Below are 57671 nucleotides of genomic sequence, written 5' to 3'. Positions count from 1 at the left end.
TCGATGGGTTTGGGGTGAAGGCGATGGCCAAAAGCTCGGCTCTGGTGCAGTCGCTGATGCAGACCGGCGCGGCCTACGGCGACCGGGTGCTCGTGATTATTTACCTCAATGGCGGTAACGATGGCCTGAATACCGTGATTCCGCTCGATCAGTTGAGTGCGTACAACACCCTGCGCGGCTACGGCACAACGGCCAACGTGGCTATCCCGCAAAACAAAGTCCTGACCCTGTCGGGTAATGATAAAACCGGGCTACATCCCTCGCTCACCGGCTTGCGCAACCTGTACAACGACGGTAAGCTGACGGTTGTTCACTCGGTATCGTACCCCAATCCCGACCAGTCGCATTACCGCTCGACAGACATCTGGATGACGGCCGTCGACGCCGAGCAGACGAGCGAAACGGGCTGGGCCGGGCGCTACCTGAACACGCAGTTTCCGGGCTATCCGGTGGGCTACCCCAACCCGCAGATGGAAGACCCACTGGCCATTCAGATTGGCTACCTGACCTCTACGGCCCTGCTCGGCCCCACCCAGTCGATGGGTATTGCCATCAACGACCCTGATAGTTTCTACCAGCTGGTGGGGGCGGCAACGTCTACTTCTCCGGCCGATTTGCCCTGTTGCGATGCGGGCGATCTGATTGCGTACATCCGCAAGCAGCAGGCCCTTTCGGTGGGGTACGCGGGCGAAATCAAACGGGCGGCCGATGCCGGGCGCAACTTGGCTACGTACCCGGCTTCGACCGAAAAAAATTACCTGGCCGATCAGCTCAAAATTGTGGCCCGGCTCATTCACGGGGGGCTCAAAACCAAAATTTACTTTGTGTCGCTCGGGGGCTTTGATACGCACTCGACGCAGGTCGATAGTGCCGACCCGACCCTGGGCGAACACGCCAGTTTGCTCGGAAAGCTGTCGGCGGGGATTGCAGCTTTCCAGCAGGACCTGGCCTTGCAGGGCACCGAAGACCGGGTGGTGGGCATGACGTTTTCGGAGTTTGGCCGCCGGGCTAATTCCAACAACTCGCGCGGTACCGACCACGGGGTGGCTGCCCCGATGTTTGTGTTTGGCAAGGCCGTAAAACACCCCACCATTGGCACCAACCCCGATCTGAACGACCTGATTCCGAGTTTCGGGGGCAACAAAGACATCAAAATGCAGATTGACTTCCGGCGGGTGTACGGCGATCTGTTGACCGATTGGTTTGGCGCAGCCCCCGCCACCACGGGGCAGGTGCTGTTTAGAAACTTCCCGACGGTTTCGCTCTTTTCCGACGTGGTTGAAACGGTAGCCTCGGGTGACTGGACCAACCGGTCCGTCTGGACAGTAGGCCGGCAGCCAATGCCGGGCGAATTTGTGCGGGTTAATGCCGGGCACACGGTTACCATTGGCCAGAACGTGTCGGTGCGGAACGTGAAACTGGACGGCAAGATCCAGTTTACCGGACCCTACAAACTGAGTATTACGGGGTAGGGGCTACCCCGGCCTATGCGGGTCCCGGTTGTTTTGTATCTTGCCAGTATGATCCGGGTATTGCTGTACATGATGAGTTTCTGGCTGGCTTTGGGGCCGGTGCTGGGCCAAAAGCGGGAACGCACGCGCTGGGTAGATGCCGAAGATGACCTCCGGGGGGCGTCGTGGCGGTTCAAAGCGGGCGATAGCCTGCGCTGGGCCGACCCGGCTTACGAACCGCTCCACTGGGAGCACCAATCACCCACCAACACGTTTCAGGTTAATAAGGCACTCTGGAAAGCCGGGAAGGGTTGGTTTCGGATGGCCTTTCGGATGCGGCCGTCGGCGTTGGGCAAAGACATGCAGCTGGTGGTACAGCAGTTTGGCCGGTCCGAAATCTTTCTCGACGGCCGGTTACTGGCAACGGTCAAGCCTGCCCAATTCGATTCGGGTGGTTCGCAGCGGGTGATCCAATTTGTCTCGATGGGGGTTGCCGATACAAGTAGGCATGTGCTGGCCATTCGCTATCAGTTTCGGCGCGATCCGGTTCTGTTTGATGCGGTTGATATTGCCCCCATGTATGTGTATTTCAGAACGGCTAATGAAGCCGGGCTTTCATTGCTAAAGGATCGCTGGTCGATTCTTGGTAATGTTTTCTTTACCAGTGTTTTTGCCATTCTGGCCCTTCTGCATGGTTTGTTTTATCGGGTTAATCGTAATCAGCGAATTCATTACACGCTGGCCTGGATGATGCTATCCTTTGCTTTGGCATTCAGTATTGGTGAGTTGTATAACCATACAGCGACGCTGACACAGCAGGCAGTGGTCGATCTGTTGGAAGAGGTGCTGATCTGCCTTGGATTTATTTTGCTCCTCACAACCGCCTATCAGTACCTGCATCTCCGGCGGGGGCGGGCCTACTACCTGCTGGTGGGTATAGCCGTGGCCAATTTGGTCTATGAATTTAGTATCAGCCAACGATACGGAAGTCTGGGGATAATGCCGTTACTGCTGATTCTGACGGATTATGTGCGTCTTGGCTGGATTGGCCGCCGACGGGGTGATGCCGACTCCCGCTTGCCGTGGCGTTCGATTAAAACAGCGCTATACTGTGTGGGGCTGATTATGGTGTACAGCGTGGTGCTAGTCATTTTAGAGCTCACCACGAATAATAATTTCGATAGCTCAATTCTGATCCCCATTTTTCTGCTCGTTGTGGTCATTCTGTTCAGTATTCCGGTGGGGTTGTCGCTCTCGCTTGTGCGCGACTACGCCCGTACGTACCAGGCTCTGTCCGACAATCTCCGCGAGGTACAGCAGCTCTCAGCCCGCACATTGGCCCAGGAACAGGAAAAACAACAGATTCTGGCTACGCAAAACGACCGGTTGGAGCAACAGGTTCGGGAGCGAACGGCCGAGCTACACCAGTCGCTCGAAGAACTCAAGGCCACGCAGGAACAACTGGTGCAGCGCGAAAAACTGGCGTCGTTGGGGGAACTGACGGCCGGTATTGCCCACGAGATTCAGAACCCGCTCAACTTCGTGAATAATTTTGCCGAGGTGAGTGTGGAGCTGCTCGATGAGCTGCACGAAGAACGAGCCCGACCCACCCACCGCGACGAAGACCTGGAAACCGAACTGCTGGAAGACCTGAAGCAGAACGTCCAGAAAATAAGCGAACACGGCAAACGGGCCGCCAGTATTGTGCGGGGCATGTTGCAGCACAGCCGCGCCAGTAGCGGCCAAAAGGAACCCACCGACCTGAACGCTCTGGTCGATGAGTATCAGCGGCTGGCTTATCACGGTATGCGGGCCAAAGACAAAGGCGGGCCAACGGGGCGTTTCAACGTGTATCTGGAAACGGCGCTGGCCCCCGATCTTCCGCTCATCAAACTGGTGAAGGAAGATATGGGTCGGGTGCTGGTCAATTTGTTCAATAATGCGTTTTACGCCGTTGACCAGCAGGCAAAAACTACCGATCAGTCCAACTACCGGCCCACGGTTTGGGTATCCACAGCCGCCCAGGCCGATACCCTTGTGATTCGGATTCGCGACAACGGCACCGGGATTCCGGCCGAGGTGGCCCGGAAAGTGTTTCAGCCTTTTTTCACAACCAAGCCTACGGGGCAGGGCACCGGCCTGGGCTTGTCGCTCAGTTACGACATTGTGACCAAAGGACATGGCGGCACCATGACCCTCACCTCAGAGCCGGGTCTGTTTACCGAGTTTGTGATTACGTTGCCGGTGACGTAGAGACGCAAGATATTGCGTCTCCTCCGCGTCAGCCTTGCTTTCCCTCCCGCGCAACCGCCCCAAAACGATAAACCCCAACCCCTCTCCCGTTGTCTTCTCTCACCTCCTATACTTCTGTCCTGACCCCCCAAACGGCGGCCCATTTGCTCCGGCGGTCGTCGTTTGGGACCACATCGGCCGAGGTAGCCGAGTTGGTTGGGCTTACGGCGGGGCAGGCGGTGGGGCGGCTGGTGAGTAACGCAAACTATACCGTACCGCCCCCCATCGACCTGAACGACGCTAAGCCTACTGTGGGGCAACCTATCAGCACCATACCGTACGACGGCGACCGCAATTCGGAGTTGGGGTATTTTGTGTCGTACTGGTGGTTGGGTGTGATGCTGGGTCAACAGCAGCCAATTAGCCTGCTCGATAAACTGACCTTGTTCTGGCAAAATCACTTCGTAACCACCCGCGAGGGGGTCGACGATTACCGGTTTATCGGGCGGTACCTGCACCTGCTGCGGACCCACGCATTGGGTAATTTCCGGACGCTACTGATCGAGGTGACCAAAGACCCGGCCATGCTCAAATACCTCAACGGCAACGAAAACGAGGCTGGTTCGCCCAATGAGAACTTCGGCCGGGAGTTGCAGGAACTGTTTACGGTCGGAGTTCTCGACCCGGCCGGGCAGTACAACTACACCGAAGACGACGTGAAGGCGGCTGCGCGGGTGCTTACCGGCTGGAAATTCAGCAACTATTGGGTGAGTGGCTCTACGACCATCGGCACCACCTTCGACCCAACCAAACACGATACAACGGACAAGGTATTTTCGGTGCACTACAACCATACCGTGATTCGGGGGCGGAGTGGTCCTTCGGCGGGCGACGATGAACTGAACGATCTGGTAGCTATGCTGCTGGCCCGCCCACAAACCGCCCGGTTTATCTGCCGTAAGCTCTACCGCTGGTTCGTCAACCCGAATGTGACGCCCGACGTTGAAACGGCTGTAATTGAGCCCTTAGCCTTGTTTTTAGCCTCGCCGAGTAATGATTGGGCCATTCGGCCGGTGCTGGAAAAACTGCTGACGAGCGAGGTGTTTTTCAGCCCCCAAAACCAGGGAGCTATGATTAAATCGCCCATCGAACTGGTGGTGGGCACGTTGCGGCTGTTGCAGTTGCCCCCGCCCGACATGGTCACCCGCCCGGCCTCGTACCGGAAGTACATGGATATTTTTTACTGGCGGCTCCGCGACTTGGGGCAGCCGTTGCTCGATCAGCCCACGGTGTTTGGGTACGAGCCGTATTACCAGACGGGTTTCTCTAAAATCTGGATCAACACCACCACCATTGCGCTACGCGGAGCCTTGATTGATTATCTGGTGCAGGGCTATTTTGAGGTCGAACCGGGGTATCGGCTCAAGCCCGACTGGGTAGCCCGGATTGAAGCCATTCAGCCTAATTTTTCGGATGTGCCTCCGCTGACCCCCACCAACCCGCCTACCGGCACGCGGGCCGTAACCTGCGAAGAGGTTGTAGCGGCCCTGCTCGACGGCGTGTTTGCCACTGACCTGTTTGCGAGTCAAAGGGATTTTCTGATCGACAAAATCATGATGCAGGAGATTCCCCGGCTATCGTGGGAGTTTGAGTGGAATGCGTACCGCCGTGACCCCACCGACTCGTACCGCCGAAATACGGTGCTTTGGCGGCTCGAAAATCTCATGAAATTTGCCCTGCGCATGGCCGAGTACCACGTCGTATAAGCTGTCATCTTGTTTAGAAAGATGACATTGAAAAAAGCACCTTATCTTCCGACAAGGTGCTTTTCGCAAAAAAGAGTATACGTTGCTTACCGGCCGGGGGCCAGTACGGCTACGTGGCCAGCCTCGCGCATGGGCTCGCTCGGGGCCGACCGGTCGATCAGGGTACCAGCTACCGCAACGGCCAACGCAATCACGAGGGCGGGCCAGAAACCGTGAATCGTGAAGCTATCCATAAACTTGTCGATCAGCTTGAGCAGCAGGGCTGTAACCACCAGTCGTACCAAGCCCGTCAGTAAAAAAAACGTGACCAGGTTAAGCGGAAACGCCAGTAGCCAGCCCACAAAGAAGTTGAGTATGCCGAGTAGCAACGCAATGAGTACGGCCGTACCGAAGCTCTTTACTTCGATTTGGGGCATCACGTAAGCCAGACCGAAAATGACGGCGGCATCGAGCAGGAGATGTAGAATGAAATTCATACAATGAACAGAAGGATTGTTTGCCGTTAGAAGAATGCAATATGCAGTTTTGTTTCGAAAACTACACCTGCCGGGCTATCTACAGACTAACTGACCCTAAACACATTGGAGCAGGGCGGGTTAATGGAACATCTACCCATTTGATGGCACATGTCTGATTCAACCGAACACGATTCTCACAAACTGATTCAATACTTACCCCTCATCCTGACGGTGCTGCTCGTGGGTGGGCTCGGGGTTGCTTACGTAGCGGTACCAGCGTTTAACCAATTTATCAGCGAGGCAGTCGAGGTGCTATCGAGCGATGACCGGCCGCGTATTTCGCAGTGGGTGAGTCGGTTTGGCTGGCGCGGTCCGCTGATTATTGTGGCTGCTATGGTAGCGCAGATTTTTATGGTCGTGGTGCCTTCGTTTGTGCTCATTGCGGTGTCGATGCTGGCGTATGGGCCGGTCAACGGTACCCTGATCTCGCTGGTGGCGTCGGGGGTAGCGGCTACGGTAGGCTACGGCGTAGGTAGCGGGGTGGGCGAGGCCATGGTTCGCCGACTTGTGGGCGACAAAACCGAACGTAAAGCCGGGGCCTGGGTCAAACAAAACGGTTTCTGGTCGATTGTTTTTGCCCGGATGACCCCGTTCATTTCGGGCGATGCCATTAGTCTGGTTGGTGGATTATCGGGTTTATCGTACCCCAAATTTATTACGGCTACTCTGCTGGGGGTGACTCCGTTAACGTTGCTCATCGCGTATTTTAGCCGGAGTCAGGACCTGATGCGGAAAGGCTTTATCGGCCTCACAATTGTAAGTGGGCTATTGTTGCTCGGCTACTGGTTTGGCCGAAGGATCAAGAAAGCCGCCACGCAGGACTAGGTGGCCTGAGTGAATATAAAATACTCAGTACTGGACATTAGATGTTGGATATTAGACATTAGACGTTGGACATTAGACGTTAGACCTCCATATCTAAAGGTAGTAAGTCTAATGTCCAGTGTCTGAAGTCCGAATGTCCAGTACTGAAACTGTACATTGTTCATTATACATTGATTAGTACTTCCCCTCAGTCTGTATGATTCGTTACGTATTTCTCTTGTTGCTCACCACGGTTGCCTGTCGGCAGGGGGCTTCACAACAATCGCCAACAACAACCCGCACTCCCGATACGGCCGGGTACTATCAGACCAAGACCCCCGCTTACGATGGCATCGGGCGGGTGTACATGGGCCGCGAAATTTCGGAAGTGATGGGGCACCTCGGCGCGGGTTGGCTCGAACGTTCGGAGCGACAGCAGGAAGAGCGTACCGATTTGCTGGCGGCCGCTTTGGCCCTCAAATCGACCGATGTGGTGGCTGATATTGGAGCCGGAACAGGCTATTTCAGTTTTCGGCTGGCCCGGCTGGTGCCGCAGGGCAAAGTACTGGCGGTGGATATTCAACCTGAAATGATCGAGTATCTGGAAGCGGGCAAACGCAAAAATAAAGCCCCCAATGTAGAGCCGGTACTGGGCACCATTACCAACCCGAAGCTACCTGCCAACAGCGTAGACCTGGTGCTGATGGTGGACGCGTACCACGAGTTTTCGAACCCGCGCGAGATGATGGAGAACATTGTGCAGTCGTTGCGGCCGGGCGGGCGCGTTGTGCTGGTAGAGTACCGGGCCGAAGACCCCAACGTGCCGATCAAGGAGCACCATAAAATGTCGGAAGCGCAGGCGACTAAAGAAATGAAGGCTGTGGGGTTACGTTTGCTTAAAAACGACAAACGCCTGCCCCAACAGCATATTTTGATCTACGGAAAGGGGGAGTGAAGCCTTACTTATTCTATTCTCCCTTTTATTCTTTACTGTTGGACCGGGCTTCGATTTAGCTTACTCTTCCGGTAGCCATACGAAAAATAAAGCACCAGCCCGATTACGAGCCAAACCACAAAAATGAGCCAGTTGCTCAGGCCCAGCTCGGTCATGAGGTACAGATTGGTCAGGATACCCAGCACCGGTAACAGGGAGAAATTGCGTTGGAAGGCCAGCACCGACAGTACGGCCCAAGTCAGGTAAAACACATACAGCAGAGGCTTCTCGGCCATTGAGCTAAACAGCCATCCGCCCGACAATCCCCAGGCTACTACCCCAATCAGGCCTATCCCAATCAGGTACTTGCCGTTTACATACGGCACTTTAAACTTCGATTGGGCCGAAATGCCCTTGGCGTCGAGGTACAGAATCCCCCCGCACACCATAATAAAGGCAAAAAACGTCCCGACGCTCGTGAGGTCAATGAAAAACTGCATGTCGAGAAACAGCGAGGGCAGTGCTACGAGCAGCCCCGTAACCATGGTTGAGAACCAGGGCGTGCGGTATTTGGGGTGGATGCTCGAGAAAATGGGCCACAACAGTCCGTCACGGCTCATGGTCATCCAGATGCGGGGTTGCCCCAGCTGGTAGGCAAGCAGGGCACTCGTAATGGCTACGACCGCGCTCACCGAGATAATCCCGGCCATAGCATCCACACCTACCTTCTGAAACACGTATGCCAGCGGATCGTCGACGCCCAACTCCTTGTAATTCACCATGCCTGTGAGTACGAGCGTAATAAGTACGTAAAGCACCGTACAGATAACAAGGCAGTAAATCATGGCACGCGGCAGGTCGCGTTGCGGATTGCGGCACTCCTCGGCCGTTGTCGAGATGGAATCGAAACCGATAAACGCAAAAAACACCGACGCTACCCCACTCAGTACCCCGCCCACGCCGTTCGGAGCAAAGGGCGTCCAGTTGGCGGGCTTGATATAAAATACGCCGGCTCCAATTACCAGGGCAATGACGGCCAGTTTAAGCACCACCAGGGCGTTGCTCGCATTGCGCGACTCTTTGATACCAATGTACACAAGAGCGGTAATCAGTACCGTGATTAACCCGGCCGGTAAGTCCATAATTACTTTAAGGCTACCGATGCTGGGAGCGGCCTCGTACGCTGCGGCCAGCACACGCTGGGCATCCGTAGCCGATGCCGCCGACTGCTGCACGGCCTCGTAGGCGCGGGCCGCTGACCCATAATCGCTGGAAAGCCATCCGGGAAAACTGACGCCGAATCCGGCCAGCATCCCCGTAAAATATTCGGACCACGAAATAGCCACGACCATATTCGAAACGGCATATTCGAGAATGAGCGACCACCCGATGATCCAGGCAAAAATTTCGCCGAAAGCCACGTAGGCATAGGTGTAGGCGCTGCCGCTCACGGGCACCGTACTGGCAAACTGGGCGTAACTAAGGGCCGTAAACACGCAGGCAATGGCCGTGAAAACAAATAGTAACGATACCGCCGGACCGCCGTTGAACGAAGCCCGCCCGATAGTACTGAAAATACCTGCCCCAATAATGGCCGCGATGCCCAGCGAGGTAAGGTCGCGGACACCCAGAATTTTCATCATTTGTGAGGAGGCACCGTGTTCGGCTTCGGCAAGAACCGAGTTTACCGTTTTTTTGCGAAAAAGAGAGTTGCTCATAAAGGCAGAGACAGCAACGGAAGGGAGATTTTCTCGTTTAAACGCTAAAAATAGAAATACTTTTTGGATGTCAGACGTTAGAAGCTGGATATTGGCCTTTGTATGCCCAACTTGGGGAGCTACCAGTTCATAGCCTTCAAGGGGCATCCCCGGCTCACCCGTTTTTAGGGCTCATCGGTCGGTTGTCTAATAGCCAGTGTTTTAGCTTTTCAATTCATGTCAATACGCGTTCAGCAGTTAACCAAGCAGTACGATTCGGGGCAGCGTGCCGTCAACGGGATTTCGTTTTCGGTGGAGCCGGGCCAGATTGTTGGCTTTCTGGGCCCCAACGGAGCCGGTAAGTCGACAACCATGAAAGTGGCAACGGGCTACCTGCCGCCCACCGAGGGTACCGTACTGGTGAACGGCTTTGATGTGCGGACAGCCCCGATGGACGTGCGCCGGAGTGTAGGCTACCTGCCCGAGCATAACCCGTTGTATCTGGATCTGTACGTGAAAGAATACCTGCGGTTTTCGGGCGAACTGCACGGCCTCAGGGGGGAAGGGCTCACCCGCGAAATAACCCAGGTGATCGAGCGGGTGGGACTGGGGCAGGAGCAGCACAAACGTATCGGGCAGTTGTCGAAAGGCTACCGCCAGCGGGTGGGTTTGGGGCAGGCGCTGCTGCATAATCCGCCGGTGCTCATCCTCGACGAGCCTACTACTGGCCTCGACCCCAATCAGCTTTCCGAAATCCGGCAGGTGATCCGAGAGGTAGGTCGCGACAAAACTGTTTTGTTTTCGACCCACATCATGCAGGAGGTTGAGGCCCTCTGCGACCGGGTGGTGATTATCAGTGGGGGAGAGCTTGTAGCCGACAGCCCCCTGACCGAATTGCGCGCTCAGGCCGAGGGAGGGCTAACTGTGGTTGCCGAGTTTGAAACCGACCTCGCCGATGCCGAAGCCCTCCAACAGATACCGGGTGTACAAACCGTGGAGCGCATTGCACCGGGGCAGTACCGCATGACAGCCGATTCTGGCACCGATTTGCGGGCGTCGGTATTTCGGCTCGCGGCCGACCGTGGGCTCACACTCGTTGGCCTGCGTCAACAAGCGAGTAATCTGGAGGGAATCTTCCGCGAACTCACGCAGAAGTAAACGGGGGTTAACGTTTCTTTTTGACCGCCTGGCGGCCCAGAGGATTACAGCCGGGCCGACGTATCGGATAAACCGGATTTTCTTCCAACTGAATAAATCCGGTTTATCCTGGAATCCTGTCCAAAACTTTTTTCGCAAGTCTTTCGTATGAACTTATCCTACACTCGTTACAACTGCGCCAGCAGGTACAGGACCGCCATCCGAACGGCCACCCCGTTTTCAACCTGATCGAGAATGATGCTGTGGTGCGAGTCGGCAGCGTCGGAGGTGAGTTCAACCCCCCGGTTTATCGGGCCGGGGTGCATCAGCACAATCGAGCGGTCCAGCTCGTCGAGCATCTGCTTTGAAATCCCGTAGTACAGCGAATATTCCCGTAACGAAGGGAAGTACTTGATCTGTTGCCGTTCCAACTGAATACGCAGTACGTTAGCTACGTCGCACCAGTTGAGAGCCTCGCGTACATCGTGGCTAACGCGCACACCCAGAGCGCTGATGTGTTTGGGAATCAGCGTTGCCGGGCCGCACACCATCACCTCGGCCCCTTGCTTTTGCAAACAGAAAATGTTGGACAAGGCCACCCGCGAGTGGGTAATATCGCCGATAATAGCCACGCGCTTACCGGCTACGTCGCCCAGTTTCTGCTGAATCGAAAACGAGTCGAGCAGGGCTTGCGTCGGGTGCTCGTGGGTGCCATCGCCCGCGTTGACTACGTTGGCCGGAATGTGTTTCGCTAAGTAGTGGGGCGCACCGGGGCTGCTGTGCCGCATCACAATCATATCGACCTTCATGGCCAGAATGTTGTTGACCGTATCGAGCAGGGTTTCGCCTTTCTTGACCGAGGAGCCCGAAGCCGAAAAGTTTACGACATCGGCCGAGAGCCGTTTTTCAGCCAGTTCAAACGAGAGCCGGGTGCGGGTCGAATTCTCGAAGAAAACGTTGGCAATCGTAATGTCGCGCAGCGAAGGGACTTTTTTGATCGGGCGATTGATGACATCCTTAAATTCCTTGGCAGTGGCCAGAATGAGCTGAATGTCGGATTCGGTCAGGTCTTTGATTCCCAGCAGGTGACGCGTACTGAGCGATTGCATAATAATAGAGGGGCGGCAAACGGTTTGGCAAAGATAGCCCGAGGGGCGGGTTAATCCTAAATGCGAACGAGTGAAAGCGCGAAAGAGTGAGCCGCTGGTCAGGTGGTGAAAGACTAGGCCGCCGGGCGGTGAAAGGGTGCAGGCCGCGTTTTGCCGGGCCGCGTTCGGCCGAACGCGGCCCGGCAAAACCAGAATGTTGCCTGGCGTAAAAACGACGAAAGCGTGAAGGACCATCCCTCACGCTTTCGCCATTCACGCAATCACGCAATCACGCAATCACTCAATCGCTCAATCGCTCAAGGCGTCACTACTTTGCCTTGCGATTTGGTTTTCTTAATCGTTACCGGTACGCAAATCTCTTCGGGGCAGGCACAGTTGGCGGTAAGAGCCACCGTCACATCCCGGAAGCAGCCCGTCTGCCGGTCAATTACCCGAACCGTATAGTTGCCTACCGCCAGATTGCTGGCGATAATGCCGTTAGCCGGAATCGAAGCGGCAACCGTAGCTGTAGCGGCATCGAAGCTCGTGCCCGATGAGAGCTGGAACTGGTACCGGCGTACATCGGTGAAGCCCGTAATCTGCAACTGACCGTTAGCCTGTGGGTTCGAACCAACGCAGGTTGGGTTCTGGGTCAGTACCGTGTACAGCGGCACCTCGGTTTCTTCGATTACCACGGGGCAGCAACCCGTTTGCGGGCACTGACCCACCACGCCTTCATTGATTACAACGCGGTACTCACCGGGCAGGGTAGCCGTGAATGAGTTGAGCGAACTATCAGATACGAGCGTAGCCGTTGCGGCACCGGGGGCCGTCAGATACCACTGGTAGCGGCTGTAACCGGCCGGGGCCGACAGTTCGAAGGCGAAGGGCTGACCCTTACATACCTTGTACGGAATGGTGGTACATACCTGCGTATCGTTGTCTTTGCCGGGGATAAACGCCGTGTTGAACGCAACCCCTTCGGCCGTCATGCTCACACTGTAAACAAGCGTAGCCGTAGTGCCGGCTGGCAGGCTCGGTACCGCCCAGTCGCCCCCGTTGAGGGTCTGGGTAAACGTACCGATCGATGCCGTGGCTGAGCCCGGAATAACAACCACACCTGCCGTTGCTGTATCGCTCACGACCACATTGGTAGCGGCCACCGTGCTGGTATTGGTCAGAATCAGGGTGTATGAGACAACATCGCCCAACTGTACCTTGGCACTGCTTACCCGCTTCTGAAGATCAAAAGTAGGTGTAGCTGTGCACGACTGGGGTGCGGTGTAGGTTGCGGAGGTCGACGCGCAACCCGGCAGCGTAGCTGTTACGGTGCGGGTCGAGCCGTCGCTGGGCAGGTTGGTAAATACCGCCGTGCCGGTGTAGCTGTTTAGCCCGCCAGCTACGGCCAGCGTAAAGCTTTGGCTACCGTCGCTGATTGTCATAGTGCCGCCCGTGCCGGTTGAGCCCGTTACCACAACCACCGTCGAGCTGAAGGTGTTGGTGGCCGTCTGACACAGACCCGCCGTTGGGGTGGCCATGAGCGTACAGCTGGTGCAGGTCATTGGGGCCGTAAACGTAGCACTTACCGAAGCGCAGGCCGTACCTGAGAAGGTCGCCGTGGCTACCTTGGTCAACCCATCTGATTGCAGACCGATGGTGGTCAGGCTGATCTCATTCCGGCCTGCCGACAGTGATACCGGTGTGCTGCTGACACCACCTACCGTTAGGGTAACGGTTTGCGGTACAGTCACGTTTTCAACAATCAACAGCGAGGTTGCCGAGTAGGTATTGGTAGCCGTTTGGCACAGGCCAGGCGTCACTGTGAGCGTTGCCGAGCAAACCGGAGCAATCGAGCATGACGCCGGTGCAGTGTACGTTGTCGAGGTCGATGCGCAACCCGGGAGCGTAGCCGTTACTGTGTGCGTAGTGCCGTCGCTAACCAGCCCGTTGAATACAGCCGTGCCGGTAAAGCTGCTCAGGCCACCAGCTACAGCCAGCGTGACGCTGCGGGTGCCGTCGGTAACGGTGAGGACTCCACCGGCTCCGGTCAAGCCGGTCACAACCACTACCGTCGAACTGTAGCTATTGGTTGCCGTCTGGCACAAGCCTGCCGTCGGGATGGCCATGAGCGCGCAGCTCGTGCAGGTCATCGGGGCCGTAAAGGTGGCCGACGTATTGGCGCATGTAGTGCCTGAGAACGTAGCAGTGGCGGTTTTGAGCGCACCGTCCGATGGCAGGTTAGTGGCCACATACACAACGGTGTTGGTACCCGTAGCCGTGAGGCTGAATACCTGCGTCTGACCAGCTACGTTGATGGTCACCGAACGGGGGGCGTCGATGTTCACCGCCGTCAGAACGGCCGTTGCCGAGTAGGCGTTGGTGAGCGTGTTACACTCGCCCGGTGTTACGGCGAGCGTTACCGAGCAAGGGGGCGCTACCGAGCACGAGGCCGGTGCTGTGTACGTATTGCTGACCGATGCACAGACAGTACCCGAGAAGGTTGCCGTAGCAATTTTTACCAGGCCATCCGAAGGCAGATTGCTTACATCGAAGCTCACCTGATTAGTGCCTGCCTGTAATGTAATGGCCTGGCTGCTGACCCCGGCAATCGTAATGGTTACCGTTTGCGGAGTGGTCACGTTCACCACCGTCAGGGTGGCCGTTGCGGAGTAGGCGTTGGTGGCCGACTGGCATAGGCCCGGTGTTACGGCCAGTGTTGCCGAGCAGGGGGGAGCCACCGAGCACGAAGCTGGGGCCGTATAGGTCGCCGTTGACGTGCCGCAGTTGGGCAGGCTGGCCGATACCTGATGCAGCGTGCCGTTAGAGATTAATCCGTTGAAAATACCCACCGCGCTTGTAGTGCTGCCGGTAATCGCAACGGTCTGGCTCAGCACGCCATCAGTCAGTGTGAGCACACCCGCTACCGGGTTGGTCAGGCCTACCGTGATAGTCGAAGAGTAGGTGTTCGTGGCGGGGTCGCATACGCTGACGCGTGAGCTAACCGTGAGCGAACAGGGGGGCGCTACCGAGCACGAGGCCGGGGCCGTGTAGGTTTGGCTAACCGGGGCGCAGGCCGTGTTGGAGAACGACGCCGTCACCGTAAAGGTATTGCCGTTGCTCACCAGACCACTGAAGCTGAAGTTACCCGTGCTACTACCCGCCGGAATCGTCTGAACAAATGCTGGAGAGAAGGCCCCTGAGCTAATCGTCAGGGTTCCGCTTGCCGGTACGTTGACTGTTGCAGCCCGGCCCGTGAGCGTATAGGTGTTTGTAGCCGACTGGCAGAGGCCCGGGGTTACGGTCAGGCTAAGCCCACATACCGGAGCCGGTACAACCGTCAGGCTGAGCGGTACCACGGCCGAACAGTTGAGGGCGTCTGTCACCCGAACACTGAATGAGGTGGTTACGCTGGCCGTTGGGGTGCCACTGATTACACCGGTTGGTGATAGGCTCAGGCCCGCAGGCAGGCTACCACCAACCACGGCGTATGTGTACGAGCTGACACCGCCCGTGGTGGTGAGGGTTTGACTGTAACCAACCCCAACCGTGCCCGATAGTAGGGTAGTGGGGCTAACCGTGAGCGTGGGGCAAACGGTGCAGGTAGCCGGTACGGTGTACGTAGCCGAAGCAGTTCCGCACGACGATGCCGACGACACAATGGTCAGGGTGCGGCTGGCGGGACCGTTGCTGATAAGGCTGGTACCCGACAAGGTAAAGGTAAGCGAAGGCTGACCGGCTGTCACGCTCACCACCGTAGTGGCCCCTGCTGCCGAAATGGTCAGGTTGGTGGCCGGGGTGTTCGTGAAGCTGATGGTACCCGTCAGAGTGTATCCGTTGGTCAGCGTGTTACAGGTTGGCGTTACAGGGCCAACTGTCAGAGCGCAGTCGGTATAGGCCGCATCATAGCTAAAGTTGTTTTCACCGGCCTGACCGAGCGTAAACGTGATAAGACCGGCCGTGTTGGGGTCAGTATCAATCAGGTCAGCGTTGGTGCCGGTGGCTGCGTTCGACTTAACACTCAGATACAGTGTATTGGCCGAGGCCGAAAGTGGGAACGTGAGCGTGTATGTGCCACCCAAAGTAAGTGTGGTCAGGTTGTAAGCAAATCCGGTGGCATTGGTGCCACTTGCGTTCGAGAAGTAGTATTCACCCGTAGCGCTGGTTGTGACCGACACACCCGCTGTGGGCAGACCGGGGCCTTTCAGGTTGACCACAACACCAGCCAGGGCGGGTTCGTTGGCGTCCTGAACCCCGTCGTTGTCGAGGTCGCTCCAGACGCGGTTACCAATCTGAATCGGAGGAATCTCGCAGAATACCTCCAAATCACCCAGACTGGCGGCTTTACCAAACGTAGCCACCTGCTGGGTCTGTGAGGTAAACCCGCCGTCCTGCGAAATAACTTCGTACACGTAGTTAGACGCCCCCGTCACGTTGTTGTAGTAACGTGCACCGGCCGCCCGGAAATCGTTGAATGGGTCAAAAGCCGTACTGACCACCTCGCCCGTGCCCGGCAGCAGTGTAATGCCGCCGACCAGAATCTCCTGGTGGCCACCGTCGGCCGTTGATGAGTTCGGGGTGGCTACCTGTGGGTACATGTCCTGCCAGTAAAATTCAGCGCCACCTGGGCCCTGATCTGGGGTCTGGTTGGTGCCCTGCGACGTAACCGTGATGGGCGTCACACTGTTGGCTGGGATGTTCGTTACAATAGCATTGCTTTCGAGCTGGTACGTGCCATCAGCCCGGCGACCAGCCCGGAGCATATCGCCCGCTGCGGTTGCTTCGTAAACCGCTGTCGTTGAAGAAATGGTCGAGTAGTTGAGGTTACCCCCCTGGTGACCAAAGCGGTCCATCATAGCGATGACCATTTCACCGTTCACGTCGAACTCAATATCGGAGAGCATCGGCTGTGGGCAAATCGTCTGGTCGTAGGCACCCTTCAGGAACGTACTTGGAATGTCGGTCCATTGGTCAATCCAGGGCCGCCAGGTGCCGGGCAGTACGGCAAGTCCGGTGCCTGGGTTAGTACCCCGCGACGACGCATAGCCCCGGGTGTAGGTAAGTGGAAACGAGAGTACCTGCGTAAAGTTACCATCGGCCCCGGCGGGGTCGTGAGCGTACACCAGTGCCGTCAGGTTGCTGGCTGTACCACCCGTTTCAGCCGAACAAACGGCCCCTACATACACCTTGCCTCGGTAGTATTTGGTGGCAAACGGCCGGAGCGTACCACTCACGCAGCCCCCTGTGGGTAAAAGGTGCTTGGTAAACGTAGTAGGCTTAGTGGCCGGTACGCCAATAGGCAGCTCGTACAGAGCCTTGTCGAAGAGGTTCATCACCCACAGGGTGCGCTCATCGTCTGAAATATCAATATCTCCCAACGACATTTTGCCCACCAGATCAAAGGCGGCTGCGTCGTAGTTGGGCGTAAACTTATTCACGGGCAGAGCCGTCAGGGCGCGTGGGTCGGTACCAACCGGAATACCCAGGTCGGTGGTCAGGTTCACGAAAGGAACAATTGTGCCCGATGCGCTGGTTGGGTTGGTCACGTCAATTTTGTAGATCTGACCGGGGCCACCCGTACCGAAACCTGAGTGGCGCTTCATAAAGGCAGCGGCAAACAGTGAGTTGGTGGTGCGCTGATAGGCCAGGCCCCAGGTAGTACCAATACTTCCTTTGGAGAGGTAGGTATTCCGGCCGGTATTGGTGCCATCATACTGCCAGCCTACCATCCAGTTGTCGTTGGCCGGGTTGTTGGTCAGAGAGCTGGGTTTGGTGGGGTCACCGTTGGTGTAACAGGACGTGGCTAGATAGGGATTCTGGACCCCGCAGTAGTTCGGGGGGTAGTTGATCCCGAGGTTAACCCCCGTATTCCCACCGACGACGAACTGAACCGAGGTTCGGCTGTTGGTCCCCCGGAAACTCTCATAGTCGCCCGTGACTAAGTTGGTAAATTCAACCCGGTAGGGGTTGGTATTACCAACGTTGATCGTGTACGAACCAACGGAGTTTGTGGTTGCGGAGATGGGGGCACCGCTACTGGGGTAAGCAGTGACAACAACGCCCGGTACACCTGGCTCTCCGTACGCATAAGTACCGGAGGTAGGAATAGCCGCATAAATCCCGTTCGAATCAAAATCCCGGTACACTGTTCCGGTAATCGTTTGGGCTTGCGCCCCACCAGCGATTAACAGAACCAGAACTACGGAAAAAAAGAATCGATGGGCTGGTAGCTGAGAAAATAGTACGTATAATTTTTTCATGACCCATTAATGTGAGATGCAGTTTGATCAGCAACTCTGCCAATTGACTGCAAACCAGCAACTATAAGACCATGCAAAAAATGAATGAATTTATATGTTTTTATTTGAGTAATTATCTATTACTTTTATAGACCCTATAAATTATTTATAAGTAATTGTTTATGAGTACTGTGCATTATTTCCGGCGCTAAAGTAAGTATATCAGAGGGCTAAAAATTAATGCGGTATAAATACATAGTTATTTGCCGTTTGCCAGAAAATAAATCTCAAAAAAAGTTACAGACTGTGCTCCAAAAACTATGCCATCGTCATGCATTACATATAAGAAACAAGGTGAGTTGATGACAAAATGCGTTTCCCAAACGAGTTGATTTGTTTACTAACGTTCATATTTTGGTAGATAAAGAAATGCTTTTGCGGGATTAGATACAGATGTAATTCAGGTGACTGAATAGAGGTAATATATCTATATCTGTTCCTGAAAGTTTGCGTATTTATAAGTAAAAACTGTGCCAGCAACAGGCGTGTGTTGTGTTATTTCTTACTTAATGAAAAGTGTCCTTTTAATTTTCTGATAATAAGCTGTAAGTGAGTAGAAAACGGTAATGGCTCTGATCCTCGTAGTTGATAGCGAGAACCAGAGCCATTGGTTAAATAACAACCTAAAATAAGGTCTGTGGATTCAGTGTCGGCTTCTTATTTTTCAACCGACAGCCGAGCGGCCGTGATGGGCAAACACTGAGTTGGTGGGCAGGCACAGGTGTCGACGAGGGCTACTGTCACATCGCGGAAGCACCCCAACGCCCGATCGGTAATGCGAACCGTGTAGTTGCCAACCGCCAAATTCGTGGCTAATATCCCGTTGGCGGGTACGGCCGTAACGGGTGTTGCCGAGGCTCCATTGAAACTAGTTGCGGCTACATATTGATAATCGTAACGGGTGCCCGCATTAGTGCCCAGGCCAGCTACCTGAAGCTGTCCATTGGCCTGCGGTGTGGCCCCGGTGCAGGTTGGGTTTTGGGTCTGAATCGTAAAGAGGGGTACCTGTGTTTCCTCAATCACGAAGGGGCAACAGGGCAACTGACCACAGGGGTTTACCAGTCCATTGTCGATCACAACGCGGTACTCGCCGGGTAGAGTAGCTGTAAATGAGCTAAGTGCACCGTCGGCTACGAGGGTAGCCGTGCTGGAGCCGGGGGCAGTTCGGTACCATTGATAACGCGTAAACCCGCCCGTAGCATTCAACGGAATCGCCACCGATTGCTCGCTGCAAACCTGGTACGGCACCGTGGTACAGACCTGTACCTCCTCGTCGGGGATTGATGCCATGTTGACCAGGACTCCGGCGGCTGTCAGGCTCGCGCTGTACACAAGCGTAGCGGTTGCACCGGCGGGTAAGCTCGCCAGCGTCCAGTCGCCACCGCTGAAACTGGGTACGAAACTCCCGGCCGAAACCACAAATGAGCCGGGTACGGGGCTGATACCGGTGCCCAAAACATCATTCACAACTACCCCCGTTGCGGCTACCGGGCCTGTGTTCGATACCGTTACGGTGTACGAGACCACATCGCCCCGTTGCGCCTGGCTCGCGCTGACGGTTTTGGTCAGCGATAGACTGGGACCAGCCAGACAGGCCGCCGGGGCCGTGTACATGGCTACGGCACTGCCGCAGTCGGGTAGGGAAACCGTGACCGTGCGCGAACCCGTACCTGCCACAAGGCCCGTGAGAGCATACGCAACCGAAGTAGCCCCGGCCGGGATGGTGAGGGTGGTCGACAGGAGCCCGTCGGTAAGGGTTGCCACGCCAGCTACGGCATTAGTGAAACTAAGAATACCGCTTACCGCATACGCATTGGTTTGCGGATTGCAGGTGCCCGCCGATGCCGTGAGGGTCAGGGCGCAGGGGACGGCGCTGTACCCGACGTCGAACGAATGGTTGGTTTGCCCGGAATCAGTGGTTGAGAACGAAAGGACGCCACTCGCCGGGGCGTCTGAATCGATATGGTCGGCACCTGCGTTGGCGGGGGCGAGGGCTTTACCGGCGGTGTACGTCGGAAACGTAAGCTGGTAGGCGGTTTGGGCAGTCAGGGCGGTGAGGCCGTAAATCGCGCTGGCGGTAGAGGTACCGCTGCCCGACGAGAAATAATACGTACCGTTGGCGTCGGTGGTAGCCGTAGCAATGGGTGTTCCCGAACTGGTGCTGAGGGTAACGCTTACACCGGCAAACCCGGCTTCGCCCGCATCCTGAATTCCATCCTGGTCGGTGTCGTCCCAAATCCGGTTGCCAATCTCGATCGGGGCCACCTCGGTCTGTACCTCCACGTCGCCCAGACTGATTCCCTTGGAGAACGTGCCGGTGTTGGGTGTAGTCCCCGAGTTTCCCGTCCAGAACACTTCAAATGCTTTGTCGCGCTGCCCGGTGGTATTATCGAACCAGGCCAGCCCGAACGAATCGAAGCCGAAGGGGTCGTACACGGTTGAGACCACATCGCCAGTGCCCCACAACATACCGAGGCCACCCAGCGCGGTTTCGCGGTGCGAGGTACCCAGTTTTTCGTCGTGATAAAATTCACCCCCGCCGGGGCCTTCGCCGTTGAAAGCGCCAGCGGTAGCAGCCTTGGCGCTGCTGGGGCCTTCTTTGCCGCCCGATTCGAGTTCCCAGGTGCAGTCGCTGCGTTTGTAGGCCCGCAGAATATCACCCCCGGTGATAGTCATGAAGAGCTGGCTATCGTTCGCAATTGGGCTGAAATTCCACCAGCCACCCTGCAAACCCGCCCGGTCGATGAAGCCCAGAACGAGGGAACCATCGGTATCAAATTCAAGGTCCGATAGAATGGGTTGCGGCCAGTTGACCACCTCGGTACCCTGTACCAGCTTGCTCCAGTCGTTGGTCCAGCCAAACCAGCCAGTACGGGCGCTGCCGTTGGCCCGGAAGCCGTCGGAAACACCCCGCCCGAAGTCGAGCGAATGACTCAGCCGGGCGGAGAAAGTACCCGCTGTACGGTCCAGTTCGTAGATGGTAAAGCTCAGATCGCCCGAATTCTGCGAAATAGAAGCATCGCACACAACCCCGATGTAGGCCTTACCCCGGTAATAATCGATACCCCACGGTCGGGGGGTACCCGTAGCCGCATTGCAGGGTTTCGGAATGGCCCACGACCGAATTTTAGTGGCCCGGTTGGCGGCCGTTGGCGCTACGGGGTTGGCCGGGTCGGTTAGGTCGATTTCGTACAGACGGCTGTCGTACAGGTTCATGACGTACAGGTACCGTCCATCGTCGGAGATGTCCAGGTCACCAAACGAGACCCGGCCTACCTGCGCCAATGCCTGCGCGTCTTTCTCGCCCGAGTCGAGGTTGGTGCCCAGGCCCCGCTCGGTGTTCGACCCGATCACGGGACTGTACGCAACCTCCGGCCCTGCCACGGTTGCCCCCGCGTACGTGCCCGACCCTCGCGTGGGAATGCCCAGGGCGTCGAAGTCAAGGAAGTTGGTTACGCCGTTGGTAGCGGGTAACTGCACCGCGGGGTCGATCAGGTAAATACCCCCTGAGCCGAGCGGCCCCAGCCCCGTATGGCGTTTCAGTACGGCGGCCGTAAACACCCGCCTGGCCTGTTTGGAGTAGGCGATGCCCCAGGTAGCGCCAATTTGGCGGGAGTTGGCGTAATGGGCCGGGGCGGGGGCGTTGTTGCTTACGGGGTTGTAATCAACGCCCACAAACGCATCGGCATCACCTACATTGCCCAGGCCAGTATTGTTGCCGCTCACGTAACAAGACGTAAACAATTTGGGATTGGCCAGCCTTGGCGACGCGTATTCGTGCGGGGAAGCAATGGCGAAATGGGCCACGCCCGGCGACGATATAAACTGCACCGCTGAGCCATAGTTGGCCCCGCCCCCGGCTGGAAAATCGAGCTGATTGTTCAGGCCGCATACCTGCGCTACCGCACCCGGAATTGAGAACTCGACCCGAACCGGCCCTGTGCACCCGGAAAGGGCGTAGTTGTGCCCATTGCCATCGGCCGTCGTGCCCGTTGTGACCGACGCACAGAGTACATTGGTGGTGTTGTAAGCCTGCACCACAACTCCCCCGACGAGTGGCTCGGTTGGTTGCCGCACGCCATCGCCGTTGTAGTCACGAAACACCTGCCCTGTCACCTGCCCCTGTGCCGAAAAGGCGCCCAGCCCGAAGCAGAGCAAAAGTCCAACGAAAAGCCCAGGGAAAGGCCGTTGGGGGGCTTCGTCGTGTGGCTCAATCGGCCACTTCAGAGGCATCCATGAGATTGTAAAAAGACGCATAGAACGGTAGCGTTCGGAAGCTGGCAAAGCCAACCCCGGATATAAGACTATGATGGAATCAAGAGCTATTCGATTGATTCGGCGATAGCAATAAGTGCGCCAGTATGAGGCAGTTAGACGACTAATGATCCGTTGGATTTAGATTTATAGAGAAAATGTGTAAGGTGTTCTATGTTGATTATCAATGAATTGCATTTGTGTCTGTACGGTCGAATACGGAATAGTTAGGCGGGTGATTATACGTTCGGGTAGGGGTTGCAGGAGGAGCAACGGGGCTCTGTGCGAAGGGTCTTCAGGAGCGGGGAGAGGGTACGCGAAGGGGTGTTCTGAAATAAGCCTTAATACAGTACAAACTTAGTGCCGAAGTATGCTCAAATTCGCGTAATTGTAAACCTGTGCCCCTTGGGGCGTCAAAACCCACTTCACATTCTTGCTGAATGAACAGACGACATTTTATCAAAAGCTCATCGGCCGTTAGCCTGGGGGCTACCTCGTTGGCGATGGCTGCCTGCGGAGCCGACAAACCGGCCCAAACCGAAACAAAATCCACTTCGTTTACCGACGACTTTGTGCTGAATGAGGTGACTGTGAGTGAACTACAGAAAAAGATGCAGGCTGGCGAGTACACCGCTGCCGACATCACCAAACTGTATCTGGACCGGATCGAGGCCATCGACCAAAATGGGCCGGGCCTGAAGTCGGTGATCGAAGTAAACCCGGATGCCCTGACGATGGCGGCCACGCTGGACGAAGAACGCAAGGCTGGTAAAGTACGTGGCCCGCTGCACGGCATTCCAATTTTGCTCAAAGACAACATCGACACGGGCGATCAGATGAGCACCACGGCGGGTTCGCTGGCGCTGAAAGGCCACAAGGCCGCCAAGGATGCGTTTGTGGCCGCTAAGCTCCGGGCGGCTGGGGCTGTAATCCTGGGTAAAACCAACCTGAGCGAGTGGGCTAACTTCCGCTCAACCCGGTCGAGTAGCGGCTGGAGTAGCCGGGGTGGGCAAACCCGCAATCCGTATGTGCTCGACCGGAGCCCGTGCGGGTCGAGTTCGGGCTCAGGGGCAGCCGTGGCCGCTAACCTGTGCGCTGTGGCCGTGGGTACCGAAACCGACGGGTCGATTATTGCGCCATCCTCGTTTTGCGGCCTGGTAGGTCTCAAACCGACCATCGGTCTGGTGAGCCGTACGGGTATTATCCCGATCTCTAAAACGCAGGATACCGCCGGGCCCATGACCCGTACTGTAACCGACGCAGCCATTTTGCTCGGGGCAATGGTCGGGGCCGACCCGGCCGATGCCGTTACGGCCCAAAGCGCCGGAAAAACCGAATCGGATTATACCCGGTTTCTGGACGCGGGCGGGCTGGCCGGTAAGCGCATCGGGGTCGAAAAGTCGTTTCTGACCGGGCACGAGGGGGTGGTTGGTCTGTACAAAGAGGCCATCGAAACGCTGAAGAAACAAGGGGCTACCGTGGTCGAGGTCGATTTGCTCAAGCTCACCCGCGAGATTGGCGGGGCTGAGTACACGGTGCTGCAATATGAGTTTAAAGATGGTCTGAACCGGTACCTGGCAACGGCCGGGGCGGGCGTAAAATCGCTGGCCGATGTGATTACCTTCAACCAAAAAAATGAGGCCGAAGCCATGCCATTCTTCAAGCAGGAAATTCTCGAAAGTAGCGAAGCCAAAGGCGACCTCAGCAGTAAAGAGTACACCGATGCCTTAGCCAAAACGCTCGGAACGCGGCAGATCATCGACAAACTCATGGCCGATAACAAGCTGGATGCCATTTGCGGCACGAGTATTGGCTACGCGGGCTGCATTGATCTGGTCAACGGCGACTACGATACGGGCTTCTACTTCTGCCCACCGGCGGCTATGGCGGGCTACCCGCACATCACGGTACCCATGGGCATGGTGCACGGCTTGCCGGTTGGCTTCTCGCTCATCGCGGGTGCCTATCAGGAAGGCGCACTGCTTCGTTTGGCCTATGCCTACGAACAGGCCTCTAAAAAACGTACCCGGCCGGTGTTTAAGCCGTCGCTGATTTAATGGGTGATTGAGTGAATGAGCGATTGAGAGAAAGTGCATTCTACACATTATTCACTCAATCGCTCAATTACTCATTCGCTCATTATAATCCCTTCCCAAGCGACTTGGTTTTCTTGATCGTTATGGGCACGCAGATGTCTTCGGGACAGGTGCAATTGGCCGTGAGGGCAACGGTGACATCGCGGAAACAACCCGTCTGTACATCGGTGATCCGAACGGTGTAGTTGCCTTCGGGCAGGTTGCTCGCCAGAATACCATCGGCGGGCAGGGCCGTTACCGAAGTCGGTACGGCCAGGGCTCCATCGAAGCTGGTGCCTGCCGAATACTGGTAGCTGTAACGGGTACCTGCATCGGTGCCCAGACCCGTAACCTGCAACTGACCATTAGCTTGTGGGGTTGAGCCCAAGCAGGTCGGGTTGCGGGTCAGTACGGTAAACAACGGCACCTGCGTTTCCTCGATCACAAACGGGCAGCAGGTCGACTGCAGGCATCCGCCCGCAATCCCTTCATCGATTACCACCTGATACTCGCCGGGCAAGGTTGCCGTAAACGAGTTGAGCGTACCGTCTGAAACGAGCGTAGCGGTGGTGGCACCGGGCGCTGTGAGGAACCACTGATAGCGGCTGAAACCGGCCGGAGCCCCCAGTCGAATGCCGAAGGGTTGCCCCGCACATACCCGATACGGTATTGTGGTGCATACCGATGCGTCCTGACCCGGAATCGACGCCGTGTTGGTCGATACACCCTCGGTGGTGAGGCTGGCGCTGTACACGAGTGTAGCCGTAGCCCCTGCGGGCAGGCTGGCAATTGCCCAGGTACCTCCACCCATGCCGGGCGTAAAGCTACCCGCCGAAACCGATGCGGAACCCGGCACAATCAGTACCCCAGCCGACGCCGTATCGCTAACTACGATACTCGTTGCCGAGACCGGCCCCGTGTTGGCCAGCGTGACGGTGTACGAGACCACAGCCCCCAGCGTTGTCCGGTTGGTGCTGACCGCCTTGGTCAGTACCAATGCAGGCTGGAGCGGGACAAACCCGGCATCGACGCTGGTATTGGCCTCACCCGCTGTTAGCGTCACTGGTGCCGAAATACCCGTGGGGTAGGTAGTAGCCGTGAAGCCGTCGGGAGTCGTGAAGCTCACCGAGTAGGGTACGCCGGGCGTCAGACCCGTAAAGCTGTAGGTGCCGTCGGGGTTCGTAACGGTGCTGGCTACCACGGTGCCGTTGCTGACGAGCGTCACCGTGACACCCGCGAGGCCCGGCTCACTGTTGTTTTGAATCCCATCGCCATTGGTATCAACAAACGTCTGGTCGCCGAGGCTTGCCAATTGGCCAATGGGTACAGCAACTTCATCCCGGTTATCGGTTAGGTCGGAATCAATCAGCAAGGGCCCGTTGAGGTCTTCGGTTGGCGTGAAGGCTTCCACTACGGCGATGTTATTGAGCGACGTTCCGGTGAAGTTGGGGTTCAACATGGCCGTCAGGGTCAGGCTTGTGGTGCCCCCCGAGGCCGAAAGCGGTCCCGCTACCAGTGCACTCAGACTATTGGCCGTGGTACTGGCGAAGCCCGTACCACTCACAAACTGGAGACCGGTGGGCAACTGATCAGTAATTCTGAGATTGTACACCGGCCGGTTCGAGTTGTTTGTCACCGTTATCTCGTACGTGATAAGGCTGCCGGGGAAGTACGGCCCTGTGCTCACTATAGTTTTCGTCAGATTCAGATCGTACACCGGGATGCTGTTGAACCCGGCATCGAGCGTATTATTCGACTCACCCGATGCGAGTGTCACCGACCCCGAAATGCCCGTGGGGTAGGTAGTGGCCGTGAAGCCGTTGGGGGCCGTGAAGCTCACCGAGTAGGGTACGCCGGGCGTCAGACCCGTAAAGCTGTAGGTGCCGTCGGGGTTCGTAACCGTACTGGACACCACGGTGCCGTTGCTGACGAGCGTCACCGTGACACCCGCGAGGGCCGGCTCACCGGTATCCTGCGTACCATTCTCGTTCAGGTCAACAAACACCTGATCGCCGAGGCTGGCTGGCCGGTAGAAGCCCGCATCCAGGGTGTTGTTTGTTTCGCCACCCGTCATGGTTACCGGTTGACTCAGGCCCGTGATTGGGTCGGGGTCTGAGTCGGTTACGTCATTACCGGTGTTGGCAACCGTGCTGGTGAAGCCAACGGGTGCATCGAACCGTACCTGATAGGCTACGCCCGGTGTCAGGCCCGTGAAGCTGTACAAGCCCCCCGCGTTGGTGGTTGTGGTGGTCAGCACCACGCCGTTCTGGAGTAGGCTCACTGTTACGTTCGAAATGCCCGGCTCGCCCGAATCCTGCTGTCCGTTGGCGTTCAGGTCTTCCCACACAAAATTACCCAGGGCGGCAAACTGCACTGGCTGAATGGTGGCGATGGCCGTATCGTCTTCGTCGGGAGCAACGGCCCGGTTGCCCGGTGTTGAGTCCACATCGTCGTTACTGGTAGAGGTGATCTCTGCCTGATTAGTCAGGGCTGTCGACGTGCCCGTAGCCAGGGTGTAGGCTACCGTCAGCGTGACGCTTTGACCCGGAGCCAGGGCCGCCACCGTAGCCGATGCTACCCCGCCCGTACTGGTGAAATCGGGCGAGTTGGCCGCCGAGAAGCTCAGTTCGGCGGGTGGGGTGTCGGTAATAAGCGTGTTGAAGGCCGTCAGTTCGCCTTCGTTCGTGAGCGTGATTCGGTACGTGATCAGGCTACCCGGCAACAGCGGGGTGGGCGCACTTACCACGGCTTTGTTCAGCGCCAGGTCGAAACGTAGCGGGTAGAATCCGGCGTCCAGCGTCGGGTTGTTTTCGCCGGGGCTGAGCGTCAGTGAGCTGGTAATTCCGTTGATGACGTCGCTATCCGTCGTGTCGTCGCCCCCCTGATTGGCGGGCGATGCCGAGAAGTTGGCCGGTGCGGCAAAGCTCACCGAGTACGGCACCCCCGGTATCAGCCCCGTGAAGTTGTAGAAACCGTTGTCGTCGGTCGTGGTGGTGGCTACAGCGGTCCCATTACGGACGAGGGTTACGGTCACGTTCGGAATGCCCGGCTCGTTTGTATCCTGCACACCATCCCGATTGGTATCACTCCAGACGAAGTTACCCAGCGAGGCCGGGCTGAAGAAGCCCGCATCAATCGTGGCGTTGTTTTCGCCGGAGGTCAGCGTGACTGGATTCGTAATGCCCGTGGGGTAGGTAGTAGCCGTAAAGCCGTTGGGAGCCGTAAAGCTTACCGAGTAGGGTACGCCCGGTGTCAGACCCGTAAAGCTGTAGGTGCCGTCGGGGTTCGTAACGGTGCTGGCCACCACGGTGCCGTTGTTGATTAGGGTAACGGTCACACCGCTCAGAGGCAGATCGCCCGGCGACGGGGTTCCGTTCTGATCGTTGTCCGCAAAGACATAATCGCCGAGGCTGGCGGGCCGGTAGAAACCCGCGTCGATTGTGGGGTTCACCTCACCGGGGGCCAAGGTTACGCTTGCTGTCCGGCCCGTGAGAGGGTCGGCGTTGCTGTCGCGGCCCGTATCGCTGCCGGCATTGGCCACGGTAGCGGTAAAGCCCGCTGGTGCGCCAAACTCAACTACGTAGCCGATACCCGGTGTGAGGCCCGTAAAGCTGTACAGCCCGTTGGCGTTTGTCTGCGTGGTAGCCACCGCGCTGCCGTTGGTGTAGAGGGTCACGGTAACGCCACTGATGGGTGGCTCGCCCGCATCCTGCACGCCATTGGCATTGAGATCTTCCCAAACAAAGTCGCCGAGCGAGGCAGCATTAACGCGACAGTCGAGCGTGGCCGATGCCGTTGCTGTGCAGCTGTTCAGCGTGGCCGTGAGCAAGACTGTCTGACCGCTCGGAATCCCCGTAACCTGGTTCCCCGTCACCGTGCCGACATTGGCCATGACTAACGCCCCGGCTGTTGCCGTAAAGTTCACGGTGTAGGTGGAGAGGCCGTTGCAGGTGAGCGTTGTGATAGCGACCGAGGGCAGGCCCTGCACCGTCAGTACGGCGTTGGACACGGCTGAGCACCCGTTGGCGTCGGTCACCGTCACCGAGTACGGATACGTACCGGCTACGGGTGGTTCTACCACAATCTGGTTATTGGCAACCGTCAGGATGTCGGTTCCGCTGAAGCTATAGAGCGCGTTGGCCGGTGCTCCGGTGGCTACGAGGGTAGCCGAGGTGCCTGCACAAATCGAAGCCGACGACAGGCTAACCTGCGGGCTGCTGTATTTGAACACCCGACCCTGTGCGGTAGCCGTACACCCAACGGCGTCGGTAACCCGAATGGTGTACAAAAACTCACCGGTCCCAACGGGCGTCACCACAAATACGTTGTCGGTGGTTGAGGTGGGGTTCGTGATACCGGGGCCGCTCAGGAGGTAGCTTTCTCCGCCACTGTTCGAGGCTGTGAGCGTGGCCGAGGTGCCCTCGCAGATGGAGGCCGACGAGAGCGTGGCCGTTACGGGTGGGTAGAATGTGACCGTGGCTGTGGTGATAGCTGTGCAGCCGTTGGCATCGGTTACCCGAACGTCGTACAGGTATGTGCCCGGCACCGTGGCCGCCACCACAGCGGTATTGCCCGAGGTCCTTACAATGCCCGAACCGCTAAAGACGTACGAGGTGCCGCCGGTGGCCGTCAGCGTAACCGACTGCCCAAAGCAAACATTAGCTGAATTGACCGTAGCCGTAACGGCTGGGTTTACCGTGACGGTTGCGTTGCTAATGGCCGTACACCCGTTGGCGTCGGTCACCGTTACTGAGTACGGATACGTGCCCGGCAGGTTGGTGGCTACGGCAAGGGTGTTGGCTGTTTGGCTCAATGCGCCTGTGATGCCCGGCCCGCCGAAGAGATACGTACTTCCAGGACCCGCGCCCATTGCCGTGAGAGTGGTTGGTTCATCCAGACAGACCACGAGCGATGAGAGCGCCGGGGTTGGTGCCGCCCGTTCAACAATCGTTGCGGTGGCTACGGCCGAGCAACCGTTGGCGTCAGTCACCGTCACCGAGTATGGGAATGTGCCGCTACCGGCGGGTATATTGACCGCCACTACGTTGGCCGTTGTGCTGCCGGTGATTGTCAGGCCGGGGCCGCTGAACTGGTACAGAGTCCCGCCGGTAGCAGTCAGGCTCACGGGGGCACCGTCGCAGATCGAGACGGACGATAGCGTGGCCACCACAGCGGGGTTGACCGTGAGGGTTGCCGTGGTCACGCTGCTGCATCCGGTGTTACCGTCGGTCACCGTTACGGAGTACACAAAGCTGCCCGCGTTGGTGGTGGGCACGCTGAGGGTGTTGGCCGACGTAGTGCCTGTTGTAACGCCCGGCCCGGCAAACGCATAAGTGCTGCCCGGTGTGCCACCCGTTACTGTGAGGGTAGCCGGTTGGTTGAGGCAGACCGTCAACGATACCAGGCCGACCATCGGCAGATTATTTACGGTGAGTATCCCGTTGGCAATGGCCTCACAACCGGCCCCGTTGAGTACCGTGACGGAATAGGGGAACGTGCCAGCCGTGGGAGTTGCTACGGTGAGCGTGTTTGTATCGACACCCGTAATGTTCGGGCCGCTAAACGCGTAGCTACTGCCGCCCGCTGCAATCAGTTGGGCCGACTCACCCACGCAGACCGTGGCCGACGATAGAGTAGCGAGCGGGGCTAATTGCTCAACAATAGTACCGGTGGCTACCGCCGAACAGTTGAAGCTGTTGGTGGCGGTTACGGAGTACAGGAACGTGCCCGACCCGGCCGGTAACTGTACCGTAAGGGTGTTGGCCGTGGTGCTGCCCGTAGTCGTAACGCCCGGCCCGCTGAAGGCGTAGGTGCCGCCAATGCCCGCGCCGGTAGCCGTCAGTAAGGCGGGTTGCCCTTCGCAGATCGAAACCGACGATAGCGTAGCCGTAACGGCTGGGTTTACCGTGAGGGTTGCTGTAGTCACGCTGCTGCACCCGGTGCTGCCGTCGGTCACGGTCACGGAGTACACAAAGCTGCCCGCGTTGGTGGTGGGCACGCTGAGGGTGTTGGCGGATGTAGTGCCTGCCGTAACGCCCGGCCCGGCAAACGCGTAGGTGCTGCCTCCGGTGGCCGTGAGCGTTGCGGGTGCGCCCTGGCAAACCGTCAGCGACGATAGTGTTGCTACGGGTAAGGGGTTAACCGTCAGAAGGGCCGATGCCGTGCTGCTGCATCCGGTAGTCCCATTGCTCACCGTGACAGAGTACGGATAGGTGCCCGGTGCGGAGGGTGTTTCGATGAGGAAATTGGCCGTTTGGTTACCCCCGCCGAAATTGAACAGGGTGCCGCCTGTGGCCGTCAACGTGGCCGATTCGCCGATACAGATGCGCGCGTTCGATAGGGTCAGCCCGGCGATGATCGACGCATTGACCGTAACCGTGGTGGTCGCTACGGCCGAACAGCCTGAGGCATTGGTCACCGTGACCGAGTAGGGGAATGAGCCCGCGCTGCCCGGTGTCACAACGAACGTGTTGCTTACTGTAATGCCCGTACCGAAGTTGTACCCGGTACCACCTGTGGCGGTCAGAGTCACCGACCCACCGGAGCAGATCGACGCGCTGGAGGGCGTCAGCGTGACTACAGGAAGCGCATTAACTGTAACATTGGCAGTAGCTACGGCCGCACAACCCTGGGCATTCACCACTGTGACCGAATAGGGGAATGAGCCTACACTGCCTGGCGTCACTACAAGCGTGTTGCTCGCCGTAAGCCCCGTGCCAAAGTTGTACCCGGTACCGCCTGTTGCCGTTAAGGTCACCGACTCGCCGAGGCAGATGCCCGTGCTCGATGCAGTAAGCGTTGGCGAAGGTACCGGATTGACGGTCAGCGTAGCAGTAGCCAGGGCTGTACAACCCGATGCATTGCTTACGACCACCGAGTACGAATAACTGCCCGCCGTGGCTGGGCTGGCTACCAGTGTGTTGCCCGTTGTGAGCCCTCCACCGAAGTTATACAACGTACCCCCCGTGGCCGTCAGCGTAACCGACTGCCCGACGCAGATGCTTCCACTCGATAGGGTGAGTGTTGCCGTAGGTGGGGCGTTGACTGTAACCGTGGTGTTGGCAACGGCCGAACAGCCCAGTGCGTTGGTCACCGTGACCGAGTAGGTAAATAGGCCCGTGGTGGTCGGGGTTACTACGGTTGTATTGCTCGCAGTGGTGCCGCCCCCAAAGTTGTAAGGCAAGGTGCCTGAGCCTCCGCTGGCGGTCAGCGTTGCCGATTCGCCGAGGCAGAGGGTGGCGGGTGATGCGAGCAGATTGGCAACTGGTAACACATTGACCGTCAGAATATCGGTGGCTACGGCCGTGCAACCCTGTGCGTTCGTGACCGTGACCGAATAGGGGAACGTACCAGCCGTTGGAGTCGGCACAATCAGGCTGTTTGAGGCTGTAGCGCCCGAACCGAAGTTGTACAGCGTACCGCCCGTGGCAATCAACGTGGCCGACCCTCCTACGCAAACCGTGGGTGCGCTCAAGGTGGCTGTTGGGGCCTGATTTACTGTTACGGTGCCCGTCGCCAGAGCAGTACAACCAGCCGCATTGGTTGCTGTAACCGAGTAGGTAGTTGTTGTATTAGGGCTGACAGTGAGTGTGTTGCCTGTGGTCTCGGCACCGTTCGAGAAAAGGTAAAAGGTGCCGCCGGTGGCCGTGAGGGTAGCCGCACCGTCGGGGCATATCGTGGCCGACGAGAGGGTGGCTATGGGCAACGCATTCACCGCTACGCTCACACTCGCTACTCCGTCGCAGGTGCCGCCCGTAAGCGTCACGCTGTATAGGCCCGCGTTGGCGGCCGTTGCGTTCGGGATAGTCACAGTGGCGGTGTTGGCCGTAAAGTTGTTCGGCCCGCTCCAGATATACTGACTACCCCCGGCCGTAGCGCGTAGCTCAATCGTTTGCCCCGCGCAAACAGGCGAGTTGCTAACGGCCGTGATGGCGTCGGGTGGCGAAATGGTGACGACTGCTGATGCCGAGGCCGCGCAACCCGTCGATGCGGTGCAGGTTACGGTGTATGACTGAACCAACAGAGCGGATACGCTCGCCGGAGCCTGCACCAGAATCGAGCTGGCGGTTGAACCCGTCGACCATAGCAGGGTACCGGTGCAGCTCAGGGCCGTGAGGGTTGTGCTGCCGTTCTGGCAAATGGCTACGCTCGATGGGGTGATGCTGACCACCGGGGTGGGGTTCACGGTAACGATAGTCCCGGCAATGCCGAAGCAACCCGTTGTGCCGTTGGTGGCCGTCACGGTGTAAACGGTCGTCTGGAGGGGGCTTACTTCAAACTGACCCGTTGTGGACACCTGTCCGTCGCTTAGTTCGTACGAAGTCGCACCGGGCGCGTTGGCTGTCAAGGTGACTGATGTGGGGCCTGAGCATTTGTCAGGGCTACTGGGAATGAGCGTCACCACTACGGCCGGGCTTACCGTGACGGTGGCGTTGGCAACGGCCGTACAGCCAAGGCCATTGGTAGCTACCACCGAATATGCGTACGTGCCTGCCGTACTGAGTGTAGCAACGGCTTCATTGCCAAAAATAGTCAGACCAGAGCCACTGAAGTTGTAGTTGACTCCTCCGCCTGCTGTGAGGGTTGCCGAGCTGCCCGGACAGATGGTTTGTGACGAGGGCGTCAGGGTCGCGGTGGGTTGCGGGTTTACCGTGAGCGTTGTTGTAGTCAGGGCGGTACAGCCCGCGCTGTTGGTGACCACTACCGAGTAGGCATAGGTGCCGGGGGTACTGGTTGGCACTACGGCGGTATTGCCAGTGGCCGTCAGGCCGGGGCCGCTAAACGTGTAGGTGCCGCCCGTGCCTGCTCCTCCGGCCGTGAGGGTTGCTGAGCCTCCCGCGCAGATAGCCGACGCTGATGCCGTCAGGGTGGGCGTGGGTACCGGATTCACCGTGACGGTGGTCGCGGCTACAGCGGTGCAGCTGGTAGCCCCGTTGCGTACCGTCACGGAGTAGGTTGTGGTGGTGCTGGGCGACACTACCCGGTTGGGATCGGCGCCAAACGCACCAATAAAGCTGTATTCGGTACCGCCCGATGCCGTCAGCGTGACCGACGCACCCGCGCAGATGCTCGCGCTCGAAGCTGTCAGCCCGGCGTTGATCGACGCATTCACCGTAACCGTTGTGGTAGCTACGGCCGTGCAACCCTGTGCGTTAGTCACCGTAACCGAGTAGGCAAACGTGCCCGTAGTGGCCGGGCTGATCACCAGCGTATTCGTCGCGGTAGCGCCCGAACCAAAGTTGTAAAGCGTATCGCCCCCGGCCGTCAGCGTAGCCGAACTGCCCAGACAGATTTGGGCGCTGGATGGCGTGAGCGTGGCCGTGGGTAGCGCGTTGACGGTAACATTGGTGGTGGCTACGGCCGAACAACCCTGTGCGTTGGTCACGGTGACCGAGTACGGGAAGGTGCCGACGCTACCCGGCGTCGCCACAAAGGTGTTGCTCGCTGTGGTACCCGAACCAAAGTTGTACCCGGTACCACCCGTTGCGGTCAAGGTTACCGATTCGCCGAGGCAGATCGACGTGCTGGATGGGGTCAACGTGGGTGTAGGTACGGGGTTTACCGTGAGCGTAGTAGCAGCCAGAGCCGTACAGCCCGCCCCATTGGTCACCACCACCGAATACGAATAGCTACCCGCCGTAGCCGGAGACACGATCAGTGTGTTACCGGTTGTTGCGCCCGTTCCGAAGTTGTAGAGGGTGCCGCCCGTGGCCGTCAGCGTAGCCGACTGCCCGACGCAGATGCTTGCGCTCGACAGGGTGAGTGTGGCCGTGGGCAGGGCATTGACCGTAACCGTGGTGGTAGCCAAGGCCGTGCAACCCTGTGCGTTAGTTACCGTGACAGAGTAAGCAAATAGGCCCGTAGTTCCGGGGCTAACCACCAGTGTATTTGTTGCGGTGGCGCCCGAACCAAAGTTGTATAGGGTACCGCCCGTGGCTGTCAACGTAGCTGAGTTACCCAAACAGATTTGGGCGCTGGATGGCGTCAGGGTGGCCGTGGGTAGGGCGTTAACCGTCACCGTTGTATTGGCCACGGCCGTACAGCCCGATGCGTTGGTTACCGTGACCGAGTAGGGGATGGTGCCTACGCTACCTGGTGTAACGGCCAACGTGCTGTTGGCGGTGGCTCCCGTGCCGAAGTTGTACAAGGTACCACCCGTGGCATTGAGGGTCACCGACCCACCGAGGCAGACCGACGAGCTCGATGGCGTGAGCGTGGGCGTAGGTAGTGCATTTACCGTTAGGGTGGCATTGGCTACTGCCGTGCAGCCCGTGGCACTGCTCACCGTGACTGAGTAAGGATACGAGCCAGCCGTAGCCTGACTTACGGTCAGCGTATTGTTGGTGCTACTGCCGGTCCCGAAGTTGTACAGGGTTCCGCCCGTTGCCGTCAACGATGTTGTTTGCCCGGCGCAGATGGTAGCCGATGTCAGTGTGGCTGTGGGCAACGGATTCACCGTAACCGTCACGGCCACCGTACTGCTGCAAAGACTGGTGCTGGTGGGTGTGCAGGTGGCGGTATAAGTAGTTGTGGTACTGGGGTTGACCAGAATAGTGGCTCCGCTTTGCCCATTCGACCAGCTGATGGCTCCGTTGGTGCAGCCACTCACGGTCAGGTTTTGCGATTGCCCGGCGCAGAGCGTGGGGCTGGAAGGGGTCACACTCAGAGTTTGCTGGGTGCCATTCTGCACAATAAAGGTTGGGCAGCCGCCTGCTCCGCAATTGGTGTTCAGAGCCGTGTAGCTATAGGTGCCTGCTTGCGAAATGAGCAGGGAGTTGCCCGTACTGGCCACCGGAACGCCATTCTGAAAAAACTGAACACTGCTGAACGAGGCTGGTAAGGTAGCGGTGTACGTTCCGCCCGCACAGAGGTAAACGGGTACGGCAAAGCCAGCGCGGGCTGTGTTGTTGTTGGCAAGTGTGCCCGCTTCGGGCTCGGTTGCTGTTACCGAAGCCACGTTGAACAAGACCCCCGTACTGGCGGCTGTCACGGTTACCGTAATGGTACTGGTGGCTCCTACGGCGAGCGAGGTGCCCAGGGCAAACGTTAGCGTACCGCCCGATACGGTACCCGCTGTTGGGCTGGAGGCCACGTACGTCAGGCCCGCGTCGAGCACATCACGTACCACCGGGTTGGTGGCTACCCCCGTGCCAATATTCTGCACGGTGAGCGTAAATACGTTACTGGCCCCCTGTGCTACAAGGGTGTTGGCTACGGTTTTGGTGATGCGCAGGTCAGGGTCGCCGGGGGCAATACCAATGTCAAGGGTGTGGTTGTTCTGGCCCGAAAAGCCCGTGGTGTAAAACACCGAGCCGTAATTGCTGACGAGCGTCGCGTCGGAGTCGATCTGGTCGCTTACCGACGCGTTGTTGGCTGGCGAAAGTACTGAGCCCGAGAATGTGGCGGAGCTGATGGGTAGCCGTACCTCGTAAGTCGTTTGTGGAATAAGGCCGCCCGGCACGTTCGAGTCGTTAAAGAAAAACTCACCCGTAGCACTGGTGACCGTGGTCGATACGAGCGTGGAGCCCTGGTACAGTTGTACCGTCACGCCCGCCAGTCCGGGTTCGCCGGCGTCCTGCACGCCATCGCGGTCGGTATCGCGCCAGATCCGGTTCCCAATTTCGAGCGGAGACGGGTCGCAGATGGCACTGATGCCCCCCAATCCGTTGGCTTTGCCGAGGGTGACGGGGTTGGGGTCGCTGCCGCCCACGCTTTGGTAGATCTGCGCCCGGCGGCTATCGATACCGGTCTGGTTGTTGAACCATGTGTATCCCCCCGACCATACGTTCAGCGGGTCCATGGTGATGGCTACGGTCTGATTGAGGCCGGGTAGCACCAACGAACTACCCATGTAGGTTTCCTGGTGAATTTCGACTGGCGGCTGACCGGTCGTTAGTACACCCACGTAGTTCTCCGTTGCGAAAAACTCGCCGGATGTACCTGTGTATCCGGTAGGGGTGGCTATGCCGGGGCCTTGTGAGGTGCCTACGCCTGAGGCACTGGTGAGGCCGCTCACCGACCCATTGGCTTCGAGTGTCCAGCCCGATCCGTTGAACGACGCCCGGAGCAAATCGCCCCCAATGTAGCCGTTAACGAGCGTAGAGGAGGTTGTATTGGTTGTGTTTCGTTGCCGATACCCCAGCTGGTGCCCGCCCCGGTCCATAAGGCCGATAATCATGTCGCCATTGTTGGCAAAGCTGATGTCGGAGAACATGGGCTGTGGCCGGGCGTGCCGTTGCTGGTAGGGGTTATCAACAGCACCCGTACCGATTACCACGCCTGCGTTGATACCTGCAAACGTGTTTGTCCAGGTTTCCCACTGATCGCCCAGGGCGGCATCCTGGGTGTGAACCCGGCCTTTGGTATAGTTGAGCCGGAACGTAAAAGCGGCTGCGCTACTGAGCGATGTAGCCCCCTCGGCCATCGCGTACACCGAGGCCGTCAGGTTGGCATCGGTGCCGCTATTTTCGCCCGTACACACCACGCCTACATACACCCGGCCCTGATACACTTTCACGGCAAATGGGCGGGCTACGCCATTGGTGCAGGAGGCCGACGTGGGCAGGGGAATCGCCGTCAGGTCGGCTGCGGTAAAACTCGATTTGGCGGGGTTGCCAATGTTCAGGGCCAGTAATTGCCGGTTAAACAGATCGACAATGTACAACGTGCTGCCGTTGCTGGAGAGAGCTATGCCTCCCAACCCGACCTTGCCCACCGCATCGAACGCCAGCGGGTCGGTGCTGGCTGTGGTACCGTTGCCCGGCAGTATTCGCCCCGATATAAGCGATTGCCCCAGGTTCAGGCTGAACGGGGCATTTTCTAAATCAACGTAGGTGGTAGTAGTGGTTGATGCGCTGCTTGGGTTGGTGAGGGTATTGACATAAATACCACCCAGCCCGGCCGGGCCGAGGCCCACGTGCCGTTTCAGAAAAGCGGCCGAAAAGAGTTTCTGGGTTTCGCGCTGGTACGCCAGCCCAAATACGCTACCTACTTGCCGGGCGGTAGCTATGTAGGTACCTGCAATTGCCGTGCCCGATGAGTTGTACGGCACACTGACAATCGCTACCTCACCCCCGACGGTGGTGGTTGTCGATAGTGGGTCTCCGCTGACAAAGCAGGGCACAACCAGGGGTGGGGCCACGGTCTGACAATAGTCACTCGGATTGCTAATGCCAAAGTTGGCCGTAGCGGTTGATGATGAAATGAACTGTATCGACGTTCGTGAATCGGTGCCGTTGGCGCTGGTGAAGTTAGCGGTGCTGAGGCTGGTTGGCAGGGTAAACTCCAGCCGAAAGGGGCCTGCCGTGGTGGGGCTGATTGAATACGCCCCGGCCGAGTTGGTAATCTGCACGGAACCATTGGTCACGTTGGTGCCCGCCGAGTTGAACACCCGAACTTCCACCCCGGCTACGCCTACTTCGGTGTAACTGGTCGAGGTTTCGTAAAGGCCATTGTTGTTGTAATCCCGAAACACGGTGCCCGTGATCTGGGCCTGCGCCCCGGTAGCGAGCAAAAAGGTCGTGGTCACCAGCAGAAAAAACCGGCATACACGCTCTTTACAACCGATGAGGTAAAGGGGGTAAAAATTTTTCATAACCCTGAATTTGGAAGTCGGAGAAGACCAAACGAGTTGGCATTCATGCCGTAAGGCAACTATAGGGCCATGTTTAAAAAGACAAATTTTTATGCTCTATAGAATGGGTGAGTTAAGGTTATATATACATGATGATTTATCGTATTCTGTTTGGTTTTCAAGCTTTCCTGCCCGGTACAGGCCCTTTGATCTGTCTTCTTTTACTGGATAAAATGTCTCTAATTTTTAACCTAATGTGTCAACACTTTCCAGAATAAAGAGCGCATAAGTGAGAGTTTTCGGGTTTACCAAAAACTATGCCATACAGGTAGGGTAGATTGAGTGACAAAAAGAAGGGTACCCCCCGGATGCATCCGAAGGGTACCCTGATACGTGCCGGATAAGGCCGGTTAAGGCGTCACAGGCTTACCCAATGACCGGGTCTTTTTAAGGGCTACAGGCGTGCAAATGTCTGTTTTACAGTCGCAGTTAGCTGTAAGGGTCACGGTAGCGTCCTGGAAGCAACCAGCCGAGTTGAACACCCGGATGGTGTAAATGCCTGCCGGTAAGGTATTGGAGATAATTCCGTTAACAGGTACCGTTTGGGCAACCGTGGCCGTGGCCGCATTGAACGTACTTCCCGACGAATACTGGTAGGTAAACTGCCGAGGGTCTCCATTGAGGGCCGTAAGCGACAGCTGACCGTTGGCCTGCGGAGTTGTAGCTACACAGGTCGGGTTGCGGGTAAGTGCGGTAAACTGGGGTACTGCCACCGCTTCGATAATAATTGGGCAGCACGATTGGTCGGGGCAACTGCCCACCACACCGTCGTCGACAATAACCCGGTACTCGCCAGCCTGCGTAGCCGTGTAGCTATTGGCCGTAGCCGCGTTGGCGGTTGTCGCCATGATGTCTGATACCAGTGTGGTGCCCGTTGGGGTGGTCAGGTACCACTGGTAGTGGGTATAACCGGCCGGTGCGTCGAGCTGAATAGAGAACGGAGTACCCTGGCATACCTTAATCGGAACACTGGTACAAACCTTGGCGTCGAGGTCCAGATTAGGAATCCGCACCGTGTTGTTTAATACGCCTTCGCTCAGTACGCTACCGCTAAACGAGAGGGTTGCGGTAGCCCCCACGGGCAGGCTGGCAATGGTCCAGGTTCCTCCACCCGTTACCGAAGCGGAATAGGTCCCTGCCGAAGCCGTTGCCGAGCCGGGTACGTACTGAATACCGCTGTCGAGAATATCGTCGACAACCACATTGGTGGCGGCTATCGGGCCGGTGTTGGCCACTTTGATCACGTAGGTAACCACATCGCCCACCTGCGCCAGGCTCAGGCTTACCTGTTTGGTCAGTGTCAGCTCGGGCAGGGCTACCGTGCACGAGGCTGGGGCCGTGTACGTCTGGCTTACGGTACCACAGGCGGTGTTGGATGAGAACACCGTGATGGTGTGCAAACTTCCGTCCGACATTAGACCGTTCAGCGTAAAGCTGGCAGGGCCGTTGTTGGTGAGCGTGACAATCGTCGATACATTGCCCTCCTGTATGGTAAGCGACTGTGTACCGCTCGCATTGACGGCCGTAACGGTACCCGTCACGCTGTATTGATTGATGGCCGAGTTGCAGTTGCCCGGTGTCACCGCTAAATCCAATGAGCAAAGCGGGAGCGCATCGACCGTCAGCGTGAATGGAAGCACGGCCGAGCAGCTCCGGGCATCGGTAACCCGAATGGTGGTTGAATACACGCCAGATGAAGCAGGGGTGCCGCTGATGGTACCGCCAGTCGACAGGCTTAGCCCGACGGGTAGGCTTCCGCTAATGATTGAGTAGCTATAAGGTTCCTGCCCACCCGTAGTTGAAAGGGTAGCGGTGTACGCTACACCAACCGTGGTGGAGGTGAGGCCGGTAGCGCTCAGGCTGAGTGTTGGGCAAACCGTACACGAGGCCGGGGCCGCGTAGGTGGTGGTTGCCGAGCCGCAACCGGGCAGGCTGGCGGTTACCGTATGTGAACCCGAGCCCGACACAAAGCCGCTCAGGGTGTACGATACGGCTGTGGCCTGTGCCGGTACGGTGACAGTGGTGCTAACGATTCCATCGGTTATGGTCGCAATGCCGCCCGTTGTGTTGTTGGTCAGGAGCAGTGAGCCCGTTACCGAATATTGATTGGTGGCTGTTTGGCACGCGCCGGGCGTAGCCGTAACGTTCAGGGCACAAACCGGTATGGGAGTAACCGTTACTGAGTAGCTGGCCACGGCCGAGCAGTTGGGGCCGCTCGTTACGGTTACGGTAAATGCACTGGTTCCGGTGCTGCTTGGGGTGCCGCTGAGTACACCACCTGCACTGAGGGTGAGCCCTGCTGGCAGTGAACCTGCCGTTACGGAATATGTGTAAGGGCCACTACCTCCGGTAGCGCTGATGGTCTGGTTATAGGGCGTGCCTACTGTACCCGTGGCGAGGTTGGCAGTCACCAGAGAAACGGAGCAGACCGTGCAACTGGCCGGTACGGCAAATGTAGTGGAGCTGAGACCGCAGGTGCTACCCGACGAGACTACGCTGACCGTCTGGCTGGCGGGGCCGTTGCTCACCAGGCTGCTACCCGAAAGGGCAAACGACACACTACTTTGCCCAGCCGATACGCTCACGACTGTACTGGCTCCGGCTGCCGAAACCGTCAGACTGGTAGCCGCGGCATTCGTCAGGCTGATGGTGCCCGTGAGTGCGTACAAATTGGTGGTCGGGTTACAGGTAGCTGTTACCGACGTAATCTGGAGCGCACAGGCTGCGTAACCCGCATCGAATGAGAAGTTGTTCTGCCCCGACTGACCGAGGGTAAAGCTGACCAGGCCGGTTGCTGCCACGTCGGTATCAATCAGGTCAGAGTTATTGCCCGTTGCTGAGTTGGGCTTCGTGCTAAGTTGCAACGCACCCGCGCTGACGCTGGTTGGGAAAGTAAGCGAGTAGCTACCGCCCGAGGTCAGCCCGGTAAGGCTGTACACAAAGCCGGTGGTGTTAGTGCCTGTTGCGTTGGAGAAGTAGTATTCGCCGGCCGCATTGGTTGTTACCGAAACCCCACCCGTTGGTAAGCCCGGGCCGTTGAGCCGGACGGTTACGCCAGCCAGGGCAGGCTCGCCCGGGTCCTGAATCCCGTTGTCGTTGGTATCTTTCCAGACGCGGTTACCAATCTGAATGGGAGCCGGGTCGCAGAGAGCTACCGGCAGACCAAGGCCATTAGCTTTTCCGTAGGTACCATCTACCTGAGCACCGTTGTTATTGATGGTTCGGTAAATTTCGTAACGCCGGAGGTCGGCACCGTTGGTGTTTGAGTGCCAGATGGTACCACCCGACCACGTGGTGAGGGGGTCCATATTGATCGAAACCGTAATGCCGGTACCCGGTACAATGACTGCGCCCCCCTGCGAGGTTTCCTGGTGAATTTCTTCGAGCGTACCGTCGCCGTTGTTGTCAGTGATGAAATTTTCGTGATTGAAAAACTCGCCGTTGCCGGGTCCCTGACCGTTGTTAGCTCCCCCGCCGGTCGTGCTACCGAGGGTAGCCGACGTTACAACGGCGTTGTTTTCGAGTACCCAGGTGCTGCCCTGAAGCCGTGCCCGGAGCATATCACCACCAATATAGCCGCTGTATAGAGTCGTACTGGCCACGGGTGATACCTGCCGGTAGCCAAGCTGATGCCCCGACCGGTCCATCAACGACAGAACCATGTCGCCCCGGTCGGTGAAATCAATGTCCGACAGCATGGGTTGCGGCCGGGCTGTGCGGTACACGTTGGTGGTACCCAACTGGGTGAAGTGGAAGTTCGAGAAGTTAGAAATCCAGGGCTCCCAGGTGCTGCCCATAGTCGGGAACTGAGCGTGTACATCGCCTTTGGGGTAGGTGAGCGGGGTGTTAAACACCGCCGACGTCGAGAACGTCTGGGTGGCTTCGTCCATGGCGTACACCGTAGCCGAGAGGTTGGCCGAGGTGCTGCCGGGGCTTTCGGCAGTACAAACCGTACCCACATACACTTTGCCCCGGTACACGGCCACGGCAAACGGACGCGACAGCCCGTTGGTGCACGAAACCGTGGTCGGAATGGCTACGGTAGTGAGGTCGCTGGCGGTAAAACTACCGGCGGCTTTGGCCGGGTTACCTACGTTCAGAATAAGCAGCTGGCGGTTGAACAGGTCGGTGATATACAGACGCGAGCCGTCGTCAGAGATAGCCATGCTGCCCAAACCGGCTTTGCCTACCAATGTAAACGCGTTGGGGTCGGTGCTGCTAACGGTGGTGCTGGTGGGTAACGAACGATCGCCCAACTGGGTTTCACCCAGATTCAGCTCGAACGGGGCCGCTTCGAGATCAACGTACAGCGAACCGTTGGCAGCCGTGCCCGTTGGGGTAGTCACGTAAATACCGCCAAGACCACCGGAGCCGAGTCCAACGTGTCGTTTCAGAAAGGCCGCCGAGAACAGCTTTTGGGTTTCGCGCTGGTAGGCCATCCCCCATACACTACCCACCTGCCCGGCATCGGCGCGGGGGGTAGGCTCAAAATTACTGACGATATTGGGTGCGCTGGCGGTGCCGGTGTTATTGCTGCTGGATGAGTATGGGAATGATACAATCACGTGTTCGGCGACTATGGCGGCCGCGAGGGGGTTGCCACTCACAAAACACGGAACAATCAGGGGTGGGTTGCTCTGGCAGTAATCGGCCCGGGCCAAAACCCCAAAGTTGAGCGTACTGCTACCCGGACTCGTAAACTGCACCGAGTTTGCCGCCGTGAGGCTGGTGCTGCGGACTACCGTTTCATTGACCGATGGGAGTGAGCCCGGAATGCTAAACTCAACCCGAAACGGGCCGCTACCGGTGGTGGTAAACGAGTACGTTCCCGTTGTGCCGGAGACACCACTGCCCGACAGAATGCCCGCCGTGTTGTACGCCCGAACAGCCACGCCCGATAGGCCCGGCTCCCCGTATGCATAGGTGCCCGATGTAGGAATCGACTCGTAAATACCATTACTGTTAAAGTCCTGAAAGACTGTTCCCGAGATACTTTGGGCCGTGACGGACCCCACAGACCCCAGCAGGAGAACGAGAATCAGACAGCGGAAGAACAGGTGAAGTGAATGGAAGTGGTGGCTCATCTGCAAACACGGGTTAATTCAGATAATACCCGTATTTCCATTGTTAGCAACCATTGTGCCAATCTGAAAAAATCGTGCCACCAACAAGGCTTATTTAATATATACTTTGGCGATAAGTATATAAGTTGAGAACTAAGTTTCAGAAAAAGAGCCTATTGGGTTCAAATGATAAATGGCTGATTTGATGCGCAATAGCACACAATCAGCCATTTATCGTACACAATCAACACGGGTTACCGCTTCAGTCGGAGCAACTGAATGGGAATACAGGAGCCGGCCACACAATCAATTTCTGTTGTTACGGTAACAGTTTGGCTTCCTAAAATTGCCGAGTTTCGGAGGGTGCCTACCTTGTTGGCCGTGGCCTGAATCACGAGCGAAACCACTTCGCCGGGTGCCACCTGAGGAACGAGCCAGTTGCCGCCCTGGGTTGTTGGCGTAAACGTACCGACGGAAGGTGTTGCCGAAACAAAAAGCAGGCCCTCGTCGAGGAGGTCTTGCACCGTAAGGGCCGTGGCTGATGCCGTACCGGTGTTTTGCACGGCAATCGTGTAGCTCAGCAAACTGCCGAAAGCGGCCTGGGTTTGGCTGGCTACTTTAGAAAGTGCTAACAGGGGTGTACCCGGCTCAAAACCAATGTCAAGCGTGTGGTTGTTGCTGCCCGACTCGCCCGTGGTGTAGCGGAAACCAACCCAGTTGTCGTTCATGCCCGCGTTGTTGTCGCGGATACGGTCGGTAGTGGTGCCCATCTCTTTGGCCGACGGTGCCAGGTTGGCCAGAACGCCCGTGCCCCAGTTATCGAATTGGGTGGTCGAAACCCGGACGGTGTAGGTGGTGAAAACCTGTAAACCGACCCGGTTAGGCTTATCGACGCCCACGGTATCGATCACGTTGGTCTGGTTGAAAATATACCGCCCGCTGGCGTCCGATGTGGTGGTGCCTACCAGTTCGGAGCGGTTGTTGAGCAATTCGAGCTTCACGCCCGCGAGGGGTGTTTCGCCCGCATCCTGAATGCCGTCTTTGTCGACATCAAGCCAGACCAGATTACCAATCTCCAGACTCTTTGCCTGACACAGTACCTCAATTCCACCCAGTCCCGAGGCCTTACCGAAGTAGTTGTTCCCGTTGTTTTGTGGGATGTCGTTCAGCAGCGAAAACGCCCGAATATACTGCCCGGTCTGATTGTTCAGGACCTTAAATCCGTTGGTGTACACCAACCCCTGCTGCGATTCCTGAATAGGGTCAAAGGCCGAAACGATCAACTCGCCCGAGCCGGGAATAATGGCCACCGAGCCCATGGTGGTTTCGGTGTGGCTGTCGCGGTTAAAATTGTCGCCGGTATAGTATTCAAATTCACCCGGTGCGGGGTTACCGTTCACGTCCACATAGATAGCGTCGGTAAACTGACCACCACCCAGCACCCCACAGCGGCCGTTTTGCTCCATCTGATACACCGGCTGATCGATGCTGCCTACGTTGCAAACCCGCAGGATGTCGCCCCCGGCGCGGCCGTCGTACTCGATATAAAAGCCTTCGGGTCGGCGGCTACCCTGGGGGTCGGGGCCGTGGAAGATCTCCATATGCCCAAACCGGTCGGTAAAGGCCAGCACCAGCGAGCCATCGTCATCGAACGCAATGTCGGTGAGCATCGGTTGGGGTGATGATACCTGCGGGCGGTCGAAGTCGCCGAGCGAGAAGACCTGCCCGGCATCGGTGGTGGCATTGGTCCAGTCGGTATCGGCATTCCAGGGTTGCCAGTTACCTTTCGGAATTCGGTATTCACCCCCGGAAATTGTTCCTCGGTAGTAGTTGAGGGGAAATGAAACCACTGTCGAGAATTGATCCGTGTCGGTATCAAGCCGGAACACGGTCGCTTTTAAGTCCTCGGGCCGTACCGACTGCCCGGCGTCGCAAACGGTACCGATAAACACGTATCGCCCCCGTACACCGAGGCCAAACGCCCGTGCCGTACCGCCCACGCAGCCGGGGTCGGGCAGAGGGTAGGCGATTACGTCGCTCGCGGTCGGTGGGGTGGTGAGGTTGTTGTCGGAGTCGATGGCGATGCGGTACAGGTGGTTTTGCACGGGGTTTACCACGAACAGATAGCGTTGATCGCTGCTCATATCCATGTCGCCCAGGCCGATTTTGCCAACCGCATCGGCCGGGTTACCGTTCGGGTTGACCAAATCGGCAAAAAAGCGGTTGTCGGGGTCGCCCGGCCGCTTCACCGACTGGTAATACTCCTCGGTCATGTGCGGGTCGTTGCCCGTATTGATTGTTACCGAACCGCCCGTACTGGTGGCCACCGTGAGGCCGTGGAGGCTGATAAACAGGCTTGAACCGCTCAGGCTTGGCTCGCGGGGGCTTTCGGTCACGTACACGGCCCCGGTACCGCCAATGCCAAAGGCGGTATGTCGGCGCATGAAGGCCGACGAGAAGAGACGCCCGGTTTCGGGTTGCCAGGCCGTACCCCAAATAGCCCCGACCAGACTGGGCGGTGTGCCGGGGTGGCCTACGTTGGCGGTGGTGCCGGTGGCATTGGCTGGCATGGTGGCAATCAGATTGTCGTCGCCGACGGTAATGCCGGCCCCGACAATGAAGCAAACGATGGAGAGGGGGGGCGTCGACTCGCAATAATCGCCCGGCAGGCTAACCCCGTAATTGATATTTGTAGCCGGGCCGGTCACAAACTGAAGTGAGGTGCCGTTGCCGCCCGAAACCGAGGTGAAAGCCGAGGGGTAATAATTAGATAGAGCGGGCGGAAGCACAAATTCGACCCGAACCGGTTCGCCCGGTGCAGCTCCCGGTGAGAGTGTGTACTGCCCGTCGGTACCCGTTAAGGCTGTACCCGACAGGGTGCCGTCGGCCCGGTAACTCTGGACCTGAATATCGGCCATGCCGATGTCGTTCGGGTCCGCAATTCCATTGTTGTTGAAGTCTCTAAAAACGCGCCCACTTTGTCCGAAAACAGCGTTAATGTTACTTAGGAAAAATAGGCAGACTAATAAAAAGAAAGTAAAGTTTCTCAAACCCATATGGTACGGTATTAAACCCGTAACCAGAGCAATTTCATATCCAATGCGTGGGGGTACATTGGTTTAAGTAGGTAAAAGGAATAAAATAGGTGATTTTTGTTTAGTACTATTTTCGGGCGTATTACCTGTAAAAGGCGTATTAGTGGCTTTACAAACAGAGCAATAATCAAGCCATATTTTCGCCTTTTGCGGGCTTGTCTTCTGGCGTTTCGTCAGTAGTTAGGGGTTGGCGTGTTTGGTCGGGGTTTCCTTTTCCATTGCCAAAGCCGTACCTTGCAGTCGGTGGGTTTATTCGAAACACAAGCCCGCCGTTTGGCATGAACACCGACCTTAACACTCCATCAACCCATCACCTTAATCACTCGGCCGAATCAGCTCCGTTTCTGCGGGTAACCTCCGAAATTGGCACATTACGGCGCTTACTTATTCATAGCCCCGACCGGGGGCTGGGCAAAGTAGTTCCTTCTAAAGCCCAGGACTGGCTTTTCGAAGACATCGTGAACCTCTCCATGATGCGCCGGGATGAGTACGATTACTACGTAAAACTCCTGCTCTATTTTCTGGACCCCGATAAGGTGCGGGGGCGTATCGCCGAACTGGGGCCCACACATAACCGGGACTTCTACAAGCCGGGCCATGCGGACTACTTCAAGTCTGACAAAGTAATTGATATTCAGGTGTTGCTTGCCGATATTCTGCACGATGAGGTAGTACGTACCAAGCTTATTGCATCGATTTGTGGCATTGAGCGTACCTCGTTCCAGACCCAGCAGCGGCTGCATCAGTTCGACCCGGAAGAGCTGGCAAAAATCATGATTTCTGGTTCGTTGCCTGATCAGACCATGCTCTTTGCACCCCTGCCTAACTTTATTTTTACCCGCGACATCGGGATCGTCATCAACGACCATATCCTGCTCAATAAACCGGCCAAACTCGCCCGCACCCGCGAGGCTCTGCTGGCGCAGTACTTTTTCAATTATCACCCGCTGTTTGCCAGTTATCGCGATAAACTGATCGAGATACCCGACAATGAGCACGCGTTTTTGCTACCCGACGCCGATGTAAACCGCGACCTGACCCGCTCTACGCTGGAAGGGGGCGATGTGATGATGATTTCGCGTCGGCACCTGATGGTTGGTGTGAGCGAACGCACTACCCTTTACGCGGCCCAGCAGGTGATGCGCCTGGTGTTTGAAAAAGATCTGGTGGATACCGTCACGATCATCAAAATCCCGAAAAAGCGCGATTACATGCACATCGACACCATTTTTACGCAGGTGAAGCGGAATATGTGGGTGTTGCTGGGGTCATTGGCGCGGCTGGGCGATGAAGCCAACAAACGGGATGTGCTCCATTTCTTTGCCCAAAAAGACCTCTCTGAAGAGCTGCGAATTCTGCAATTTCGGAAAGGGGAGGAGGATAAGCCGACCGAGATCAAAAACTTGGAGGACTTACTGGCCGACATCAGCCGCAATGAGCTAGGCGCTACCGAGCCGGTGCAGTTTATTTACTCCGGTAACAACGAGTTTCCGTTTGGAGCCCGTGAGCAGTGGACCGATTCGTGCAATTTGCTCGCCCTGAAAGATGGGGTAGTGGTCGGTTACGACCGCAACGACCGCACGCTGGAGGCTTTTCGGCAGGCCGGTTTCGATGTGGTGGGGGCCGCTCAGCTCCTCGACCGGTTTGAGCGCGGAGAATCATTGCCCGAAACCATTCAGAATACCTTTATCATGCTCCCTTCGGCCGAATTGAGCCGGGCGCGCGGGGGCTCGCACTGCATGAGTTTGCCCCTGCTGCGCGACGAGTTGTAGCCACCCGCCTACGCTCGCAAAAGTGGGTAGGCTAACCGGGAGTATTGGCTTTTTTGCTATTTTTAAGCCTGTTTTGTCTGTACAGGGTCGCCGGTGGGCGGCCCCCTTTCGTCACTTTATGCAATCACAAACTACCTCAACCATCCTGATGATTCGACCGGTGCGGTTCGGCTTTAATGAGCAGACCGCCGAGTCGAATACGTTCCAGAATGCCGCCGTGGCCGCCCAAACCCGCGATACCGCTCAGGCCAATGCCCTGCGCGAGTTCGACAATATGGTTCAGCAATTACGGTCGTACGGAGTTAATGTGATCGTGCACGAGGATACCGCCGAACCCCATACCCCCGACTCGATTTTTCCGAACAACTGGGTGTCGTTTCACTTCAGCGGCACGGTGGTGCTGTATCCGATGCAGGCCGAAAACCGCCGGGCCGAGCGCCGGATGGAGATCATCGACGCGCTCCGGGAGCAGTATCAGGTGGCCAAACTGGTGGATCTGACGGCCTTCGAGCAGGAGGGTAAGTTTCTGGAAGGAACCGGCAGCATGGTACTCGACCGGATGCACCGGGTGGCTTTCGCCTGTTTGTCGCCCCGCACCAATCCCGATGTGCTGAAAGAATACGAAAACCGCACCGGCTACCGGACTATCCTGTTCCATGCCGTTGATGCCGACGGCAAAGAGGTGTACCACACCAACGTGGTCATGTGCATCGGCGACGTGTTTGCGGTGGTTTGTTTGCAGGCCATTCCTGACCTTGATGAGCGGCTTCGGATTCGGCAGGAACTCGAAAACCTGGGTAAGCGCATCATCGAAATCTCGCTCGACCAAATGGCAGCCTTTGCCGGTAATATGTTGCAGGTGGTGAGCACCCGCGGCCAGAAACTGATCGTGATGTCGACGCGGGCTTATGAATCGCTCACGCCCAAACAAATCGACACTATCGACGATTACGCCCGTTTGCTGGTTGTTGATCTCTCAACCATTGAAGCCAACGGGGGCGGCTCCGCCCGGTGCATGATGGCCGAGGTACACCTGCCTGCTAAATAGGTTTAGGGCAGCCGGTGTTCCGATTACAGTTTCTGGTTTTGGGTTTATTGTTCTTGGTTGTGTGTCTCAGGAGGTAATGCTGAGATTTACTAGCCGACTAGAAAAAGCAACGTAAGTCATCCCGGATGTTAGGGTTGGGAAGGTGTCGACTCGATCTAAAGCCCCGTTAGGGGCTCAAGGTTGGTAGAAAAGACGTTTCCCGTCAATATTAGAGCCCCGAAGGGCGTAACTTGATTATGGTTACGCCCTTCGGGGCTCTGGTATTAGGTCCGTTTTCCGGGCTAGCTACCGATGTTAGGTCCCCAACAGGGCGTTTGGGTTAGTCGATGCCAATTCCGGTTCGATCAATGTGATCCATCAAAGCCTTTTCTACATCAGCACACTTTATCCAAAATTTGTCGTCTATTTCGTTGAGGAACTCTTCATGTTCATCGCACCAACTGTTCCACTCCTCATTTCGTTCGTCTATATCTTCTGGCGGTTTACCGTCCCGAAACAGGGTATTTATACTGTGCATTTGCTTTGCAATGTCAGGAAAACCAAGTGCCTTCAGAGCCGCCAACGTGTCCTGGTTGTGCTCAGCGCCGTGATTAAGGTAGTGGTCAATAATGCCCTCAGTTGTAAGTGGCTCAATGTTGAACCAAATCTTTTGATCAGGCGATAATTGATTGTAGTTCGTAAAACCCGTACGCACAATTTTTTCCCAGGCTGCCTGTGCCTTTTCTCTGCTCATAGCAAGAAGCATTTCAAATTTTGGTCAGAATTGAAGCGGGCAGATAAACGACGCCCAACTCCTGAATATACTACTCTTTGCAGTGCTTATCTTACTTATTCGGCTCCTACTATCATCCTTCAAGTCTCCAGGCTATTCAGTACTGGACCTTCGGACTTCAGACACTGGACGTTAGACTTACTACCATTCTGTAGGGAGGTCTAACGTCTAATGTCCAACATCTAATGTCCAGTACTGAATCCAGGCTATATGTTTTATATGGATATGCCTGGTATGATGCGAGTTATGGAAAATGGCTGACGTTATAATTCCCTGCATCAATTGATAAAGTTATATTCCCTGGATTAGCACTTATTAATGGTCGACCTAGCCTGGCCGGTGTGATTTAATAACCCAACTCCTTCCCAAAAATCATTAAAAGAAAATTAACCAGTCGGGAACATTTGTATGTACAAATATGGTTAACCTTATAACAGTGCTTTTGAAGCGCCCTGTTTCATGAAAACCGAATCAACATCATCGACCGCCGAGTGTAAATCGACCCGCTACAGTGCCTGTCTGCTTTTTTCGGCGAACGCACTGGCCCGGGCCATCACAACCATCGGCGACGAAGAGTTTGGTAAACTGGGTCTGACCTACTCCCACGCTTATCTGCTGCGGGAGGTGATCGACAACCCAGGGGTGACGCCCACGCATTTGAGCGAGACCCTGCGCCTGACTCCGTCGACCATCACCCGGTTGATTGAGAAGCTTGAACTGAAGGGACTGGTGACTCGCCGGCACGAAGGGAAAAACACGTTTGTAGACCCTACCGACGGCGGAACCGGCATGAGCAACGCGATTATGGAAGCCTGGCAACGAACCGGCGCCCGCTATGCCGAAGCCATTGGTGAAGAACAGGTCAAGGCGCTTACCCAACAGGTGTTTGGGGCCGCAAGGGCCCTGGGCGAAGTCTAATTTTTTACTCAAACGTTTGTATATACAAATATCTTACCCCATGAAAGACAAAAAAGCAACCATCGGTCTTGTTTCTGCCCATTCGACCCAGGTACAATCGGCCCGCGAACTGTGCAGTGAACTGGCGCAGCAGGGCATCTCAGCCATTGTGAAAACGAAAGGTGAAGCGCTGCCTCAGGACGATAACGAGCACGTCCGGCAGTTGACCGGGCAACCGGGTCAGGATCTGTTTTTCAATGGTTGGAAGCTGCTCTTTTAATAAACACACATACCCCCTTTTTTCAACTTACTGATCTATGAATTACGTAATTACTGGCTCGATTGGCCACATCAGCAAACCCATTGTACAAGGTCTGACCAAACAGGGGCATACCGTCACGGTGATCACCAGCAAAGCGGACAATACGGCTGCGATTGAGGCACTTGGGGCTACGGCCGCTGTGGGCAGCGTTGAAGATGCCGACTTTGTAAAGGCTACTTTTGCCGGGGCCGATGCCGTTTATCTGATGATTCCGCCCAAGTGGGGCGTTACCGGCTGGCGGGCGTTTCAGAACCGCATTGCCGACAATTACATAGACGCTATCCGGGTCAACGACATTCAGTTTGTGGTGTTGCTGAGCAGTATTGGCGCGCACAAAGGAGAGGGAACGGGTCCCGTAGATGGACTCTACGACATGGAGCAAAAGCTCAAAACGGTTGAGGGGCTGAACGTGAAATCGCTGCGTCCGTCGTACTTCATGTATAACCTCTTTGCCATGATCGGCATGGTAAAAGGGGCTGGTATTATGGGGGCCAACTTCGGCGATGATAAACTGGTTCTGGTGCATACCGACGATATTGCCGAAGCCGCCTTGCAAAACCTACTCAACCTCGATTTTACGGGCTTTCAGGTACAATACGTGGCAGGCGATGAGCGCACCGGGACCGAAATCGCGCAGATTTTGGGTGAAGCCATCGGTAAGCCTCAAACGCCCTGGGTTGTGTTTAGCGATGAGCAAAACCGCGAAGGCATGATACAGGCGGGCCTGAACGACGAAATGGCCGACAAATACACCGAAATGGGCGCGGCTCTGCGCGACGGCTCAATGCAGGCCGACTATTTTGCCAACCGCCCCGCCAAACTTGGCAAAATCAAACTTGAAGATTTTGCCCGGCAGGAGTTTGCCCCTGCTTTCAACGCCTAACAGCTACAACGATATAACCCTTACCGACCGAAGCCATTCCGAACCGGAGTGGCTTCGGTGTTTCTAACCTTTCGGTGTTCTGATGGTTCAATAAGGGAGTATAAGTATAGAAGAACACAAAACCGTAGGGTTTAAACTGGAGACAGAACCAATAGAATAGGAATGAAAAAACGAGCATTGATAACCGGAGCGAACTCCGGCATTGGGTTATCTACGGCCCGGGCGTTGGCCCACCGGGGCTTTGATTTGATCCTACTGGTCCGCAACGAAACCAAAGGCCGCGAGGCACAGGCCGAAATTCAGAAAGCCAATCCGAATAGCCAGGCTGATCTGGTACAGGCGAGCCTCGACGATGCCGATTCGGTGCAACGAGCCGCCGAACACATCAAAACTACCTACGACCGTATTGATGTGCTCATCAACAATGCGGGTTATACCCCGGCCAAGCTGGAGTTTACCGATGAGAACATTGAGCGTTCGTTTTACGCCAGTCACGTAGGCCATTTTGCCCTGACGTGGTACCTGTCCGACATCCTGAAGAAAACAGCTGCTCAAACCGGTGATGTGCGCATCATTACGCTGTCGTCGGCGGCCCACATGGGCGGCCGGGTCGACCGGATGTTCCGCCGGATTGATACGCTTTCGCCTATGCTGGCTTACTGCGACGACAAGCTGGCCAACCTGCTTTTTGCCAAAGGGGCGGCCAAACATTTTGAGGGGACGGGCGTCCGGTCGTTTTCGGTGCATCCGGGGGCGGTCAAAACCAACTTCGCCAGCGACACCAAGGGCATTGGTGGGGCTATCTGGAAACTGATGTCGCCGTTTTTGCGGACGCCTGAGCGCGGGGCCGAAACGTCGATCTTTTTGGCGGCCGCTCCGCTCAAGTCAATTGGTGAGCGCAACAACGGGGCATACTTTGTGGACATGGCTCCCAAAACGCCCCGTAACCGCGACGTGACCGACAAAAACGTGCAGTGGCTTTGGGAAAAGAGCCTGAAATTTGTGTAAAAAAGAACTGGTGGCCGCCAAAAGCAGCCACCAGTCGTCATTATCAATCGGATAAACACGTCGACTTATCGGCCCCCGATCGGAATCAGGTAGCCAATGGAAGCCTGTAAGGTAAGATATTTAGTGTTCTGAACATCTGTATCGACCGGAATTGTGGGATCAACAGACAGATCCCGTTCGTTAGTGCCTAATTGATACAGGCTCCGGCCCTCGATGGTCAGATGGCCCGGGCCGAGCGGAATAGCAACGCCCAGGCCGCCAGCTACCCCGTACGAAATACGGCCTTGAGTACCTTCGTAAGTTACTTTCTCATCCAGATCGCCGAACGGTCCCAGGGATGCCTTGACCCGGCTACTCACGATATAAGCCCCGTAAGGGCCGGCATTGACAAAAAAGCGAGCCCGGTCGGGGTCTCCAAAAGAGGCTTTTACCAACAGCGGTACTTCAACCCGGTTGTCGATGCCCTGAATCGAGAGGTTGAATCCCTGAATACTGGTACCTGCCTTTACACTAATCTGGCTGTAGTTCACTTCGGGCTGAAATGTAATCATGCCCCGGCCTATGTTGAATACCAGACCACCGTGGTAGCCAAAGGTGTTTTGATAGGTAGCCCCTTCAACGCTTTCGAGCGGGAGTACGTAATTGCCACCACCCCGGAGCCCAATGCGGAAAGCGGCCCCGTCAGTTTTGGGCGAAACGGGTCGGCTGGTTAGCCGGAAGGTGTTTTTAACCGGGGTAAACGTCTCTTTTGTGGTATGGCGCGACGTGGCTGAGGCATAGAATACAGGCGACGACGAAACTGAACGCTGCGGAAGAGCCGATTGAGCCATCAGGCAGCCCGGAAGCAGGGCCAAAGCCAGGCCAGCAAGGTGAATAGTCATGCGTTACGATTTGTGCTTGAATGTTGGGATTGAATTTGGGAAATCTGCCAATTGGTTGCCAAAATAACTGTACCAGCGGCCGTACAATTGAGTGAACGTACAAATCCAAACAACTATTCTGGCAAACGGCTTATTTCTGTATGAAAACAGAACATCAGCAGGTTGCCCTGATTACGGGCGCCAATAAAGGAATAGGAAAAGAAACGGCTCGTCAGTTGTGTAAGCGTGGATTTGCCGTATTTATCGGGTCGCGGGATTTGCACCGGGGCCGCGAAGCCTGCGAACAACTCTGCGCGGAAGGGCACGAGGTTGTGTTGCTTCACCTCGACGTAACGGACCCTGTCAGCATCAAACAGGCGGTGGGTACGTTTTCGCAAAAAGCCGATCATCTGGACGTACTCATCAATAACGCGGCCATTCTGGAAGATCACGGTGAAGACATTACAAAGCTGAACACCGAAATGCTCGAACGGGCGATCAAAACAAACGTTATCGGCCCGATTCTGGTGATTCAGGACTTTTTGCCGTACCTGCAAAAGGCCCGTGCGGGGGCGCGTATCGTGAACGTATCGAGTGGGTCGGGGGCGTTGCACGACATGAGTACGTATGCACCGGGCTACAGCATTTCCAAAACGGCCCTCAACGCCGTGACCCGGCAGTTTGCGGGTGCCCTGAGTGGGCAAAATATCGCGGTAAACTCCGTAGACCCCGGTTGGGTTCGTACCGATATGGGTGGGCAAGGGGCAAACCGCCCGGTTGAGCAGGGAGCTGAGACCATTGTGTGGCTTGCAACCGATGCCCCCCTGCACCAAACGGGTAAGTTCTGGCACGATAAAGCCGAGGTGAGCTGGTAATCCGGTTTATCGTTTATGGTTTATCGTTTTTAGTGCGTGGAAGAACAACCAAAAACGATAAACCAAAAACCATAAACCGTTATTTCCCCTGCGCCAGCTTCACGGCCTGCGCGGCATTGACAATACCACCCGATACGCTCAGGCTGCTAAAGGGTACCCGCTGCTGCGACGACGGGCGTAGCACGTTCAGCTGGGGCTTGTACACACTTTTCATCAGGATTTCTTTCACCTGCACAGCTGTCAGGTTCGGAAAGTACGACCGCAACAGGGCAGCTACACCCGCTACGCAGGGGGCAGCCATGCTCGTACCCGTAAAGGCCGCGTAGTTGTTGCGCGGAATGGTCGACTCAATGTCGGAGCCCGGTGCAAACAGATCGACCGTGCGGCTACCGTAATTCGACGACCGTGCGGGCAGGCCCTCGTTCAGGTATGCGGTTGAGTTGCCCACCGTCATGAAGTTGCGGGCGGTGGTGCCGTCTTCGTATTCGGGGCGGGGGTAGGCCGGAATCGAGTCGTAGTTTTCGGCGTTGTTACCCGATGCGTGCACAATCAGCACGTCGCGTTCTTCGGCGTACCGGATGGCGGCATCAACCTGCGGCTTGAACGGCGAAAACCGCTTACCAAAGCTCATGTTGATTACTTTGGCTCCATTGTCGACGGCATACCGGATACCATTAGCCACGTCTTTGTCGCGCTCATCGCCGTTAGAGGGCACTACGGCTACGGTCATAATCCGGACGTTGTCGGCAATCCCGTCGACACCGAGGTTGTTGCCGCGCTTAGCCCCCACAATGCCGGCCACGTGGGTGCCGTGCATGGCCAGTTCTTCGGAGTCGCCAATGATTAGCTTCGGGCTGCCGTAGAAGCGTTCGTTCGGGTCGGCGGGGTTGTCGCCTACCATCTTACGGCCCTGAATGTCGGGGTTAAATGTCTTTTTGGTTTCGGCGAGCAGCGCATCTTTCAGACGTGGATATGCCCGTTCGAGCAGCCGGAACATGATTTCGAACGACCGGAACTGTTCGGTAAATACTTCGCCGAGCACCGATTTTACGGCACCCGTGACGGGGTCGGCTCCGGCGTCGAGGGCGTTGATGCTACCAATCTCGAAGGGCTTACCCTGGAGCTGGGGTTTCAGCGTGTTCAGAGCCGCGAAAAACTTAGCCGAGTCCGACACGGCCAACCGTTTGGCTTCGTTGGCTTTGTAGCCTTTCTCGAAACGCTCTTTAGCCTTCTGGTACATAGCATACTCTTCCAGGGCGCGACCTTTGAGTTTTTTCGGGTCGGCCTTGTCGTACTTGTCTTTCCAAAGCACATAAATCTGGGTCACCTCTTCCTGATCGGTTTCGTAGGTGGTGCCGTCTTTCGCGCCCATGAAATTCCAGCCGGTTACGTCATCGGTGTACCCGTTTTTATCTTCATCGATGTTGTTGTCGGGCGTTTCTTTGGGGTTTTTCCAGATGACATCTTTCAGGTCTTCGTGCTCAATATCAACGCCCGAGTCGATAATGCCCACTATAACCGGCTGAGAAGTGCGTCCTTTGAGAAGTTCGTAAGCCTCGCTAAGGCTAATACCGGCAATGGAGTCTTTGGCGGGGTCGAGGTGCGACCAGTTTTTGGGAAGCGGCCGGCGCGCGGGGCCGGGTTGGGCGTGGAGCAGTGAACTCACCGACAGGGCAAGGCCCGTCAGCAGTATGGTTTTGCGAATCGTCATGCGGTGTTTGTAGGGTAAAGAGTGGCTAATGGCGAATACGCAAGGTATTCATTGTACATTATCCATTATTCTTCTAAGTTCGTTTTCCAAATGTAACGAAAAACGTCTCCTGACTATTTGATTGAATGGAAACCATTCCGTTTTTGCTCTGCCTGTTTGTTGTGGGGTTTCTGTACGCGTCGGTGGGGCATGGCGGTGCCAGTGGGTATCTGGCTACAATGGCTCTGTTTGGGGTGGCCCCGGTGCTGATGAAACCCTCGGCCCTGTTGCTTAACCTGTTTGTATCGACCGTTTCGTTTATTCAGTTTTATCGGGGGGGGCACTTTCGGTGGGCGTCGTTCTGGCCGTTTGCGTTGGCGAGTGTGCCGTTGGCGTTTGTCGGGGCCAAGCTCCCTCTGACCGACGCCCTGTACAAGCAGTTGCTGGCCGTATGCCTGCTGTTGGCGGTGTTGCGGCTGGTCTGGTCGTTTCGCGATGAGGAGGCCGAGCCGCGTCCGGTTCCGCTGGGTGCGGGCCTGGTAGCCGGGGCCGGCATCGGTTTGCTTTCGGGGATGCTGGGGATTGGGGGCGGCATTTTGTTAAGCCCGCTGATGCTCCTGTTCCGATGGGGGCGGCTCAAAGAAGTAGCAGCTACCTCGGCCCTGTTTATCTTCGTTAATTCGCTGTCGGGCCTGTTTGGTCTGCTCAGCAAAGGATTCTCACCCGACCCGTCGGTTTGGACCTGGATTGCCGTTGCGTTTGCGGGCGGGCTGCTGGGTGGTCACTTTGGTAGCCAGCGGTTTTCGGTGCCGGTGTTGCGCTATGTACTGGCTCTGGGGCTGCTTGTAGCGGGTGTGAAGCTCGTGATTACGTGAGTTACTTACTCAAGAGACTAGAGATGACATCTCGTTTGGAGAGATGTCACCTCTAGGGTGTTAGCTTACGCAACCGCTTCTTCCAGTTCTTCAGCGTGTTTAGTGACGGGGCGGCTCAGGTAGGTGTACACGGCCGGAATCACGTACAGAGTGAGGGCGGTTGAGAAAATCAGACCACCTACCACCACGATACCCATAGATACCCGGCTCTCCGAACCGGCTCCCAGCGCCAGCGCCACGGGCAACAAGCCGAGAGCCGCGCAAAGGCTCGTCATCAGAATGGGCCGGAAGCGGGCCACGGCTCCATCGAGCACGGCCTGATGCTTGTTCACTCCCTGTTCTTTCCGCTGATTGGCAAATTCAACAATCAGAATCCCGTTTTTGGTCACGAGCCCGACGAGCGTAATAATCCCGATTTGGCTGAATACGTTGAGTGTCTGGCTAAAGTCCCAGAGCGATAGCAACGCCCCGCAAACGGCCAATGGTACGGTCAGCAGAATGATAATGGGGTCGACAAAGCTTTCGAACTGAGCCGCCAGAATCAGGTAGATCAGCAGCAGGGCCAGGGCGAACGCAAAGTACAGGCTCGACGAACTTTCGCGGAACTCCTTGCTGGTGCCATCGAG

At 56.8% G+C, this 57671-nt stretch carries 27 protein-coding genes (2 of these 27 running past the window's edge); 15 read left to right on the top strand and 12 right to left on the bottom strand.

The window, feature by feature from the left end:
* From F5984_RS10930 to F5984_RS10920, 3 genes are all read left to right on the top strand, one after another.
* A protein-coding gene (locus F5984_RS10930; RefSeq protein ID WP_246168912.1) for a DUF1501 domain-containing protein crosses the window boundary here: on the top strand, positions 1–1472 show its 3' portion. The gene continues 55 nt to the left of window position 1, outside the view; 1472 of the gene's 1527 nt are visible here — the last part of the coding sequence; the start codon falls outside the window, past its left edge; its stop codon occupies positions 1470–1472.
* Between the two features lie 48 nt (positions 1473–1520).
* Positions 1521–3704 (top strand): ATP-binding protein, encoded by a 2184-nt coding sequence (locus F5984_RS10925; protein ID WP_246168911.1) that lies wholly within the window; start codon positions 1521–1523, stop codon positions 3702–3704.
* An 89-nt stretch (positions 3705–3793) separates the two neighbouring features.
* Positions 3794–5449, top strand: a complete 1656-nt coding sequence (locus F5984_RS10920; RefSeq protein ID WP_246168910.1) for a DUF1800 domain-containing protein — start codon at positions 3794–3796, stop codon at positions 5447–5449.
* An 86-nt stretch (positions 5450–5535) separates the two neighbouring features.
* Here the strand turns inward: F5984_RS10920 and F5984_RS10915 are convergent, their stop codons facing one another.
* Complete coding sequence (locus F5984_RS10915; protein WP_152124278.1) at positions 5536–5925, bottom strand: phage holin family protein; 390 nt, start codon at positions 5923–5925, stop codon at positions 5536–5538.
* A 150-nt stretch (positions 5926–6075) separates the two neighbouring features.
* On the opposite strand from F5984_RS10915, the gene F5984_RS10910 reads away from it, so the two are divergent.
* Positions 6076–6792, top strand: a complete 717-nt coding sequence (locus F5984_RS10910; protein WP_152124277.1) for a TVP38/TMEM64 family protein — start codon at positions 6076–6078, stop codon at positions 6790–6792.
* 196 nt (positions 6793–6988) lie between these two features.
* Positions 6989–7726, top strand: a complete 738-nt coding sequence (locus F5984_RS10905; RefSeq protein WP_152124276.1) for a class I SAM-dependent methyltransferase — start codon at positions 6989–6991, stop codon at positions 7724–7726.
* A 32-nt stretch (positions 7727–7758) separates the two neighbouring features.
* Here F5984_RS10905 and F5984_RS10900 read toward each other — a convergent pair whose 3' ends face one another.
* Positions 7759–9423, bottom strand: a complete 1665-nt coding sequence (locus F5984_RS10900; RefSeq protein ID WP_152124275.1) for an amino acid permease — start codon at positions 9421–9423, stop codon at positions 7759–7761.
* Between the two features lie 216 nt (positions 9424–9639).
* Here F5984_RS10900 and gldA point away from each other — a divergent pair, with 216 nt between their 5' ends.
* Positions 9640–10560: a gliding motility-associated ABC transporter ATP-binding subunit GldA gene (gene gldA / locus F5984_RS10895; protein WP_152124274.1), complete on the top strand. Its 921-nt coding sequence runs from the start codon at positions 9640–9642 to the stop codon at positions 10558–10560.
* A gap of 167 nt (positions 10561–10727) precedes the next feature.
* Here the strand turns inward: gldA and F5984_RS10890 are convergent, their stop codons facing one another.
* The 3 genes from F5984_RS10890 to F5984_RS10880 form a co-directional block, all read right to left on the bottom strand.
* The gene (locus F5984_RS10890; protein ID WP_185155494.1) at positions 10728–11648 is read right to left on the bottom strand and encodes an aspartate carbamoyltransferase catalytic subunit; all 921 of its coding nucleotides are present in this window, start codon (positions 11646–11648) and stop codon (positions 10728–10730) included.
* Positions 11649–11944: 296 nt separating this feature from the next.
* The gene (locus F5984_RS10885) at positions 11945–17884 is read right to left on the bottom strand and encodes an SdrD B-like domain-containing protein (protein ID WP_152124273.1); all 5940 of its coding nucleotides are present in this window, start codon (positions 17882–17884) and stop codon (positions 11945–11947) included.
* 696 nt (positions 17885–18580) lie between these two features.
* Positions 18581–22180, bottom strand: a complete 3600-nt coding sequence (locus F5984_RS10880; RefSeq protein WP_152124272.1) for an SdrD B-like domain-containing protein — start codon at positions 22178–22180, stop codon at positions 18581–18583.
* 437 nt (positions 22181–22617) lie between these two features.
* Here F5984_RS10880 and F5984_RS10875 point away from each other — a divergent pair, with 437 nt between their 5' ends.
* Entirely contained in the window at positions 22618–24234 is a 1617-nt protein-coding gene (locus tag F5984_RS10875) for an amidase (RefSeq protein WP_152124271.1), read from the top strand.
* A gap of 82 nt (positions 24235–24316) precedes the next feature.
* On the opposite strand, the gene F5984_RS10870 is transcribed toward F5984_RS10875, so the two are convergent.
* The 3 genes from F5984_RS10870 to F5984_RS10860 all read right to left on the bottom strand — a co-directional run bounded on the left by F5984_RS10870 (position 24317) and on the right by F5984_RS10860 (position 46004).
* Positions 24317–37846 carry an SdrD B-like domain-containing protein gene (locus F5984_RS10870; protein WP_152124270.1) on the bottom strand — a complete coding sequence of 4510 codons (13530 nt, stop codon included), beginning with the start codon at positions 37844–37846 and terminating at the stop codon, positions 24317–24319.
* 389 nt (positions 37847–38235) lie between these two features.
* On the bottom strand, positions 38236–42969 hold the full coding sequence (locus F5984_RS10865) for a putative Ig domain-containing protein (protein ID WP_152124269.1): 4734 nt from the start codon (positions 42967–42969) through the stop codon (positions 38236–38238).
* 233 nt (positions 42970–43202) lie between these two features.
* Positions 43203–46004 carry an SdrD B-like domain-containing protein gene (locus F5984_RS10860; RefSeq protein WP_152124268.1) on the bottom strand — a complete coding sequence of 934 codons (2802 nt, stop codon included), beginning with the start codon at positions 46002–46004 and terminating at the stop codon, positions 43203–43205.
* Positions 46005–46321: 317 nt separating this feature from the next.
* Between F5984_RS10860 and F5984_RS10855 the strand changes: the two genes are divergently transcribed.
* Positions 46322–47815 (top strand): arginine deiminase family protein, encoded by a 1494-nt coding sequence (locus tag F5984_RS10855; RefSeq protein WP_152124267.1) that lies wholly within the window; start codon positions 46322–46324, stop codon positions 47813–47815.
* Between the two features lie 118 nt (positions 47816–47933).
* The gene (gene ctlX / locus F5984_RS10850) at positions 47934–48863 is read left to right on the top strand and encodes a citrulline utilization hydrolase CtlX (RefSeq protein ID WP_152124266.1); all 930 of its coding nucleotides are present in this window, start codon (positions 47934–47936) and stop codon (positions 48861–48863) included.
* A 319-nt stretch (positions 48864–49182) separates the two neighbouring features.
* Here ctlX and F5984_RS10845 read toward each other — a convergent pair whose 3' ends face one another.
* On the bottom strand, positions 49183–49608 hold the full coding sequence (locus F5984_RS10845; RefSeq protein WP_152124265.1) for a DMP19 family protein: 426 nt from the start codon (positions 49606–49608) through the stop codon (positions 49183–49185).
* Positions 49609–50094: 486 nt separating this feature from the next.
* Between F5984_RS10845 and F5984_RS10840 the strand changes: the two genes are divergently transcribed.
* The 4 genes from F5984_RS10840 to F5984_RS10825 all read left to right on the top strand — a co-directional run bounded on the left by F5984_RS10840 (position 50095) and on the right by F5984_RS10825 (position 52745).
* The gene (locus F5984_RS10840) at positions 50095–50553 is read left to right on the top strand and encodes a MarR family winged helix-turn-helix transcriptional regulator (RefSeq protein ID WP_152124264.1); all 459 of its coding nucleotides are present in this window, start codon (positions 50095–50097) and stop codon (positions 50551–50553) included.
* Between the two features lie 40 nt (positions 50554–50593).
* Complete coding sequence (locus F5984_RS10835; protein ID WP_152124263.1) at positions 50594–50812, top strand: hypothetical protein; 219 nt, start codon at positions 50594–50596, stop codon at positions 50810–50812.
* A 37-nt stretch (positions 50813–50849) separates the two neighbouring features.
* Positions 50850–51737 (top strand): NAD(P)H-binding protein, encoded by an 888-nt coding sequence (locus F5984_RS10830; RefSeq protein WP_152124262.1) that lies wholly within the window; start codon positions 50850–50852, stop codon positions 51735–51737.
* A 162-nt stretch (positions 51738–51899) separates the two neighbouring features.
* On the top strand, positions 51900–52745 hold the full coding sequence (locus F5984_RS10825) for an SDR family NAD(P)-dependent oxidoreductase (protein WP_152124261.1): 846 nt from the start codon (positions 51900–51902) through the stop codon (positions 52743–52745).
* A gap of 65 nt (positions 52746–52810) precedes the next feature.
* Here F5984_RS10825 and F5984_RS10820 read toward each other — a convergent pair whose 3' ends face one another.
* On the bottom strand, positions 52811–53626 hold the full coding sequence (locus F5984_RS10820; protein WP_152124260.1) for a porin family protein: 816 nt from the start codon (positions 53624–53626) through the stop codon (positions 52811–52813).
* 140 nt (positions 53627–53766) lie between these two features.
* Between F5984_RS10820 and F5984_RS10815 the strand changes: the two genes are divergently transcribed.
* On the top strand, positions 53767–54480 hold the full coding sequence (locus F5984_RS10815) for an SDR family oxidoreductase (protein ID WP_152124259.1): 714 nt from the start codon (positions 53767–53769) through the stop codon (positions 54478–54480).
* Between the two features lie 79 nt (positions 54481–54559).
* Here the strand turns inward: F5984_RS10815 and F5984_RS10810 are convergent, their stop codons facing one another.
* A complete protein-coding gene (locus tag F5984_RS10810) occupies positions 54560–56191 on the bottom strand; it encodes a S8 family serine peptidase (protein ID WP_152124258.1) in 1632 nt (543 codons plus the stop codon).
* A gap of 125 nt (positions 56192–56316) precedes the next feature.
* Between F5984_RS10810 and F5984_RS10805 the strand changes: the two genes are divergently transcribed.
* Positions 56317–57045: a sulfite exporter TauE/SafE family protein gene (locus F5984_RS10805; RefSeq protein ID WP_152124257.1), complete on the top strand. Its 729-nt coding sequence runs from the start codon at positions 56317–56319 to the stop codon at positions 57043–57045.
* A 65-nt stretch (positions 57046–57110) separates the two neighbouring features.
* Here F5984_RS10805 and F5984_RS10800 read toward each other — a convergent pair whose 3' ends face one another.
* Positions 57111–57671, bottom strand: the end of a protein-coding gene (locus F5984_RS10800) for an efflux RND transporter permease subunit (RefSeq protein WP_152124256.1). 2532 nt of this gene lie beyond the right edge of the window; 561 of the gene's 3093 nt are visible here — the last part of the coding sequence; its start codon lies off the right edge, out of view; it ends in the stop codon at positions 57111–57113.

It is taken from the genome of Rudanella paleaurantiibacter (assembly GCF_009184635.1).
Classification (GTDB): Bacteria; Bacteroidota; Bacteroidia; order Cytophagales; family Spirosomataceae; genus Rudanella; species Rudanella paleaurantiibacter.
Note: the sequence above shows the minus strand (reverse complement) of the source record. Positions and strands in the feature narration are given on the sequence as shown.

Coding starts and splice junctions, on each gene's coding strand:
- F5984_RS10925 (WP_246168911.1), top strand. CDS start 1,521: ATGATCCGGGTATTGCTGTACATGATGAGTTTCTGGCTGGCTTTGGGG.
- F5984_RS10915 (WP_152124278.1), bottom strand. CDS start 5,925: ATGAATTTCATTCTACATCTCCTGCTCGATGCCGCCGTCATTTTCGGT.
- F5984_RS10910 (WP_152124277.1), top strand. CDS start 6,076: ATGTCTGATTCAACCGAACACGATTCTCACAAACTGATTCAATACTTA.
- F5984_RS10905 (WP_152124276.1), top strand. CDS start 6,989: ATGATTCGTTACGTATTTCTCTTGTTGCTCACCACGGTTGCCTGTCGG.
- F5984_RS10900 (WP_152124275.1), bottom strand. CDS start 9,423: ATGAGCAACTCTCTTTTTCGCAAAAAAACGGTAAACTCGGTTCTTGCC.
- gldA (WP_152124274.1), top strand. CDS start 9,640: ATGTCAATACGCGTTCAGCAGTTAACCAAGCAGTACGATTCGGGGCAG.
- F5984_RS10890 (WP_185155494.1), bottom strand. CDS start 11,648: ATGCAATCGCTCAGTACGCGTCACCTGCTGGGAATCAAAGACCTGACC.
- F5984_RS10885 (WP_152124273.1), bottom strand. CDS start 17,884: ATGAAAAAATTATACGTACTATTTTCTCAGCTACCAGCCCATCGATTC.
- F5984_RS10880 (WP_152124272.1), bottom strand. CDS start 22,180: ATGCGTCTTTTTACAATCTCATGGATGCCTCTGAAGTGGCCGATTGAG.
- F5984_RS10875 (WP_152124271.1), top strand. CDS start 22,618: ATGAACAGACGACATTTTATCAAAAGCTCATCGGCCGTTAGCCTGGGG.
- F5984_RS10870 (WP_152124270.1), bottom strand. CDS start 37,846: ATGAAAAATTTTTACCCCCTTTACCTCATCGGTTGTAAAGAGCGTGTA.
- F5984_RS10865 (WP_152124269.1), bottom strand. CDS start 42,969: ATGAGCCACCACTTCCATTCACTTCACCTGTTCTTCCGCTGTCTGATT.
- F5984_RS10860 (WP_152124268.1), bottom strand. CDS start 46,004: ATGGGTTTGAGAAACTTTACTTTCTTTTTATTAGTCTGCCTATTTTTC.
- F5984_RS10855 (WP_152124267.1), top strand. CDS start 46,322: ATGAACACCGACCTTAACACTCCATCAACCCATCACCTTAATCACTCG.
- ctlX (WP_152124266.1), top strand. CDS start 47,934: ATGCAATCACAAACTACCTCAACCATCCTGATGATTCGACCGGTGCGG.
- F5984_RS10845 (WP_152124265.1), bottom strand. CDS start 49,608: ATGCTTCTTGCTATGAGCAGAGAAAAGGCACAGGCAGCCTGGGAAAAA.
- F5984_RS10840 (WP_152124264.1), top strand. CDS start 50,095: ATGAAAACCGAATCAACATCATCGACCGCCGAGTGTAAATCGACCCGC.
- F5984_RS10835 (WP_152124263.1), top strand. CDS start 50,594: ATGAAAGACAAAAAAGCAACCATCGGTCTTGTTTCTGCCCATTCGACC.
- F5984_RS10830 (WP_152124262.1), top strand. CDS start 50,850: ATGAATTACGTAATTACTGGCTCGATTGGCCACATCAGCAAACCCATT.
- F5984_RS10825 (WP_152124261.1), top strand. CDS start 51,900: ATGAAAAAACGAGCATTGATAACCGGAGCGAACTCCGGCATTGGGTTA.
- F5984_RS10820 (WP_152124260.1), bottom strand. CDS start 53,626: ATGACTATTCACCTTGCTGGCCTGGCTTTGGCCCTGCTTCCGGGCTGC.
- F5984_RS10815 (WP_152124259.1), top strand. CDS start 53,767: ATGAAAACAGAACATCAGCAGGTTGCCCTGATTACGGGCGCCAATAAA.
- F5984_RS10810 (WP_152124258.1), bottom strand. CDS start 56,191: ATGACGATTCGCAAAACCATACTGCTGACGGGCCTTGCCCTGTCGGTG.
- F5984_RS10805 (WP_152124257.1), top strand. CDS start 56,317: ATGGAAACCATTCCGTTTTTGCTCTGCCTGTTTGTTGTGGGGTTTCTG.